This window comes from Fictibacillus gelatini DSM 15865, assembly GCF_000430745.1.
GTDB lineage: Bacteria > Bacillota > Bacilli > Bacillales > Fictibacillaceae > Fictibacillus_A > Fictibacillus_A gelatini.
In genome coordinates this window covers 230,686-288,356 of sequence record NZ_AUMP01000001.1, presented here as the reverse complement: position 1 = coordinate 288,356, position 57,671 = coordinate 230,686, and the positions used below count along the sequence as shown (strand labels likewise).

The following is a 57,671-nucleotide window of genomic DNA, read 5'->3' as shown; positions in this document are numbered from 1 at the left end:
AGTTTTCCTTCGTTTTACTTCTCGGTATAGTTCGTGGATGTTACTTTTTTTCAAGATTCATCTCTCCTCCTATTGAACGTACTGTTATCATATTCTTGAGAGCGGGGCTGGGTGTACCTTCTCGGAAGAAATGGGTTGATGACGGTTGTTGATTTATTCGGTGCCCTGGAAAATGGCGAGATGGGCGAAGTTTTATTATTCGCTTCATGGCGCTTAAATGGATTAATAGGGTTATCGTTTGTTGGATTTTTTACAAGACTCTGGCTTCTTTTCGTGGAATAGGAATATTCAAAAGAACTAGCCTTAGCCGATTTTGGCGGCGTTGATGGTTGAGTTTTGAACTCGTCAAACGGAGGAAACGCCGGCCAATTCATTTGTTTTTCAGTCTTATTTCTATTTGCCATAGGAGCCGCCTCTTCGATGGCCGGAATGGTTAATAGTTTTGCAAAGTAAGGGTTTACTTTCATCAGCACACGGCGGACAAGTAGTGAATATGTCTTGCGATCAACATTTGAAAGGGACCTGAATTCGGAACGGAGAGCGGATTGGATAAGGATGTAGGCATTCCATTCACAAAGGTAGGATTCATACTTTGGCGGTATGAAAATGGTAATCGGCCCGGACTTTCGCTTTACGTTAATATTTTTATGAATGCTCCGTTGAATAGGCAGTTCTGTTTGCAAGGCGGGCTGTATGTAGATGAGCTTTTGATCAGCCGTCCGAATAGCTAGCGGGGTAGGATATTGATCGATCACTTCGATAAATAAGCGTTGATCACAATCGTCTTGGAGCTTCTCTGTTAATTGAATTTCCGTATGTTCAAGCAACATCTTCAACCGGTTGAGCTGGTTAGCCGATAAACCAATAATGCCTATTTTTAATCCTTTAAGCCCACCGAATAGCTCATTTTGTTTCCTGTCCAGCGCAAGTCCCCAGTAAGGAGAGAGCAATAGCAATTGTTCGAGTTCACCATGATTCAGATCCTCTAGTTTTTTGTTGTTCCAATAGATGATCCCCACAAGTTATCCTCCCTTGATTTACCCGAAAAATAGGCGAGTTTTCTGGTGTCATAACCTATTGTATTCCCATAGTATGTATGGAATCTTCAGATCATGATGAGGAAAGGAAGGGACACAATGGGAAAACACCATAAACCGATCCCGAAGGCTGCGAATTCCCTTCAGGATGAGTGTATACGAGTGCAGAAAGTGTACGACTGGGTGACGGATACACTTTCGGTGACTAAAAGAATCGCTTTCTCCCATGAAGAAATGAGAAGGATCGAAGAGGCGATGGAAGACCCTGGCCGCCGCCCGCTAAGAATTAAGTGTAAAACGCCAAGAACTCCACCTGCCTTCCCATTAAGCAACGATCATCACCATAAATGCGTCTCCGAACATTTTAATTGTGAGCAAATCGGGGAAAAAAGAGATGTAACAGTTGCAGTAAATGGCGGCTTTGCAGATGCCCAGCTTGTTGAATTGTTGTTCACATCAGATGTCATTATAGAAGTGGTTGACCGGCATGGAGAAATTGTTACAGATATTCTGGTGAACGCTTCAGTCTTAGAATCATTTGTGCTTTGTTTCCCGGATGGAACAGATCTCTTCTGCAGAATTACGAAAATCCTTTGCAAAATCCCGACAGGAACCGTTCTATTAAATTCACCATGTCCATCGCACTTTACGATCGAAGTGACATTTTGCATCGACATTCAAGTAGAAGCTGAGGTTAAACTCGAAGTACTCGCTAAATTCTGTACGCCAAGAAGCAATGACTTAGTATCATCTGTTGAAGATAATGATGTTTGCCCAGATATCAGCTTCCCTGAACAATGTCCGGGAATTTTCCCAAGACCGAATTGTGATTGTGCAGCAAGCGGGGAAGCTAATGGGATGACGGGTGAAAACGCATCGGAAAGAGGACGATTGGCAGTTCTTGCTGACATTTGCCCGAATTGCAGCATTCATGACAGCTCATTGCGCTTTACTTTCGAAGATCTTGATACGAGCGACGGCCAAAAGAATTTTACATTTACAGCTACCGACTTTGATCAAGAAACATTATGCTGCGAAGAATTTAAAGGCGGACTTAAGTTAACCATTTCCGGTACCGGAAGGTTGGGAGATGGGGAAGAATTCGACTTTAACTTTGCGGCAGTAGACAGCAAGTCAGGTGATTTATTCCAGCTACAATTAATTAACGATCGTGGAGTCACCGTATTTGAATCTGGAATTGTCAGTGTAGAAGAAGGTAATTTAACCGTGTCAGATTGTGTAACATTTGAAGATATTAAATTTAAACCACAACCATAAATGAAATGATCTGAAGAGTGAAAAGAGCGGGAGGTGCATCTCGCTCTTTTTCATAAAAATAAATGAAATAAAAATGAACGAATGCATTTTACATACATAATATAATGATGGGAGCCTATGTTGAAGGGGGAATCGGGATGAATTCTCAAAAAGAGCGTTTGAGCTATGACCGCTTAATTTCACGAACGCAGTATTACCAGGAAAAAACGCTTGATCTTGAAAGGAAGCTTGTATTTGCTGAAGAGACGATCGAACGTCTGCAATCCGAATTGAAGGCTGCCTCGCGAGAAAAAGAACTTGAAGAAAAGGAAATGGAAATTCAAAAGTTAAAAGTGGAGTTAGAAAACGTATATAGCCAGTTAAATGAAGCGAAAAAAGTGAACCATGAACAACGAATATTAGATTACGAAGATTTGCTTAGCAAGATTCAGGTTGAAATCAACGAAAAGGATCAACTTCTTGAATCGTACCAACAACGGATAAAGGGTCTTGAAAAAAGGTTGAATTTGAGAAAAAATGTGGATCGCACGTTACTGAATTTTCCGGAAAATGGATCGGGCACGTTAGTTGAAAAAGCAGATTTTAACAGCATTTGTTATTTCAATAGTTCGGTCATATTTAACGAAAATCGGACCGGGATCATTAAAGGTTCTTTCCATATGGAGAATACGGGCATTCAGCCGCTTGAAAATCCATACATCTGTTTTCGTTTTCAGCCGGAGGAAGCATGCATCTTAAAAGGAAAAATATTCTCTCCAGAACTTCATACTGCCAATAGCGATCAGCTGGCGAATTTTGGATGGATGTTCATGGATAATGAATGGGCGAATGCGGCAAAAGAACGAGGAGAAATATGGATATGCCCTATCCAGGAAACGAAGATTTTACCGGGTGAATCTTTAGCTGTTCAAGATTTCCAGATCCCATTTAAAAAAGATATCGATCACAACATTATCGTAGAAGCCTTTGTCTTTTATAACAAGCAACAATATAAGGTGAAGGCGGTGAATCACATCGCTGTAAACTTTTAACAGAGGATGTTCAAAAAGTCCGGGAAACATTACGGTCGGATTTCTTTGTTGGCTTGCTTCTCTGTTGCTCACGTATTAAATGTATACGTTCCGCTACTCAAAGCTGCGCCGCCGTGAACTCCTCCGTCCTGTTTGTCCTCCTTTTTGAACAGGATGATTGAAAAAAAGTATTAGAAACATCATTCAAGATGTTCCTAATACTTTTTTCATGGCAACATGGGGTATATCCGCATCAAGAAAGGTTTCTTCTGAGATGAGATCATATCCCAATTTTTTGTAAAAATCTTTTGCCTGTACTTGTGCATATAATAGAAGTGCAGGATATTGGTTTTTCACTGCGACCTGCTCCATGTGCCTCATCATTAACGCACCGAGATTTTTATTTCGGTATGACTTAAGAATGCAGACACGCTCTACTTTAGCGCCGTCATCTATAGGGCGCAGCCTTGCAGCGCCAACGGGTTTATCCTCATCATAAAGGACAAAATGGAGAGACTCCGCTTCACGTTCATCAATTTCAAGTTCTTCAGGCACATTTTGCTCTTGTACGAAAACTTCTTTCCGGACTTCGAGCGCATCTTTGTAAGCGCTATCAGATGTTGTTACAATGGAAAATTTCATGGTTACTTTCCTCCCAGCTTAAACTCTCGATAAGGTAACCAGTTGCCTTTTTCGGACTTTCTTAGCAAATGGATGCTTTCAACTACTTCCTGGTGCCTGATATCGAGCATTTTTAAGCGTTCCAACACATCCGCATGTTCAATATCGGATAATTTTTGAGCCAATGTTAAATGAGGCACAAAATTATAGCGCTCTTCATTTTCTAGTGGGCCTGAATAAAAGGCATCATGCAATGCACGTAAATCATGCCCATCGTTCACTTTTAAATAAATAACATTGTTTACGGGATGGAAGGAACCAACCTTTTCAATCGTAATTTCAAATGGAGGAACATTTTTGGTGATTCTTTCGATGTAGTCAACGATATTATCAATTTCTGAGTCAGATGCATCAAAGCTTTCCTTTAGCGTAATATGTGCAGCAATCCATGCATAGTGCGGGTCATAACGTTTTCGATAAGAATTCACTTTTTCTTGCAGCTCTTTTGATGGGAAAATAACGATACCATATCTCATATAATTTCCTCCTTTGCATTATGCTAAAAGCGAGCGGCGACTTTATAGTGGGCAAAAATCGCTACGAAGTTCATAAATACTGCTGCTGCTTTTTATTAGTATAGCAAATATTCCTACAGTTTCCCAGTTTGGCTATAATCCGTAACAAAATTTTAACGCGGGATAAAGGTCTTTCTGCCAGTTTGCCCAAAGATGATTACCGTTAAATTCAGTATAGCGATACTCAAGCTGCTTATTAGAAAGGACAGAATGTAATGTTCTGTTCGGTGTTAAAAAATCTTTAATGCCTCCCGCGGGGCTTTTAAACTGATGCTCCTCATCGCCAATCGAATGATAAATCGTAAGTAGATCCAACGTGTTCGCAGTCTCGGCCATATGTATGATGTCATTGTCAATAAAAGGTGATTGTAAAATTAATTTGCCAAACGTTCTCGGGAAGAGAAGTCCGGCTTTAAGAGCAACATAGCCGCCAAGGGAGTCGCCCATTAAGCCAAATCCGGCTCCAAGCAAATACGTAGCGAAATGTTCATTGATGAATGGAACGAGTTCAAAAGCGAGAAACCGCAAATAGCTTTCATGTTTCTCCCCTTCAGGGTGGTATTTGGCTGGACGATCTTTGCCGCGATTATGATCAACTGCAACGATGATTAATTCCTCAATTTCTTTTTGGCGAATGAGTTCATCTGCCGTGCTCGCAAGCTTCCCGAGTCGAAAATAATCCTGGCCGTCCTGGGCAATAAGTACAGGATATTTATATAAAGGAGAATAGTTTTCAGGATAGTAGATCAACAGCCGGATTTCTTCTTTTAATGTATTGCTGTAGATCATTTGTTCTTTTATTTCGCCATTTATGGTAGCCATTCAAATCCCCCAATTGTCAAAAGTCGAGTGTTGTTTGCCGTTTCATTGTATCATAAATGCTATAATGGAAAAAATAGCACCATCCGTCGAAAATACTGATATAGAGGTGAGTTAGATGAGAAAGCGTATTTCTAGTCGTGAAGTAGAAATTGCTGCAAGAACATTATTAGCTGAGCGTGGTGTGAAAGTAACGGATATTGCCGAAATTGTTTATGAAATGCAGGCGCCGTTTTCACCGAATTTGACGATGGAAGAATGTATTGAAAGCGTTGAGGCTGTTCTGATGAAACGAGAAATCCAACATGCCTTATTGGTCGGCATTGAGCTTGACAAATTTGCCGAAGAAAGGAAGCTTTCAGAGCCGCTGCAATCCATTATTGAAACAGATGAAGGGCTTTTTGGCGTGGATGAAACGATCGCCTTAGGCGCCGTCTTTGGCTATGGAAGCATAGCGGTGACTACGTTTGGTTATCTCGATAAATATAAGACCGGAATCATTCGCAGCCTTGATACGAAAACAACCAATAGAGTGCATACGTTTTTAGATGATTTAGTTGGAAGCATTGCGGCAAATGCGTCGAGTAGATTAGCTCACCGGCTCAGGGATAAGGAAGAAAGGCTGTCTTTAGAGGAAATACGCAAGCATGATCAGGAAGAGAAAATCGGCTAAAAAGCGTGAGCTGCCTGATCCTATCAGGGTTGGGCAGTTGGGGTTTAATTTTTTTATAAAAAACTCTTGCAAAAATTCATTAAGCCATATATAATAAAACTTGTCCGATACAAAAGAATACATAGTTAATCATGAGCCGTTAGTTCAGCGGGAGAATGCCACCTTGACAGGGTGGAGGTCACTGGTTCGAACCCAGTACGGCTCATTCCTATTATAGCACTTTGCTTAAAGCAAAGTGCTTTTTATTTAGCAAAACGAAAATTCAGTCTTCCATTTCTTTTATATTAGGCTGAGAACCACTTTTAAACGTTTCTATCGTTTCAGAAAACCCAAAAATACGAGTTTTATTTTCTAAACTAACGAATGTATTGTCCAAACTCTGTGTTCTATTTTCCAAACTACCCAAATTATTGTCCGAACACCGTATTTTATTTCCAATTTGCTGAATGTATTGTCTAAACTAGAGTAATTATTGTCCGAAGGCAATTCGTTGCTTCCGTATCCGTTCTTCGTAAAAACCATCGTGTCTTCCTTCCTACTCGCGTCCAACATCCGCAACTTCAGAACCGTTCCTTGCAATTGGCGGGAATTGTGGATCCTGTCCGGGAAATGACATAGGGGCAGCATGCGGTGATGCTCCGATCATCGCTTTGAGCTCTTCGTATGTTAAATATAATGGCTCCATCGGAAAACCGGTGCTCCACAGCCACCAATCTGCTACCGTCGGGGGAGTGGGGGAGATTGGAAATGGGAAAGCCGGGGAAAACCATTGTCGAACAACGGAATCGTTCATTTTTTCTCTCCCTTTCAAAATGGTCTTATGCCAGTATATGCAAAAAATGAAATAGTTGGGACCAAAAGAAATGCTCAGAATCGTCGCGTAGCCGATTCCGCTCTTCCTCATTATTGTGGACGTTTTGCAGCGATTCCGTCACCTTCAATAGCGGCACGTTCTTCAAAGGCTTTCTCCACTTTTGCCGGAATAAGGTTTCTGGAAATTTTATTTTCACCAGAATAACCATTACCTTGAGCCGGTGAGTATTGATTTTTGATGTTTTTCATTTTAGTAGTCCTCCTTGAAGGTATTTTGTGAAAAAAGGCACGTTGTAATGCATTGGACTGTATTATCGGTGTCGTATTGAATAGAATGGCAGCATATATATGAAAACAAAAAAGGAAAGATAGGATGCAATCAAAAAGAAAACTTCCGTTGTATTCGATTCGTATTGAAGAGAAGAATGTTAAAGCGTTAAATAAAGATGTATCGTCTGACCGGCCAGTTCCCGCTAATTTATCGATCAGCAACAGCCGAATCGACAAAATGAAAATTATGATCAGTTATCGTGGAGCCCATATTCGAAAACTGCCTAAAAAATCTTATCAGTGCACATATGTAAAGCCGGATATGTTTTCAGGGGAAAAAGAATTTCATTTGAATGCGGAATACATCGACCACTCCTTTATTCGAAATAAACTATCCTTTCATTTCTTCCAGATGATTGGCTGTCTGGCGCCTGAAGCCAATCATATCCTTCTCGAGATCAATGATGAATTTCAGGGGATATACTTGCGGCTGGAATCCGTCGACCGCTATTTCTTAAAACAAAAAGGTTTGCCGGATGGGGCGATTTATTACGCTGAGAATGATGATGCGAACTTTTCCCTCATTAGCCCTATCGATAACGATGTAAAGGACTCCTTCGATTCGGGCTATAGCCGGAAATACGGTACAAAAGAAGATGATGAAAAACTAAAGCAATTCATCTATAAAATCAATACAGTGCCGCAAGCCCAATTCGGCAAGGAAATCATTAAGCATGTGAATGTGGACAAATATTTGCGCTGGTTGGCCGGCGTTGTTTGCACACAAAATTTTGACGGGTTTATTCATAATTACGCTTTGTATTATCCGAGAGAAACAGGGTTGTTTGAGCTTATTCCATGGGATTATGACGCAACATGGGGAAGGGATATCCACGGCCGGATGTTAGCCTATGATTATATCCCGATCGAAGGCTATAATACGCTAACCGCAAGAATCCTGGACGTTCCGGCTTTCCGAAAACAATATAAAATGTTGATGAGAAAAATTTTAAATCATCAATTTACCTTAGAACAATTAATGCCAGTGATAAATATGATGTACGATCAATTACGGCCATATGTCGATCAAGACCCGTATAAAGGCAAATATTCAGGCCGTTTTGAAAAAGAGCGGCATGTCATTTCACAGTATATTAAACAGCGAAATCGATATTTGAAACAGCATTTATCAGAATTGGATTAAAACGTAAAACTCCATCGCCAAATGATGGAGTTCTGCCATTAAGGAATGTGAATTGACTTAATATGGTGTAAATTAAGAATGACCGTTTCGCCTCGAGCCAGTGTCAATTCAATAGAGTTGCCAATTATTTTTTCGAGTTTGCCGATTTTGCGGCTATCACTGCCAGGGTCGAGGACGATGAGTTGATCGATGAACTTTCTTAATTGTTCTTCAAGAGTGCGGCAAGCGAAACATTGGGTGGCTTTAGAGGAAGGTCCTGGTTCCTTAATCCATATAGGGTTTGATTCGCGGTATAAGGTGTCAGCTTAGTCTTTTATTCTCCTGTTTACAAAACATGTATGGATTTAAATCTATCGTAATCCCACCTTGTATCCATTGACTTGGAAAATGTAGCTGTAAGAAGGGCTCCTTTGCGGTTAAATTTTAAAATGATGATAAGATGCCCTTCTTACAACCTGGTTTATATGAGTACTAGCACATTCTCGTGATCCATGCTTTACTTGGGTCGTTTTTGCCTCCCCATGAACGCATTGATCGCTTTGAGCTGCTTTCTTCCGGATCTCTAAACATATATCGATGTGTACCGGATACGTGAGCTTTTTTGACAGCTTCATGAACTTCTGAGAAACTTCTTCTACGTCCGCCGTCGCTTCGCCTTTCACCTGTGCGCCTGCTATCACTTCTTCTGTTGCCTGTGCGTCTGCCGTCACTTCTTCGATTACCGCTGCGTCTGCCGTCACTTCTTCGATTACCGCTGCGTCTGCCGTCGCTTCTTCGATTACCGCTGCGCCCGCCGCCGCTTCTTCGATTACCGCTGCGTCCGCCGCCACTTCTTCGATTGCCGCTTCCTTTATTGCTGCTTCTTCCGTTGCCGCTAGACTTGCCGCTGGATTTATCATCATCTTTTTTCTCGATTTCATTTAAGCTTTGGATGTGGTAAATTGGCACATAAATGACTTCTTCTTTAACAACAAGAACCAGGTGATCATCATGAATGTGTGTTATGACACCTTCAACGCTTTCAGGGCCACCGCGGTTAATTTTAACCCATTTATATTTCATATTTTTGCATATCGTGTGGAAAGAATCGCAGTCGATATAGGAAGTGCCGTTATCGTATCCAGAGTAATCTTGAGAATGTTTTGTGACGCTCTTTATATGCTCATGCTGGTAGTATAATACATCACCGTCTTCACTTAACAGGACGCAGTGATCGTCTTTACAGCACATTAATGTCCCTTTTTTAGATTCTGGGCCGCCGAGATTAATTTTTACATTGCAACCAACTAAAGGATGAAGAATATTTTTTGACATTCTTTTATTCACAAATGGTTCCTCCTCATAAAGATATATAAACACCTGATGCTACATGTTATGTATCATGGGAGGACAAAGTACTACGTTATTAGTCTATCTTTTTCAAAATTATACGTTTGTCGGTAATGAAAACGCACAGAATCTATTAAAAACAGGCTGCCGTCATAAAAAAATGAGCAGCAGCCTGTCGTTTAAAATAGCCAATCCACGAACGAATCCCATGCGGATTGCTTTTTCGGATGTTTTTTCAATTCTTTTTCCGCTAGCGGCAATTTAAAATCACTTGTGTTTTCCGGAACGTTTGCTTCACGTAAAATTTCCTTAAACAATGGCGGAAGGGTTTGTGTACTGGACGATGTTAAATAATTTTGCTTTTTGTCAGGGTTGTCGTAGCCGAGCCAGAATGCTCCGACAATGTTTGGTGTATATCCAACAAACCAGTGGTCCTTCGTTCCGCGGATGTCCCCATTTTCCACTTGAGTGGAACCTGTTTTTCCAGCGATGTCCATGCCTGGAATATTCGCATTAACGCCAGTTCCTTCTTTAATTACACCTTGAAGTAAGTACGTCATAAGTTGAGCCGTTTTTGGTTTCATGACTTTTGTCTCATTCTTTTCCCATTTTTCAATAATTTTGCCGTCGCGGTCTTTAATCGCGACAATCGCATGAGCCTCTTCCATTTTTCCGTTATTGGCAAAAGCACTGTATGCTTGTGCCATTTTAAGCGGGGAAGTTCCTTCATATAATCCACCTAATGCCAGGCTTAAGTTACGGTCTTTTTCTGTTACTGGGATGCCAAATTCTTTTACTTTCTCATAACCTTTATCAAGGCCGATTTTATTTAACAGCCAGACCGCCGGCACATTTAACGATTTTGCTACAGCTTGATACATCGTGACTTCACCGCGGTAGGATAAATCGGCATTTTTGGGCTTATACCCATTAAAGTCAACGGGTTTATCTTGCAGGGTGGAATAAGGGCCATATCCGTCCTCAAGTGCTGGAGTGTAAACGGATAGCGGCTTTATTGTAGAGCCGGGTTGGCGTTTTAACTGTGTAGCCCGGTTAAAGCCAAGGAATGTATGTGTTCCTCTTCCTCCGACAAGTGCGGAAATTCCTCCTGTTTTCGGATTGATAAAGACTCCGCCGCTTTGCACCATTTCATTTGAGGTGCTGCCGGGGAACATCGAACGATTCTCATACACATTTTCCATTGCTTTTTGCAGCTTAGGATCAAGCGATGTATAAATCGTATATTTGCCAGACAAAATTTCTTCCTTGGAAATACCGTATCGTTTTTCAGCCTCTTGAATGACATAGTCAACATAATACGGGTAGTTCTCTACATTTTTACCCGGGGTCTTTTTATGCAAGGCAATTTTTTCAGCTTTTGCTTGATTATATTCGGTTTGCGTCAAGTAGCCTTGTTCTTTCATTAATGAGAGAACGACATTTCTTCGCTCGATTGCTTGCTTATAATGACTGATCGGCGAATAATAACTCGGAGCTTTGACCAACCCGGCTAGCATTGCCGATTCACTGATGGTTAAATCCTTCACGTCTTTTCCAAAATACGTATTAGCGGCACTTTTAATCCCCCAGGCGCCGTTGCCGAAATAGACCGAATTAAGGTACAACTCAAGAATTTTATCTTTCGAATAGGTTCGTTCAATCTTTTTTGTATAAAATATTTCCTTAAATTTCCTGCTGAATGTTCGGTCGTTTGTTAAAAACACATTTTTTGCAAGCTGCTGTGTGATCGTACTTCCACCCTGGACCACTCTTCCTGCCATTGCATTACGCACCATAGCCCGCATAATGCCGGTATAATCGATTCCATGATGTTTATAAAAATCGCGGTCTTCTGTTGCCACAATCGCATGGATCATCGATTTTGGAATATTGTCAAACGTAACCCCTTCGGATCTGCCGATCATTTTGCTTGCAAGCTGGCCATTTTTGTCATAAATGAGTAACGGCTTTGCAACGGCATAGTCTAATTTGCTAATGTCGCGCGTCCAAATACAGATGTTAACGATTAAAAACAATAAAGCAAGAATGGCCGCCGCTAGAATAGCGATCGTTTTAAGTTTCTTTCGTTTATGTTTATTTTCATATTTTAACTTAAGCCTGCGATTCAACCTGGATTCGGTTGTTTGTACTTGTTCCATTTATATCACCTCATCGCTGCTTGTATCATACTATCAAATCACTTGATTAGAAAATGGTAAGTAGAGGAAATCTACTTTAAGTTATTTATTAATCATACATAACGCCTATCATTTTGGAAAGGAAAGTACTTGTTTTTAAAATACAACATTTATCTATATGTACTCGTCCAAACAAAATTTTTCTCTATGAATAAGTTATATTGAGGCTGTAAAAGCCTTAATATTTGCCTTAAGGGGGATTCTTAAATGTCCAATTATGAAGATGATTGGTATGATGGCGATCGTCGCAATGAAGAGGTTAATGTAAACGACACTGTAGATGTCGCGAATGACATTTACGATCGTAACAGCAACCGGGCGATTATTCGAAACAGCGGCAATTCGTATGTAAATATTAATATTGATATTGAAGATGAAATCCGCAATCGAAATCGCAGCCGCAGTCGCCGTAACCGCGATTAAATGTAACCGTCTGATAGAAGAATAGGGATATTAACACAACGTTGTTAGTATCCTTTTCTATATTAATAATGGAGGTTTAACGGATTTGGATCCTTTGAAAAGAAAACGTAATGATATACGTGGAGAGCTAGTTGAAGAAAACGTTTATATCAGAAATACATCGGCTGTGAATCATAGCGGCAACTCGGATGTTGATGTCGATGTCAATGTGAATGTTGAAACGAACGCCATCGCCTATGCCTTTGCTTGTTATCTTCTTGTTGCAGGAATCATTGATGACCGTCAATTTGGTAAGATGATTAAAAATTTCAGGCACTTAATGGATGAAGATAGAGAAGCAGCAAGAAGAGAAAAAAGAAGGGACAGGGATAGGAGGAGAAGAACAAGCAGCAGTGTCAGAGAAGTAGTGGAAGAAAACGATTCAAGGAATGCAAAAGTATTCGACTTTCCTGGAAGATAGCGATCGCTAGTACTTAATTTATAAGGCACCCTCTAGTACATAGAGGATGCCTTATCTTGTTTAAGAAATGCGTTTGTTTGTTACCATTTTTAGTTTTCTCTGTTGTAACTCGTATAGATCGAGGAGCCTGTCTAATTCTTGGCTGTATCGAATCGTCAGTTGGTCGGACAGGCCGTGTGTTCTGGCCGTATCTATCATTTGCTTCCGTTTAAACTCGATATATGTGGTTAACAATTATAAGACCTCCGATTTAAATATACTTGTCCTTGACCAAAATTCATTATGCTACATAATGTTCGAGAAGAAAAGCCTTTCGTCGAAACTTCTAATAACCCGACAAAATTTGAATGATTTTTCTGTGCTGGATTGATAAGATTCGACGAAACCAAAACTTGCCAGAGTGACGGTTATTCTTTCTTTTTGACAATATCTAATGAAATTTGGCATTTTCGCTAATGAAGGTGTTCAAACATATACAAATGTTTCCTCTGGGGAAAAAGGTTGCTCTGGACTCATTATCATTTCGAACGATATGATAGTTATATGATTTTCTTGAGAGGAGACATTTATGGGAGATCAGATAACCTATCAAAAGGTTGAACGAGGTGTATATCTTAGTTTAGGTGCGTATATATTTTTATCGATCGTAAAATTGGCCATCGGAATTATCTATTCGTCAAAAGCGCTTGTCGCAGACGGTTTGAATAATACAACTGATATCATTGCTTCTGTTTTAGTTCTAATCGGATTAAAGATTTCACGAAAACCGGCGGATGAAGACCATCCTTACGGTCACCTTCGGGCTGAAACGATTGCTTCAATGGCATCATCTTTTATTATGGTTTTTATTGGCCTTGAAGTATTGATTTCTGCGGTTAAAAGCATTTTTAACCCTGCCTTGCGCACTCCGTCTACTTTAACAGCAATTGTGGCAATTGGAGGGGCCATAGTGATGTTTGCGGTTTATGTCATCAATTCAAAACTTGCGAAAGTAACGGGTAGCCAGGGGTTAAAAGCGGCAGCCCTTGATAACCGCTCTGATAGTTTTGTCAGTTTAGCTGCGGCAGTCGGCATTTTCGGTTCACAGTTCGGCCTTCCGTGGCTTGATCCTCTCGCCGCAATCGCCGTATCAATGGTCATTTTAAAAACAGGCTGGGATATTTTTTATGAAACCTCACACAATCTTTCAGATGGTTTTGACTATAAAGAAGGAAAAGATATAGAAAGAAAAATATTAGCGGTAAATGGCGTTGAAGATGTCAGTGAGTTAAAAGCGAGAAAACATGGGAATCGTACCATAATTGATGTAACCATCCGTGTGGATCCAACGTTAAATGTTATCGAAAGCCATCAAATTACGGAAGAAATAGAGAAAAAATTAGAACATCATTATAATGTAGAAAGCATTCAAGTTCATGTAGAACCGCTTGAAAAATGTGATATAAAGGAAAAGCAGGATGATCACTGATCCTGCTTTTCCTTCATCTTCTTTTATGAATAAGAAAACTGGATCATACTATTAATATATGATAAGAAAAACTTATGTTGGAGTAGGTGGAATTCATGCAGCTTTCTGAATTTAAGATATTGCAAATACTCGCTGAAGAATTAAATATGCGTAAAGCGGCGGAACGGTTATATGTTTCACAACCTGCATTAAGCCAGCGCCTGCAAACGATTGAGAACAATTGGGGGACGAAAATCTTTATTCGTTCGCAAAAAGGGCTATCGCTGACCCCTGCGGGCGAAAAAATAGTAGAGCATGCCCTACGGACATTAAAAGATGAGGAACGAGTGTTAGATGAATTAAACATGCTATCGAATGAAGTGCACGGGACATTGAAGATTGCCGTTGCTTCGATCATTGGCCAATATTGGCTTCCGAACGTGTTGAAAAAATATGTGGACCTCTACCCGCATGTGAACATTTCCCTTATTACCGGATGGAGCAGCGACATCATGAAGCATATATATGAAGATAGCATACATGTTGGAATTGTTCGTGGAAATCCGGAGTGGAAAGGCATCAAAACATATTTGTTGGAGGATCGGCTTATTTTAGTAGATACCGACATTTCCAGAATCGAAGACCTGCCGCAAACAAATAAACCATTTATTCAGTTTAAAAGCGCTTCAACCTATTATCAAGAAATACAGGACTGGTGGCATAGTCATTTCCAGACAACGCCGCAAAAAACAATCATCGTTGATGAAATTGAAACATGCAAGCAGCTGGCGCTTCACGGGATCGGATACGCCATTTTGCCTTCGGTCAGTTTAAGGCCGGAGGATGAAGTATATAAAATTCCATTAAGCAATGAGGATAAAGAGCCGATGAAACGGGATACATGGCTTATTTACCAAGAATCCGCAAGAGAATTGAAGCAGGTAGAGGCGTTTCTTCAACTCGCTAAAGAATTTAAGTAAAATATAGTTTACGTATTTCCTTATTAATGGTTTAATAACAATCATAAGTGAATTTTTATAAGAATATTGGAGGGTTTTACATGAAAATGATGGATGCGAATGAAATTATCGCTTTTATTTCGAACAGCACGAAATCGACTCCTGTGAAAGTTTACATTAAAGGTGATTTAGAAGGAATTCAATTTGGCGAATCTACTAAATCATTTATTAACGGAAATACTGGTGTTCTGTTCGGTGAATGGAAAGAAATCGAACGGGCGTTGAAAGAAAATGAAGGAAAAATTGAAGATTATGTCATTGAAAACGATCGCCGCAATTCTGCGATTCCATTGTTAGACATGAAAAACATTCATGCACGCATTGAGCCTGGTGCAATTATTCGGGATCAAGTGGAGATTGGAAACAACGCCGTTATTATGATGGGAGCTTCTATTAATATCGGTGCAGTTATTGGTGAAGGCACGATGATCGATATGAACGTTGTGCTTGGTGGACGAGCTACAGTCGGGAAAAACTGCCACATTGGCGCAGGAAGCGTTCTTGCAGGAGTGATTGAACCGCCTTCAGCAAAACCGGTTGTCGTAGAAGACGACGTTGTTGTTGGTGCTAATTGCGTCATCCTTGAAGGAGTGACAGTAGGAAAAGGAGCGGTTGTCGCTGCAGGTGCAGTCGTTATCGAAGACGTTCCACCGTATACGGTTGTCGCTGGAACGCCGGCTCGCGTGATCAAGCAAATTGATGAGAAAACGAAATCGAAAACGGAAATTAAACAAGAGCTCCGCAAATTAAATGAAGAATAATCATTTCGGGGTTTCTTGAAAGGACTCAAAGAAAATGCCATCTTTTGTTGAGATTCGCAGACAACTTCATCAAATACCAGAGCTCGGGTTCCAAGAATTTAAAACACAAAAATTCCTGTTAGACTATATAAAAACATTGCCTCAAGAGCGGCTTGAAATCCATAGGTGGAAAACAGGAATACTTGTTAAAGTTCATGGCGTGCGGCCAAAACGGACAATTGGATACAGGACGGATATTGACGGTTTGCCCATTTTCGAGGAGACATCATATGCTTTTAAATCGCTTCATGAAGGGAAAATGCATGCATGTGGCCACGACCTTCATATGACGATTGCCTTAGGCGTATTAACTCATTTTGCCGAACATCCAATTGACGATAACCTGTTGTTTATTTTCCAGCCCGCTGAGGAAGGCCCGGGCGGTGCAAAGCCAATGCTGGAGAGTGATATTTTCAGTCAATTAAAGCCTGATATGATCATTGCATTGCATATTGCCCCGGAATACCCTGTAGGCACGGTAGCAACGAAGGAAGGCCTTCTATTTGCGAACACTTCTGAGCTTTTTATCGATTTAAAAGGGAAGGGCGGGCATGCTGCTTATCCCCATCATGCGAACGATATGGTCGTTGCCGCAAGTTATCTTGTTACCCAGCTTCAGTCGATTGTCGCAAGAAACGTAGATCCGCTCGATTCAGCTGTCGTAACCATCGGGAAAATTACGGGCGGGACGAAACAAAACATCATTGCTGAACAAGCGAGAATTGAAGGAACGATTCGCACATTGTCGCTTGCTTCAATGGAAAAAGTAAAATCGCGCATTGAATCGATGGTCAGAGGAATCGAAGCGTCATTTGAATGCGAAGCTCTCATTGATTACGGAGCGAACTATCGGCAAGTGTTTAACGAAAGCAAGTTGACACGTGAATTTATGGAATTTGTCCAGACAGAAACAAATGTCAATTTGATTGAGTGCCGTGAAGCGATGACGGGAGAAGACTTCGGTTACTTTCTCGATGAAATTCCCGGATTCATGTTCTGGCTCGGTGTCGATTGTGAATACGGGCTGCATCACGCAAAGCTAGAACCGGATGAAGGCGCGATTGACGTTGCCATATCGACCTTAGTATCATACTTAACATGGAAATCCAATCATTAAAAAACGACCGCATCCCGCGGTCGTTTTTTTTAGTGGAATCGGTAATTCGCAGATTCCGACGATAGAACCGTTCTAAAAGACACTTTTCATACCGCTTGCTCTGATTATGTCCAAAAGTTTAGTTTAAAGACATTTTATAAGTCGGAGCCCCGTTTTTAATACTAAGCTTTGGATAGAGCCTCAAACAGTTGGTTACATTAAGACAGAAAAGCGGAAACGCTATCGTGATATTGGGGTAAGGAGGTGGAACAATGGCTAGAATTGGTGTAGAAGAATCATTAACCAACGTGTCAGATGCACTTCGGGCAAGAGGGTATGAAGTTGTTGAACTTCGAAATGAAAATGATGCAAAAGGGTGTGACTGCTGTGTCGTTACAGGATTAGATCATAACATGATGGGCATTCAAAATACGTCAATTAAAGGTCCTGTCCTAAACGCTCACGGTTTAAATGCTGACGAAGTATGCAGCGAGGTCGAAAAACATTTAAAGCAATAAGGGAATGAGTTAGGAACAGTGCCAAAAAGGGCTGTTCCTCCTTGTTTATTTACATAAAAGGAATGGGAAAACATTGATAAGGGGGTGAATCTGGATCATGGAATTCTATAATATCATCATCGTTATTTTACTAATTGTTATTACCGCTTTCTTTGTCGCCTCTGAATTTGCGATCGTCAGGGCAAGAAGGACAAGAATTGAGCAGCTGGCCGAACAGGGGAATAAAGACGCCATTGCTGCGAAGAAAATTATTGGCAATCTTGATGGTTATCTTTCTGCTACCCAACTTGGAATTACAATGACATCATTAGGTCTTGGCTGGCTCGGGGAACCGACGGTAAAGGCAATTATTGATCCGATCATCAAATTATTTAGAGTTCCTCATGCACTTGAAAATACGATTTCTTTTATTATTTCGTTTGCACTTATTACATTTATTCATGTCGTGCTGGGGGAATTGGCTCCCAAAACCTTTGCCATACAAAAAGCAGAATCGATTCTCCTGTCCGTTTCAAGGCCGCTCATCATATTTAACTATGTCTTATTTCCTTTCATTTATTTGCTTAATGGCTCGGCTAACCTTTTTTCTCGGATGTTCGGAGTAAAGCCGGCCAATGAGAATGAAAAGGTAGTGACGGAAGAAGAGCTGCGCCTTATTTTATCGGAAAGCTTTGAAGGCGGTGAAATCAACCAATCCGAATATCGCTATATGAACAAAATTTTTGAATTTGATGACAGGACGGCTAAAGAAATCATGGTACCGAGAACGGAAATTGTTTGTTTGTACACACAAAATTCATTTAAAGAAAACATGGAAATTATGAGGGCGGAAAAGTTCACCCGTTATCCGGTTGCTGATGGCGATAAAGACCGTTTAATTGGCCTCGTTAACATTAAGCAGTTTTTTAATGAACATGTAACAGAAACAGAAGGGGATTTAAATGATTATATACACCCGATTATAACGGTACATGAATCGATTCCTATCCAAAGGCTGCTTGTTAAAATGCAAAAAGACCGTGTTCACATGGCCGTATTGATGGATGAATACGGGGGAACCGCCGGGATTGTGACCGCGGAAGACATTTTAGAAGAAATCGTTGGAGAAATCAGGGATGAGTTTGATGAAGACGAACAGCCGCGCATTCAAAAGCTTTCGCCGACGAAAGTTGTTTTAGATGGGAAAGTATTAATTTCCGAAGTGAATAATTTGTTCGGACTTGATATCGATGACACTGATTTGGACACAATCGGAGGCTGGATTTTATTTCAGACGGTTGATGTTGCGGAAGGGACAATGATTGATTACGAAGATTATCGCTTTACCATTTCCGAAGTTGACGGCCATACTGTAAAGAAAGTCGAAGTAGAAGCTATAAAAAAAGAGAGTTCATCCTAAGAGGAACTCTCTTTTCCTAAATTAAACTTCAAAGTCCACATCTGGATGATCTTCCGAAGATTTCTCCGGTATTTCAATCCCTTCTTCCTTTAATCGGCGCTTCAGGCGGTCATACAGAGCATTTTCAACCGACCATTTCTTCAAGTTCTCAGTTTTGGCCAAAATTCGAAGAGAAAGATCATCCGAATCACCTGACTGAACGACTAATACTTTCGGTTCTTCTAATAAATGCGGGATTTTATTAGCCAACTTCTGGCATTCTTCTTTAATAATTTCAAGCGCATTTTCAACTTCAGGCGATGATGGAATTTGTATGTCGACAAGTGCTCGCATATTTCCTCGCGAATGGTTAGAAACACTTGTAATCAAGCGATTCGGGATGTAATGGAGAGTTCCATCAAATCCGCGAACCCGCGTTGTGCGTAATTCTACTTCTTCAACAATGCCGGAAAAAGACCCGGTTGTAATATAATCGCCGACATCAATCTGTTTCTCAAGCAAAATAAAAAATCCTGTCACTATATCACTGACTAAATCTTTTGCGCCAAATCCAATGGCAAGGCCAACAATTCCGGCGCCTGCTAAAAGCCCTCTTATATCAAGGCCAAACAGTCCAAAAACAGCCACAAACACGATGAAAATAAGAGTGTAGGCGAAAATACTGTTCATTAATGTTTCTAACGTTTTTGCCCGATATTTTGACATTTCATTACGTTTGGCAAAATTGTTAAATGCCGTATGAATGATGGAATGACCGACTTTTTTTACGATGGAGTAAATAATAAAAATGACAATCAGTTTTAAAATAAATATCCCTGAGGAAACCGCTAAATCTTCATATTGAATGTTTGTTATTGCATGAAGCATCTAAACCCTCCCAATCTATTCTCATTTACTAAGTATAGCGAATGTAAGATAACAATCCAATTATTTCACTTATGACGTTTAAGCTGTTAAGATAAAGGGCAGATTATAAGGTGTGCTGATGGAAATATTAGCCTAAATTAAATTAATTATTAATTAACATTGACTAAAAAGAAAGCTTGTTTTATAATGACTAATGTAAATCAAATCTTTAATATTGTTGGAGGGATTTTTTCATGGCAGAACGTATGGTAGCAAAACAAGCACCACGCTTTGAAATGGATGCAGTAATGCCGAACAAAGAATTCGGCAAAGTAAGCTTAGAAGATATTATGAAAGAAGATAAATGGACGGTATTATTCTTCTATCCAATGGACTTTACTTTCGTTTGCCCGACGGAAATTACGGCAATGAGTGACCGTTACGAAGAATTTGCTGATCTTGATGCAGAAGTTATCGGTGTTTCCACTGATACGATCCATACACATAAAGCATGGATTAACACTCCTCGTGACATGAACGGATTAGGCGAGTTAAACTATCCGTTAGCCGCTGATACAAACCACGAAGTATCTAAAAAGTACGGTGTTTTAATCGAAGAGGAAGGTGTGGCGCTTCGCGGTTTATTCATCATCTCTCCAGAAGGTGAATTGAAGTACTCTGTTGTTAACCATAACAATATCGGCCGCGATGTGGATGAAACATTACGCGTGTTACAAGCGCTTCAAACAGGCGGACTTTGCCCTGCGAACTGGAAGCCTGGCCAAAAAACACTTGAAGTTTAAGTGAAAAATACATGAAAAGGACCTAACAAGTAAGTTAGGTTCTTTTTTTTGTCTCCCTTATCGGAAAAAAAGGAAAATTAACAACAAAAAAAATAATGAAAAATCCAGTGCAAAAAGATGGTTATTTCTTCGTGTTACGTTATATGATGTATATTGTACTTATTTTAATAATTTTAAAAAGTGGGGTGGGGGAAGAAGTGGAAACGTTTAAACGTTTGAAAGAATTTTACTGGCCTTATCGAAAGTATTTCATATGGTCTTGTATCGCGCTCATATTAGTAACGGCGATAACGGTCGTTTATCCGATGGTATTGCAGCTGACGATTGATAAGGTCATTACGGAAAAGCAGTTTGGGCTTGTACCTTATTTAGCAATAGGTTTTATTGCCCTCATGGCTTTAAAAGGGGTAGCCACTTATTTTCAGAACTATTTAGGGGATCTATTCGGAATTAGTGCCGTCTATAAGTTAAGGGAAAAGCTGTATGAAAAATTGCAATACTTGCCGTTCAGATACTATGACAATGCGAAAACGGGCGACTTAATGTCAAGGCTCACGGCGGATGTAGAAGGGTTTCGTTTTTTCTTATCGTTCGGTTTTGCCCAATTCATTAACTTTGTCTTAATCATCGGCTTTAGTTTAGCGGTTATGTTTTATTATTCCATTCCACTTGCACTTGTGACATTAGCAGCTCTTCCATTTTTAGCAATCGTCGTCTATCAATTTGATAAAGAGGTGCACCCGGCGTTCAGGGGAATACGCCGCTCGATGGGACGTCTCAATACAAAAGTTCAAGAAAATATTAGTGGAATCAATACGGTAAAATCGTTGTCCCGTGAAGATTTTGAAATCAGCAAATTTGTAACGTCTAATGAAGACTATAAAGGAAGGCAAATCGATACGGCGAACATTTGGGCGAAATACTTTCCTCTCATGGAGTTGATTGGAAATTTGTCGGTCGTCTGCTTGTTGTCATATGGCGGATATTTAGTGATCAACGGAAGTTTAAAGCCTGGTGAGCTTGTGGCCTTTTTTAGTCTTGTTTGGTACATAATGGGGCCAATTATGTACTTAGGCTTTATTATTAATACGTTTTCCCAGTCAAAAGCTTCGGGTGAACGGTTACTCGAAATTTTAGATGAGCCTGAAGATATTCAAAATCAAGAAAATGCGATAGAGGTAGACGAAATTGAAGGTGAAGTGGAATTTAAACATGTCACTCATCAATACGCCAATGAAAAAGAATACGCTTTAAAAAATGTTTCATTTAAAGCGGAGAAAGGGAAAATTATCGGTCTTGTCGGAGCGACTGGAAGTGGCAAAACGACATTAACGCAATTAATATCCCGTTTTTATGAACCTTGTGACGGAGAAATTTTGATCGATGGAAGGCCAATTCAAGATTATTCGGTCCAACACTTGCGAAGAAACATCGGGGTCGTCTTGCAAGAATCATTTTTGTTTTCTTCAACAATTAAAGATAACATCGCTTACGGCAGGCCGGATGTGCCGATGGAGAAAATTATCGATGCGGCAAAACGGGCACAGGCTCACGATTTTATTATGGAACTGCCTGATCAATATGAAACCATTTTGGGGGAACGTGGGCTCGGACTCTCAGGTGGCCAGAAACAGCGGATTGCGATCGCGCGGGCAATTTGCATCGATCCGCAAATTTTAATATTAGACGATGCGACGAGTGCGGTCGATATGGAAACGGAGTTCAAGATTCAAAAAGCGTTCCAGGAAGTGATGGCGGGAAGAACAACGTTTATTATCGCCCATCGCATTTCCTCCTTAAAACATGCGGATGAAATACTTGTTTTTGAAAACGGAAAAGTGGCAGAACGCGGCACACATGAAGAGCTCATTAGAGGAAGCGGACTTTATCGCCGCATTTATGATATTCAGTACAAAGATAAAGAGATCCTCTATCAAAGCCAGAGAGTAAGAGGAGTGGGAGAATGAGCGCTAAACGAAAAGTAGAAAGATTTCGTTATTCGAATGAAAATGTCATTGATAAGCCGTTTAACTGGAAACAAATGACACGCCTCTTAGCTTATATGAAGCCATATAGCAAAAATTTATTACCTATGTCGATCATTGCAATGGTGATCACTACGGCCGTTCGATTAGTGATTCCAATTTTCATCGGTGTTTTAACGTTTGACCATGCGGTTGCCAATAAAGATGTGCCGCTATTGATCAAATTGATTATCGCGATCGCGGGTATGTATTTGATTTCATGGGTTGCTAATATCTTGAGGATTCGCTGGACGAATAAACTCGGTCAATACATTATTTTTGATATCCGGCAGCATTTGTTTAAACATATCCAACGATTATCGCATCGATTTTTTGATCAGCGGTCAGCAGGTTCGATTCTCGTTCGGATCATTAATGACGTCAACTCGATGCAAGATTTGTTTACAAATGGTGTTATCAACACATTAATGGATTTAGTGTTGCTGGCCGGAATCATTGTGATCATGTTTCTCTATAGCGTAAAATTGACGCTGGCCATTATGGTCATCCTTCCACTGATGTTTTTTGTTTCAACCAGTTTACGTAAAAAAATACGCCGCTCCTGGCAAGTGGTCCGGTTAAAACAATCGAAACTGAATTCTCATTTAAATGAAAGCATTCAAGGAATCAGGGTGACTCAATCTTTCACGCAAGAAAAAGAAAACATGAGCTTTTTTGAAGGTGTGAACAATGAAACATTTGAAAGCTGGAGGGATGCATCACAAAAGAATGCGTTTTTCCGACCATTTGTCGATATGTCAAATGCAATTGGAACCGCTATCTTAATCTGGTTTGGTGCGTACCTCATCGACACTGGATCACTGAATATCGGGGTGTTCGTCACTTTTGCTTTTTATTTAGGAATGTTTTGGGAGCCTGTATCGAGGCTTGGCCAGGTGTACAATCAATTGTTAGTAGCGATGGCATCATCCGAACGCATTTTTGAATTTTTAGATGAACGTCCGAATGTCGCGGAAAGCGCCCATCCGATTGTGCTAGAAAAGATTCATGGAGCTATTCAATTTAACGATGTTGAATTTTCGTATGATCATAAACGGAAAGCGTTAAATGGAATCAATTTGTCGATTGGCGCTGGCCAGACGGTTGCTCTCGTTGGCCATACAGGGTCTGGAAAAACGACGATTGCCAATTTGATCAGCAGATTTTACGATCCAACAGCAGGAAGTGTGGAAATTGACGGATATAATTTAAAAGACATCCAATTAGACAGCTTACGTCAAAAGGTTAGTATTGTCCTGCAAGATACATTTATCTTTTCAGGCACAATTATGGAGAACATTCGGTTTGGCCGACCGACTGCGACGGATGAAGAAGTAAAACGTGCAGCCGCGTCGGTTGGTGCCGATACGTTCATTAACCGGTTACAAAATGGATTTGATACTGAAGTAGAAGAAAGAGGGAATGTCCTATCTGTCGGGGAACGACAATTGCTATCATTTGCAAGGGCGCTATTAGCGGATCCGGATATATTGATATTAGATGAAGCGACGGCAAGTATTGATACCGAATCGGAGTTGAAAATCCAAAACGCTTTAAGAACTCTTTTGAAAGGTCGAACGGCCATCATCATTGCTCACCGTCTCTCTACCATTCGCGAAGCGGATAAAATTGTCGTGCTAAAGTCCGGCAATATTATCGAAGAAGGCAATCATGATTCACTTATGCAGCAAAAAGGGGAATATTATCATTTAGTCGTATCGCAGTTCAAGATGTTGGAAGCGATGTAAAAAATGGAGTGGATTCTATTTCCACTCCATTTTCTGCACCTTTTTGCCGTTAAAGTTAATTATGGTAAAATTGAATGAAAGATGGAAAAGCATGGGGGAATGGGTGTGAACAAACAGTATACCGTTATTGGACTCGGCCGTTTTGGGGGCAGTATTTGCAAAGCATTGAGTGAAGCAGGAATGGAAGTATTGGCAATTGATATAAATGAAGAACGGGTAAATGAATTTTCGAACATCGCCACACATGCTGTTATCGCGGATACGACCGATGAAAATGTGTTAAAAAGTCTTGGGATTCGCAATTTTGAACATGTTATTGTCGCGATTGGCGATAATCTTCAGGCCAGCATCTTAACTACGTTGCTTTTAAAGGAGCTTGGTGTTAAAAAAATTACAGTAAAAGCCCAGAATGATTATCATGAAAAAGTGCTGCAAAAAATTGGTGCCGACCGCATTATTCATCCAGAGCGAGATATGGGAATTCGGATTGCCCACCAGGTCGTCTCGAGCAGCATCAAGGATTATCTTGAACTATCGGAAGAGTACAGTATGGTTGAATTGGTCGCTACAGCGAAAATGGATCATCAAACTCTTGCCAATCTTGATATTCGGGCGAAATTTGGTTGTAACGTCGTGGCTATCCGCCGTAAAGAAGAGATTATTGTCTCGCCGAAAGCCGATTTAAAAATTGAAAAAGGCGATATTTTAATTGTAATCGGCGGAGATAAAGATATTAACCTTCTTGAAAAACAAATGCTTGCAGATAGTTAAAACCGGTTATCCATTTAGGATAACCGGTTTCGTCATTTCAAATATTAAATTTCCATAATAATTGGCAAGATCATCGGACGGCGCTTCGTCTTTTCGTAAAGGAAAGGAGCAAGCACATCAGTAATCTCATTTTTTATTTCCGACCATTGGGTGGTTCGTTTTTCAGCCATCAAGTTGTCCAAATGCTTTGCGAGTAAATCTTGTGCATCGTTGATGAGATCGCCGGATTCTCTCATGTAAACAAATCCGCGTGAAATAATGTCAGGTCCGGCCTCGATTTTAAATTCTTTCATATTCATGCTGACGACCACGACGACAAGTCCTTCTTCGGAAAGAATTTTCCGATCACGAAGAACGATATTTCCAATGTCCCCGATGCCGTTTCCATCGACATAAACGGAACCTGAAGGAATTTTACCCGCAATTGCCGCTTCATTTTCGGATAATGCAAGTACTTCGCCATTATCCATGATAAAACAATTTTCGGCCGGAACATCACAATCCGTTGCCAATTTCACATGGGTTTTTAACATCCGATATTCCCCATGAATCGGCAAGAAATACTTTGGCTTGATCAAGCGAAGCATTAATTTTTGCTCCTGCTGGCCGCCGTGTCCGGAAGTGTGAATGTTGTTCAATGAACCGTGAATAACTTCCGCCCCCGCCCGGTACAGCCTGTCGATCGTCTTGCTGACGCTTAATGCGTTCCCCGGAATAGGAGAAGAAGAGAAGACGACAGTATCTCCAGGGATGATTTGAATTTGCCGATGGGTTCCATTTGCAATTCGCGATAATGCGGCCATTGGTTCACCCTGGCTGCCGGTGCAAAGAATCGTCACCTGATTGTCAGGGAGACGGTTAATCTGGGCTGCATCTATAAATGTATTTTTCGGCGCTTTAATGAAGCCAAGGTCTTGCCCGATATCGATGGCAGAATCCATGCTGCGGCCAAAAACGGCTACTTTCCGGTTGTTTTGCACGGATGCTTCAACCACTTGTTGCAAGCGATGGATATTGGAAGCAAAGGTTGCAAAAATAATGCGCCCATTTACTTTACGGAAAATTTCCTGGATGCTTTCGCCTACGGTTCGCTCCGATAGCGTAAATCCGGGAACCTCACTGTTCGTGCTGTCTGAAAGCAAGCATAAAACGCCTTCTTTCCCAATCTCGGCCATCTTTGTTAAATTAGCTGGCTCGCCAACTGGTGTAAAGTCAAATTTAAAATCTCCAGTGTGCACAATGTTACCCGGAGGTGTCTTTACAACCACACCAAACGATTCAGGAATACTGTGGGTTGTTCTAAAAAAGCTGACAGATGTTTTCCGGAATTTAATAACGTCATCTTCCGTCACTTCGTGCAATTGTGTCCTGCGCAAGAGCCCATGTTCTTCAAGCTTGTTCTTGATAAGGGCGATCGAGAGCTTTCCGCCATAAATTGGGACATTAATTTCCCGAAGCAAATAAGGAATGCCCCCAATATGGTCTTCGTGGCCATGAGTAATGAATAAGCCTTTAATTTTGTCCTCATTTTTGACAAGATACGTATAGTCCGGGATAACGTAATCAATGCCTAATAATTCATCTTCAGGGAATTTAATGCCCGCATCAATTAAGATGATTTCATCTTGAAACTGTACGCCATACGTATTTTTTCCAATCTCTCCTAAACCGCCGAGGGCAAATACAGCAGTTTGATGGTTTTTTACAAATTTCATATGTTACACATTCTCCAGTTCAAATGATTTAGATTCTTTCTCATATTCAAGGAATTTTCCTTTGATTTCTTGTATGTATTCAATGTTGTAATTGCGGTCTGCTAATTTTTTTCGGACATCTTCTAATGACTCGCCTTCAACATACAAAACTTTTGTATTTTCGCGAATTGGTACTTCTTCTTTATTTTCTTGATAAAACACTTTAAAAATCATATTTTTCTACTCCTTACCGAAAACTTTATTTATTTCTTTTTATATTATAAAGGATTTTTAGCCTTTTTCATAGGAAAGATGAGATGAAAGATGACTTTCATCTCATCTTTTTGCATTACGATTAATGGAAGCAATAACGATTTTTCATTCTGTTTGTCAGGCAAGGGTATTGTTCCATTAATGCACGCAGACGGCGCAACATTCTTCTTCTTCGCTTCATTAGTATCACCCATTTTTTTTACGCTTAGTATGTGCAAGAGCGTAAAATAAAATAAACCCTCCTCAACTATTGCTTGAGGAGGGCTTATTTGGAATCGGCAGCCGCTCTTTCCTATCGATAAAGCGCCATTTGAGCAGGGGGCTCAAATGGTTTTTCTTTATTAATTCGATCGTAAAACATAATCCCGTCTAAATGGTCAATTTCATGTTGAAAAACAATGGCGGGCATTCCTTTTAATTTAAGTTCAACCTTTTCTCCTTTATGGTCTGTGCCTCTAACGGTAATTTTAGCATATCGCGGCACGAGGCCTGGAACGGGGCGGTCAACGGAAAGGCAACCTTCTCCGCCTTCTAAATATGTGACTTGAACAGAGTGGCTGACAATTTTAGGGTTAAATAATGCCACGCTATACAATTTACCATTGTCGTCTGTCACATGAACGGCTATTAATCGTTTGGAAATGCCAATTTGTGGAGCTGCCAATCCGACACCTGGCCGCAAATGATATTTTTGAGCCATTTCGGGATTTTGTGAATGAATAAGAAATTCCAACATTTTTTTTGCTGTTTCAACATCTTCCTGACGAGGAGGAAGGGATACTTCTTTTGCTACCTGGCGAAGAATAGGATCTCCTTCTCTTATAATATCTTTCATTGTTAACATCATTTTTTTCCTCCATTTAACCTGATACATTTATTTTACCATATGGAAAAAGTTTATGCCTAAAGGGTATTGAATAGAAGCAACGAATTATATAACAGATGGTAACCACGAGTGATACAGAATGATACACTAGTTTTAGTTTAAAACCGTCTCGATTTATAGAATAGTGAGATTTAAGAATTGACTGCGCTTTATTTCGTAGTGTAAACTAATGATGGCGATGAAAAATTGTACTACTTTTTGCATGAGCATTCAGTAATACAGTTTTGTTTAAAGTTTTATGGCAAACCAGTCATGTAGAAAGAAGAATTTGGGCATTCTAACAAGTGTGTGTCTTTTTCTCATGATGAATTTATATCGGCCTAGAAAGGAAGAGGTGAACGTAATGAAATTGAATACGATCGAAACTGTAGAAAGCCAATTCGAAACGTTTCAAATTTTATCGGAAGATGGCGAAATCGTAAATAAAAAAGCGATGCCTGATTTATCCGACGAACAATTACAAGAATTAATGCGCCGTATGGTGTATACGCGTATTTGGGATCAACGTGCAATTTCTTTAAGCCGCCAGGGGCGTTTAGGGTTTTATGCGCCTGTAGCCGGCCAAGAGGCGTCGATGCTTGGATCGCAATTTGCATTAGATAAAGAAGACTGGATTTTGCCAGGATATCGCGATATTCCGCAAATTGTATTTCATGGATTCCCGCTTTACCAAGCATTTTTATGGTCTAGAGGACATTTTCAAGGTGGGCAATTCCCGGATGGTTTAAATATTTTGTTCCCACAAATCATTATCGGTGCCCAAATTATTCAGGCTGCCGGTGTTGGCCTTGGTCTTAAGAAAAAAGGCAAGAAAAACGTTGTCATTACATATACGGGTGATGGCGGTTCTTCTCAAGGCGATTTTTATGAAGGGATTAACTTTGCCGGCGCATACCAGGCACAAACAATCTTTGTCGTTCAAAACAACCGATTTGCAATTTCTGTTCCTGTCGAAAAGCAATCTGCCGCAAAAACTATCGCGCAAAAAGCAGTCGCTGCCGGTATCGAAGGAATTCAAGTCGACGGGATGGACGTTCTGGCAGTGTATGCAGCAACTAAACAAGCGCGCGAACGTGCTTTAAACGGAGAAGGTCCAACATTAATTGAAACATTAACGTACCGTTTTGGACCTCATACGATGGCAGGAGACGACCCGACGCGTTACCGTACAAAAGATCTTGATAACGAATGGGAAAAGAAAGATCCATTAGTCCGTTTCCGCAAGTTCTTAGAGAAGAAAGGGCTTTGGACTGAAGAACAAGAAACAGAAGTGGTAGAAAAGGCGAAGGAAGACATTAAAGCAGCTATTAAGAAAGCAGATAGCGCGCCGAAACAAAAAGTAACCGATTTGATCGGCATTATGTTCGAGGAGCTTCCTTACAACCTTCGTGAACAAATGGAAGAATACAAAGCAAAGGAGTCGAAGTAATATGGCTCAAATGACAATGATCCAGGCAATTACAGATGCGATGCGTACTGAATTGAAAAAAGATGAAAATGTTCTTGTATTCGGAGAAGATGTAGGTCAAAACGGCGGCGTATTCCGGGCAACGGAAGGGCTTCAACAAGAATTTGGCGAAGATCGTGTATTTGACACGCCGCTTGCCGAATCAGGGATTGGCGGGCTTGCCATTGGCTTAGGCTTGACAGGGTTCCGTCCGGTTATGGAAATTCAATTCTTCGGCTTTTTATTTGAAGTAATTGATTCCATCGCTGGCCAAATGGGACGCATGCGTTTCCGTACAGGTGGAAAACTTCATTCACCGGTTACGATCCGTTCACCTTTTGGGGGCGGGGTAAAGACTCCTGAAATGCACGCGGATAGTTTAGAAGGCCTTATGGCCCAAACGCCAGGGGTGAAAGTTGTGATCCCATCCACTCCTTATGATGCAAAAGGCTTATTAATCTCAGCCATTCGCGATAACGATCCGGTCGTATTTTTAGAGCATATGAAATTATATCGTTCGTTCCGCGAAGAAGTTCCAGAGGAAGAATATACAATTGAAATCGGAAAAGCCGATGTAAAACGCGAAGGAAAAGACATTTCCATCATCGCATATGGAGCAATGGTACATGCCTCTCTTAAAGCGGCAGAGGAGCTTGAAAAAGAAGGCATTTCCGCTGAAGTTATTGATTTAAGGACAATTAGCCCGCTTGATATTGAGACAATTATCGCTTCTGTTGAAAAAACAGGACGCGCGATTGTCGTTCAAGAAGCGCAAAAACAAGCAGGAATCGCTGCAAATGTCGTCGCTGAAATTACGGAACGTGCGATCCTTCATCTAGAAGCTCCAGTTCTTCGTGTTGCGGCAGCGGATACCGTCTATCCATTTGCAGCAGCGGAAGATACATGGTTACCTGATCATAAAGATATTGTTGAAAAAGCGAAGCAAGTCTATAACTTCTAATTTTTAAATAGACAAATAGGGATTCATTTCTAAATAGTGATGAAAACCTCGAGAAAGAAAAAGGAGGCGTTATCATGGCGTTCGAATTTAAGCTTCCCGATATTGGTGAAGGTATTCACGAAGGTGAAATCGTTAAATGGTTCGTAAAACCGGGAGATGAAGTAAAAGAAGATGATATTCTTCTTGAAGTCCAAAACGATAAAGCCGTTGTTGAAATCCCATCACCGGTCGATGGGAAAATTTTAGACGTTAAGGTTGAAGAAGGCACGGTTTGCGTAGTAGGCGATGTACTCGTTACGATTGATGCTGAAGGTGAAGTTGAAACAGGCAACGAGCCGGCTGAAAAAGAAGAAAAAACAGAAGAACAGCCAAAAGCCGAGGAAGAAAAGAAACCTGCAAAAGAAGAGAAGAAAGAAGCGCCTGCAAAAGATGATTCAGATGACAACAAACGAGTCATTGCAATGCCTTCAGTACGAAAATATGCCCGTGAACTAGGCGTTGATATCCGAAAAGTGCAAGGATCCGGCGATAATGGCCGCGTATTAAAAGAAGATATTGATAAGTTTGCTAAAGGCGATGCCGCTCAAGAAGAAAATAAGGCAGCTGAAACAGGAAAAGAAGAGGCAGCTAAAAAACCTGCTGCGATTCCGGTTTCTGAAGCTGAAACACGTGAAAAGCTTCGCGGTGTCCGTAAAGTCATCGCAAAAGCAATGGTGAATTCAAAACATACAGCCCCTCACGTAACATTGATGGATGAAATTGATGTGACTGAACTCGTCGCGCATCGCAAGAAATTCAAATCTGTCGCAGCTGAAAAAGGCATTAAGCTGACTTACTTGCCTTACGTCGTCAAAGCATTAGTTTCAGCTGTACGTGAATACCCTGCGTTAAATGCGTCAATTGATGATGCAAATGAGGAAATTGTGTACAAGCATTATTACAACATTGGTATTGCCGCTGATACGGAGCATGGTTTAATGGTTCCGGTTGTTAAAGAAGCAGATCGAAAATCGATTTTCAAAATTTCTGCTGAAATCAATGAACTTGCCGCAAAAGCGCGTGATGGCAAACTTTCTCCTGAAGAAATGAAAGGCGGATCTGTCACCATTTCCAATATCGGTTCTGCAGGCGGCCAATGGTTCACGCCAGTCATCAACCATCCAGAAGTAGCGATTTTAGGAATTGGGCGCATTGCTGAAAAACCGGTTGTGAAAAACGGGGAAATTGTTGTTGCACCTGTACTTGCATTATCATTAAGCTTTGACCACCGTTTAATTGACGGTGTAACCGCGCAAAATGCATTAAATCATATAAAACGTTTACTGAACGATCCACAACTACTAGTAATGGAGGCGTAATAAAATGGTCGTAGGTGATTTTCCGATTGAATTAGATACTCTTGTTGTAGGGGCAGGACCTGGAGGCTATGTGGCAGCGATCCGTGCCGCTCAACTCGGACAAAAAGTTGCTATTGTTGAAAAAGGTGAGCTTGGCGGCGTATGTTTAAATGTTGGCTGTATCCCATCAAAAGCGTTAATTAATGCAGGCCATCGCTACGAACATGCTATTTCCGGCGATGAAATCGGAATTAAAGCGGAAAATGTGACAGTTGACTTTTCTAAAGTGCAAGAATGGAAAGCAAGTGTCGTGAAAAAGTTAACCGGTGGTGTAGAAGGTCTATTAAAAGGAAATAAAGTTGAAATTATCCGTGGTGAAGCTTATTTCCATGATGATCATACCGTTCGTGTTATGACCGAAAGTTCAGCGCAAACGTACACCTTTAAAAACTGTATTTTAGCTACTGGCTCTCGTCCAATCGAAATTCCAGGGTTCAAATGGAGCGATCGTGTCATTTCTTCTACTGGAGCGCTTGCGCTTAAAGAAATTCCGAAGAAAATGGTCATCATCGGCGGCGGTGTCATCGGAATTGAACTAGGATCCGCTTATGCGAATTTTGGAACAGAAATTGTAGTATTAGAAGGCAGCAAGCAAATTCTTCCTGGATTCGAAAAACAAATGATCCAGCTTGTATCTAAACGCTTAAAGAAAAAAGGCAATGTTGAAATCTTCACTGAAGCAATGGCAAAAGGCGTAGAAGAAACGGCTGACGGTGTTAAAGTTACTGCCGAAGTAAAAGGCGAAACGAAAACATTTGATGCAGATTACGTGCTTGTTACAGTTGGACGCCGTCCAAACACGGATGAGCTAGGCCTTGAAGAAGTGGGCATTGAAAAAGACGAACGCGGGTACATTAAAATCGATAAACAATGCCAGACAAATGTAAAAGGCATTTATGCAATCGGTGATATCGTTGCAGGTCCGGCACTTGCCCATAAAGCATCTTATGAAGGTAAAGTTGCGGCTGAAGCGATCAGCGGCCATCCTGCTGAAATCGATTATGTAGCGATCCCGGCAGTAGTTTTCTCTGATCCTGAACTTGCAACTGTAGGCTATGATGAAAAATCAGCAAAAGATGCGGGCTATGATGTTACTGTTGCAAAATTCCCGTTTGCAGCAAACGGCCGTGCGCTATCACTCAATGATACAGATGGCTTTATGAAGCTTGTATCGCGCAAAGAAGACGGATTATTGATCGGTGCGCAAATTGCAGGATCTAATGCATCGGATATGATCGCTGAACTTGGCTTAGCGATTGAAGCAGGAATGACTGTAGAGGATATTGCGATGACCATTCATGCTCACCCTACATTAGGGGAAATTGCAATGGAAGCTGCTGAGGTAGCAATCGGAACACCAATTCATATCGTTAAGTAATATCGAAAAACCTCTTTCTCAGGAAAGAGGTTTTTTTGTTTTAGGAAACTATAGTTGCTAAAAAACAAGTGGATAACTGGAATCGACGAATAGCCGATTCCGACATATCCAACGTCTCACTTCTCACTTCTGAACAAAGTTTTGAAGCAATTTTGTTCCATTCTTGACATATGGATAGTACAAGAGGTGAGGGGATGAGGCTGTTTATTTCAATCGTTGTGCATGCACTGATATGGTCGGGTTTTTCACTTGTCATCCATCTTTCTAAACACGATCGCAGGCTTTTCGAGATCGTATTGCTATTCCTGTTTGCTTATTTCACTTATTTGTTGACGTACTCCTTATTCAAAGAAAAGAAATTCGCCCTCCAGACAACGATTATCAGTACACTTGTATATTATGTCATGAGCTTTTGCCTCTATATATAAAACCTGCCGGGGTTACCCGGCAGGTTTTATAACTTATTTTTTTAAATCCTCAATGGAGTTGATCTTCATATATTTTGGCACGGTTAATCCAAGTTTTGTGCCTTTAAGATTTGGACCAAGGTCCACTAACTTGCCTTTATATTTATTATAATAATCTTTATGCGTTGTCGGCAGCCATGCTGCAACCATTCCGTCCGCGCTGCCGTCCGCCACACCGGCAAACATTGGGCCTGCTTCCACTTGTTTAAGCGAAACATTATAGCCTTCTTGTTTTAACACCGCGCCGATGACGTTTGTACTGGCAATTTCAGATTCCCATGCGACATATACGAGTGAAACCTTTTTGCCATTTCCTTTAGGCGCTCCTTTTGTCCATTGGCTCACTTTATCGGCATGCTGTTTTATCCATTTTTTAGCAGCATCTTCAGGTTTAGCGCCATTTTCGATATCAAGCATGACTTCTTCCATATCGGACGGTTTCCAATAAAATTGATCTAAAATTTGATAAGCCCCGGGATTATCTTCTTTCAGCCCTTTTCGAACCATTGTGTGGATCGCTTCACCTTTGCCAAAAGAGCCTTTTGGATCATCTAAATATTTTAACTTATATTTGCTGAACATCCAATGCGGGGTCCATCCTGTAACGATAATCGGTTGTTTTTTTTCATAAGCTTTCTTTAATTGTGCTGTCATGGCGGCAGCAGAGCCTTCTTTTAACGTCCACTTTTTAAGCTGATAATCTTTCATTGCTTTTTCGGTTGCTTTCATTAGGCCTGCGCCAGGATCAATCCCTGTAATTTCATAATTTACCTGGCTTCCTACATTTCCTGCGCCCTTTAGATCGGGTCTGGCCTGGCCAATCGCGGCAAAAATACAAGCGACAAGAAAGACAATTGTAAATGCGCCATAAATCCATTTCTTTTGAATGGTTTTGTCAAATTGTGGCTTGATGAAATTTTGGGATATACGGTCTAAAATAATTGCGATAATAACAATGGCAAGCCCGGCTTCGAATCCTTCGCCTACTTTGATTTGCGTAACTGCCCGATAAACTTCAGCTCCGAGTCCAGGCGCGCCGACTAGCGATGCGAAAACTACCATTGATAATGCCAGCATGATGCTCTGGTTAATACCCGCTAAAATTGTCGGAGCGGCAAGCGGCAGTTGAACTTTAAACAGTTTTTGAGAAGTGGTGGAGCCAAATGCCTCTGTTGCTTCAATCAGGTCTTTTGGAACTTCTCGTATACCAAGATTCGTAAGCCTTATTGTTGGCGGTATGGCGAAAATGACGGAAGCTAATATGCCAGGAACAACACCGATGCCAAAGAAAAGAATGGCTGGAATAAGGTATACGAATGCTGGCATTGTTTGCATAAAATCCAATATTGGAGTGATGGCCTTTCGAACTTTGTCATTTTGGGAACTCCATATCCCGATCGGGATCCCGATCACAATTGTAATAACGACAGATGCAATTACTAATGCCAATGTTTTTATCGTCGCATCCCAAAGCCCGAGATTGTCGACAAGCAATAAGCCAATAAACGTAAAGATCGCGACACCCCACCTGCTCGTATAAAGTGCTAGCAGCGTCAATAATAAAATAAGAATAATTGGCGGGCCGTAGCCTAAAACGGTCATAATGATATCTAATAATGTCCCAATAATAGCAGATATGCCGTCGAAGAAAGCACCCAGATGTTGGGTAATCCATTCAACAATGATATCCACCCAATGGGCTAAAGGTAGTTTAGGAATACTCAAAACAATTATGCCTCCTTCTCGTTGTTTACATTTAATGCATCTTTATTTCCTGCAAGCGCTCCGATGACGGCGCCACGAATGATGACCCCTTTCAGACGGTTTTCTCCATCCACGACAGCAAGTGGGAGAGAAGAAGTTGCCAGGGCATCTAGTAAGTCGATTAATAACGTATCCTCATGTACAGTCACGATGTCCCGTTTCATCACATCTTCAATCGATTTATTTTCTTTTACCGCCATAGAAGCATCATCCGCAGTAATCGCACCTAGCAGTTTTTTCTTGCGATCGACAATGAAAATACTGGAGTATCCTTGATCTTTCATAATTTGGAGAGCCACTCTCGGGCCGCGATCAGGGGAGATTTTTTCGGCGCGTTTTAATACGTGGGAGGCAGTTAATACTTTTGAAAGGTCCACATCTTCCACAAAGCGTTCTACATACTCATTTGCCGGATTAACCATTATTTCTTCCGGCGTCCCAATTTGAATAACAGTGCCATCTTTCATTAAAGCAATCCGATCTCCTATGCGAAGTGCTTCATCCAGGTCATGTGTAATGAAGATGATCGTCTTTTTCATCGACTCTTGAATTTCCAAGAGCTCATCTTGCATTTCTTTACGGATTAATGGGTCAAGGGCACTGAATGCTTCATCCATCAATAATATATCCGTATCGCTTGCAAGCGCTCTGGCAAGTCCAACTCTTTGCTGCATCCCTCCGCTAAGCTGGGATGGAAGCTGATTCTCGTAACCTTTTAATCCAACCACTTCAAGCGCCTTTAACGCTTTTTCTTTACGTTCTTCAGAAGGAATCTTTTGAATCTCCAGTCCGTATTCCGTATTTTCAAGAACGGTTTTATGCGGAAAGAGAGCAAAATGTTGAAAAACCATGCTAATTTTTTTTCGGCGTACTTCCCGCAACTCTTTTGGCCCCATTTGGACGATGTTTTCTCGATCAATTAAAATTTCACCGGAAGTTGGATTAATTAACCGGTTCAACATTCGAATCAATGTAGATTTTCCGCTTCCGGATAAGCCCATGACGACGAAAATTTCGCCCGGATAGACTTCCAGCGAGGCGTGATTTACTCCAACCGTAGCCCCGGTTTGTTTTAAAATTTCTTTCTTGGAAAGCCCCGACTCAAGAAGCTTTAGTGCCGCTTTTTGAGATTTGCCAAAAATTTTAGTGACATTTTTCACAATAAGTTTCGGTTCCATATGTTTCACCCCTAGTACTAATAGTAGTAACCCTTTTTCGGCAACATATTAACATTACCCGTTTCACCATGCAGTTAAACATCTAATTTGTTATTTATTCATATTCAAAACCTTAACAATTATGAAAAAACGCCTTTGCAAAAGTTTATACTTGCAAAAGCGTTTTGAACCGCTATTTCCTTTTGTAATAGTACATGATTCGTCCATTAAATAAATGAAGTTCAGCTGAAAGTTTTTTCGCCAGGAATTTACAAAATTCGTTCGCCTTTCCTTTATCCCCATGTGTTGCTCCATCAGGGACCGTTACTTGTATGTACATCGTTTGTTCCTCGCTATTTTCTTCGGATGCCTCTTCATCGATGCCAATCATAATGTATTTATATTGGCGTGGATCCGTCCCTTTTAAATAAAACCAGCGAGAGTTTGCTTCTCGTTTTTCTTCTATCGTATATGGAAAAGAGGCTTCTTCATACTTCCATGCTAATTGATCTCCGGTTTTTGACGTGATGTCTTTATAGTACAGGAGTAAATCTTTTACTTCTTGTAGTGTGATAGATTGTTTGGCTGAAGCCGGAACTAATTTAATGTAGGCATTGTTTGCCAATTGTTCATCACTCCATTCTGCAGGATAGTATAAATAGTGTACCATTTTTTAAAATATTATGACAATATGGTTTTAAAAAGCCGAATAAAGGGAATGAAATAGTATCAATGAACTGTTATAAATCACCAGGCAATGAATATAGTTGTTATATCATGTAAACGTTTCAGCCCGCTGCGTGAAAATATTGGATCATAAGGAGGGATGGAAATGTTTGAAAAACTTTATGATGAGCAAGAAACCATTAACGTGCGGTTTGTTGGCTTTACGACAGAGCATGTTCGCTATGACTTTGGAATCGTCCATACGAATATGTTTTTTGGAAAACCTCTTGTCATTTGCATGCAAACTGGCAGATCGACATTGCTTGACTTAAATGACATTAATAACTATGACTATTTGAAAAATGTGTTTAACATCAATTCAATAAAAGAAGCGGAAGACCTGGCATTATTTTTTGAAGAGACCATACCGTTTGTTCCGACCGTGGAGCAATACGATTAAATTATGTTCATATGAATTTTAAATGTGTTATACAAATTCGGTATTGACATTCCAATTGTGACATAATATTATAGAAATACGATAAATAAAGCGTTTACAATTGGGAGGGAGATGTATAACATGGGAGTTATCATTTGCCAGGTATGTGATTGTACGATCGAACATTTTGAAGATGAGAAAGTAACAACATTATATGCAAAAGAGTGCCCGCACTGCACTGAAAATGAAATTAAGAAATAAGCTCCGGAAATTCCGGAGCTCATTTTTGTTAAAGAACCGTAACAGGAATCGACCAATTGTCGATTCCTAAAACGAGTTCATCTATTTAATAGCGACGTGCTCTTTAATGACCTTTATCATTTTTAAGCTTGAGTCCTCGGGCCCTTGAACGGGAAGGCCAGCCTCGACATTTTCCTGGATGTAGTCCAGATTATCTTTTGTAATGATCTCGCCGGGAATGAAAATAGGGATTCCGGGAGGATAGACCATTACAAACTCAGCGATAATTCGCCCTACCGATTCTGCAAAAGGAATACTCTCTGTATCCGCATAAAAGGCATCTCGTGGCGACATGGCAAGTGCCGGAATATTCGGCACATGGACGGGAAGAGCCTGAGAGACGCTTTCGATTTCCTCGTTACTGTAAAAGCTGGATAGTTCCCGAAGAGCGGTAACCAGGATATGCGTATTTTTCTCGTGATCGCCGGTCGTAATTAAGCAGAGAATATTGTAAAGATCAGATAATTCGACTTCAATGTTGTAATGTTCGCGCAGCCATACTTCAGCATCATACCCCGTTATGCCAAGTTCTTTAACAGAGATTAAAAGCTTCGATGGATCCATATCATATGTTGCGCCCGTTCCTAATATTTCTTTTCCAACACAATAAAGATGTGGAATTTCATTGATTTTCGCCCTTGTTTCATTAGCCAGCCTAATCGTTTTCTCGGCTAAATCATGCCCTTCCGTTGCCAATCGTTTTCGTGCTACATCAAGTGAAGCGAGCAATAAATACGATGTAGATGTCGTTGTCAGCATGCTAAGAATCGTTTGAACGCGGTCTTTTGATACAAGCCCTTCTTTTACATTTAAGATCGAACTTCCAGTTAATGAACCGCCTAATTTATGGACGCTTGTCGCTGCCATATCCGCTCCGGCTTGCATGGCAGAAAGCGGAAGTTCATCATGGAAATGAATTAATACGCCATGTGCCTCATCAACAAGAACAGGGATCGAGTATGAATGGCTAATCTCTACAATTTCTTTTAAATTGGCACAAATGCCAAAGTAGGTCGGGTTAATGACAAGCACGGCTTTCGCATCTGGGTTTTGCTTTAATGCCTTCCTTACGCTTTCTGGTGTAATTCCGTGCGATATGCCGAGTTCGTTGTCCACTTCCGGGTGGATAAAAATCGGTGTTGCCCCAGAGAAAACGATCGCTGTCATAATCGATTTGTGCACATTTCGCGGCACGATAATTTTATCCCCAGGTGAACAAACAGATAGAATCATCGTCATGATCGCACCGCTCGTGCCTTGAACGGAGAAAAATGTATAATCCGCACCAAACGCTTCAGCCGCAAGTTTTTGCGCTTCATCAATCATTCCTTTTGGCGAATGAAGGTCATCCAAAGGCGCGATGTTAATTAAATCGATGGATAAAGCATTGTCTCCGATAAATTCGCGGAATTCCGGATCCATGCCGGCACCTTTTTTATGGCCGGGGATATGAAATTGTATCGGATTTCGTCCGGCATGTTTTTTTAAACCGGTAAACAATGGAGTTTCATGTTGTGACAATATTCTGCACCTCATCTATAATAAACATAATCATAATTGTTTTATTATACATAAAACATGAAAAGTATATCAAAATTCATTCTAATATGTAAGGATTATTTTAATGGAGAGGGTGGAGATTTGGTGAAAACGAGGGTAACCAAACTTTTGGGAATTCAATATCCGATTATTCAAGGCGGGCTTGCTTATCTTGCTTATTCGAAATTAGCGTCTGCGGTTTCAAATGCAGGAGGATTAGGGCAAATTACGGCCATGTCACTTCAGTCGCCGGAAGAATTAAGGGAAGAAATTAAAAAGGTTAAAGCGCTAACGGATAAGCCGTTTGGTGTTAACTTTGCGATTGGACAACATGGGAGACCATTTGAACATATGCTTGAAGTGGCCATCCAGGAAGAAGTGCCAGTGATCAGCATGACAGGAGGAAATCCTGCGCCGATTTTTGACATGCTGCAAGGAGTCAATACGAAAAAATTAGTGCTTGTCGCCTCAAGAAGACAGGCGCAAAAGGCTGAACAACTTGGAGCAGATAGCGTAATGGTTGTTGGCCAGGAAGGCGGGGGCCATATTGGAAAAGAGGATACCGGCACGTTTGTGTTAATTCCACAAGTTGTTGACAGCGTTTCCATTCCGGTCATCGCCTCCGGTGGAATTGGCGATGGCAGGGGATTGATGGCGGCGATAGCCCTTGGAGCGGAAGGAATTGAAATGGGGACACGATTTATTGCAACGAAAGAATGTGAACACGCCCATCCTATTTATAAAGAGATGATCGTTAACGGAGCTGAAACGGATACGGTTGTTATCAAACGAAAAATAGGTGCACCCGCACGAGCGATATCGAACACTTGGACCGATAAAATTCTTCAAGAAGAAGAAACCCGACCTACATATGAACATTTAAAAGACTTCATTAGTGGAGAGCGAAATAAAAAGTTAATTTACGAAGGGTTAAAAAAAGAAGGTTTTGGCTGGGCTGGCCAGGTGATCGGAAGAATCCACGACATTCCTTCTGTTGAAGAATTAGTCAATCGAATGATTGAAGAAGCTAAACAAATACAGGCAAAATGGAAAGGAATCTTTTGAAAATATTAGATACTTACCTATACCATTTTATTTAACCCCAATATAATGATGGTAAGAAGCGGAGAAAAAATCTCCCCTTCCTGCCGTCAATTTGCCACGTAAGCTTGTTTTTTTAAAAGGTAGAGAGGTAAGAGTGTTTCAAAGGTTGAATCAATTTTCGCAGCTAATTCTTCTGCACTCATATGTATAACATCTTCCCGAGAAAGATGAATACCGCATAGTAATTCAGCTTTTTTTACCGTTTTAAGTCGATCAATCATTTCTTCTAATTTGTTTGTTTTGATTTCTTGATGAGGATATGCTATCGGTTTCGTATGATCGCCTGACCAAACGAACTCGTCTGGAATCGTCCTTACAATTTCCTCTATTCTTTTTTCCATTAGAGCTCCAAATTGTTCTTTTATTGGGCACTCATAAATAATCGCAAACCAGACGAACATATGGGTTTCGAAGAGTCCGATTTGGAAATGGGGGAGCATTTTGTAACCACGAGAATTACTTGAAAAAGCAACCCACGTATCGTTAGGCGGATTCACTTTTCGTCTTGCATGTTTGGCGACATGAAAAAACATTTCTTCCCCGGTCCGGGCAGATAAAATGGGCGCAAAATAATTCCCGAGTTCCTCGAGTTTTGGCCAGATGTTAGATTTTATTTTTTCCATCCGAGCCTCTAATCCATCTACCTTGAATACGTCAAAATCTTCCTTAGAAAATGCTGCATGAATCGACATCATTCATTCCTCCTTACTGACGATATTCTCCATGTAGTTTATCATACCATTTTGTACATCTAAAAACTCAAAATTGATTTTTTCGTATCGAAAAGATTGAGCATTTGTCGGTTACAGACGAGATAAAACGCCATATGATAGAGTGAAGGATTTTTAAAACGACACTAAAAAATTTTCATAAAAACGATAGGGAAGGGAAGTGTAACAATGAAACAAGTGATTCAAACATTAAAAAAGAATGATGCTGAGCGGAGAATTCCTGTATTGAAACTTGAAATTGACTATGAATTATCAACATTGTTTGATGCAATGAAAGCAAAAGACCAAAAGCAAATTAATGACTCTAAACGGAAACTCGAAAAATTGCGCCAGGAATTAGTGAGATTAGAGGCATGATCAGGCCGGATTCAGGATAATAAAAACGAGCCGACCCTAAAATGGAGGGTTCGTTTTTTTGTGATTGAATAAGTGTGCGCTATAATAATAAAAAAGATTGAAGTAATGGAGCTGATAAGATTGAATGTTTCTACATGGCAAACCATTTATGAATGTGCTGAAAAGTGGATTTTTGAGGCGGGCGAACTGTTAAAACAATCGTTCACTGAAAAACGTACAATTACATATAAATCGAATTTTTCAGACCTTGTGACCGATATGGATAAAAAGGTTGAAAAGTTTTTTATCGGCAAAATTAATGAAACATTTCCAGAGCATAAAATACTCGGTGAAGAAGGCTTTGGTGATGAAGTGACAAATGCCGATGGAGTCGTCTGGATAGTTGATCCGATTGATGGGACGACAAACTTTGTCAATCAACAATTCAATTTTGCGATTTCAGTTGGGATTTATGAAAACGGCGAAGGGAAAGTTGGGTTCATTTATGATGTTGTCAGAGGCGAACTGTTTCATTGCATGAAAGGAAAGGGAGCTTATTTGAACGAGAAAAAGTTGCCAGCCCTTGAAAATACGAGTTTGAATGAAGCGGTAATAGGCATTAACGCAACATGGGTGAGACCGAATACGAGGATCGATCATCATCGTCTTATTCCAATCGTCAAAAATGCCCGTGGAACAAGATCTTATGGGTCAGCGGCTTTGGAGCTCGCGTATGTTGCATGCGGCAGGCTGGATGCTTACATAACGATGCGCCTTTCCCCATGGGATTTTGCCGCAGGAATCATATTAATCGATGAAGTCGGCGGGATCGTAACGACTGCCTCAGGAGATGAAATTAATGTTTTAGACAAAAATAGCATATTCGCCGCCAAACCGGGACTCCATGAATCCATTTTAAAAGAAATTCTTCGCTGATAGGAACGATCAGCGAAGAATTTTTACATAGGAGAATATTAAGGAATAGGTGGCGAGCGTACGCCCAGCCCCTCGAGTCGCTTCACCTCCCCTGTAGCGGCAACAGCCACGAGCATCTACTTCACGAATAAGCTTCGAGTTGTCTCGACACAGCAGGCTTCGGAGCTTCTCTTGTAGAGGAAGAGACATTGAGGGTGAGGCGCAAGCGCAAGCAGCTGTCGGGCAAGCCAGGACGGCGAGGATTGCACCGTTGTCCACAGGACGTCGACGTAGTTAGGTGCAATTCGGGCGCTTTCGCTTTTCTTATATTTTGCCGGCTTCTCTAAGCCGCTTTTTTAACGTGAAGCCTAAGCCCATGAATACGATGACGCCTATAACCGCGAGAATTCCGATGAGCCAGCTTTTTTCTGCAAGCGCAACGCCAATGGAAGCAATCGACAAAGCGGCTAACATGGCGATTAGAAAAAATATAACGTTCGTAAATTTCAAAGTTAACCCTCCAATCTTCATGTTTATTGTAAATGATTTTGTGAAAAAAAGAAAAAGATATTTCATTTGTGCTATAATAGAACAGTTGTAAATAATTCAAGATAAAAATGATCTCATTGATATAGATCTTTAAGGAGAGATTACGTTGAAACGTCGAGAAGACATTAGAAACATCGCGATTATCGCCCACGTTGACCATGGAAAAACAACGCTCGTGGACAAACTTTTGCATCAGTCCGGCACGTTCCGTACGAATGAAAATGTGCATGAACGTGCAATGGATTCTAACGATCTTGAAAAAGAACGTGGAATTACGATTCTGGCAAAGAATACAGCCATTAATTATAAGGATAAACGCATTAACATTATGGATACACCGGGACATGCCGACTTTGGCGGAGAAGTCGAAAGGATTATGAAGATGGTTGACGGGGTATTGCTTGTTGTTGATGCCTATGAAGGCTGCATGCCGCAAACGCGCTTCGTGCTAAAAAAAGCATTGGAACAAAAATTAACGCCAATCGTTGTCGTTAATAAAATCGACCGCGAGTTTGCCCGTCCGCTTGAAGTCGTTGATGAAGTGATTGATTTATTCATTGATTTAGGAGCAGATGAAGACCAGCTTGAATTTCCGGTCGTATTTGCTTCGGCGATTAAAGGAACAGCAAGCCTGGATCCGGAAAAGCAGGATGAGGATATGACCGCTTTATTTAATGCGATCATTGATCATATTCCGGCACCTGTTGATAACAGCGAAGAGCCGCTTCAATTCCAGGTCGCATTGCTCGATTACAATGATTATTTAGGCCGTATCGGGATCGGGCGTGTCTTTAGAGGGACGATGAAGGTTGGCCAGGCCGTTTCCTTAATGAAGCTTGACGGAAGTATAAAGAAATTTCGCGTGACGAAAATTTTTGGTTTCCTTGGCCTTAAGAGAATTGAAGTAAACGAAGCGAAAGCAGGCGATTTAGTAGCGGTTTCGGGAATGGAAGAAATTAACGTTGGTGAAACGGTTTGTCCGGAAAATGAAGAAGAGGCTCTTCCTGTTCTTCGTATTGATGAGCCGACTTTGAAAATGACATTTTTAGTAAACAATTCGCCATTTGCGGGCAGAGAAGGAAAATATATTACGGCCCGTAAAATTGAAGAGCGTTTAAGAGCTCAATTAGAGACGGATGTATCGCTTCGTGTGGAAAATACGGATTCGCCGGATGCGTGGATCGTCTCAGGGCGCGGTGAGCTTCATCTATCCATCTTAATTGAGAATATGCGCCGTGAAGGGTATGAGCTTCAAGTATCGAAACCGGAAGTCATCGTTCGCGAAATTGATGGGGTCCGCTGTGAGCCAGTTGAGCGTGTGCAAATTGACATCCCGGAAGAATATACAGGGGCAATTATGGAATCGCTCGGCGAGAGAAAAGGCGAAATGTTGAATATGATTAATAATGGTTCCGGACAGGTCCGGCTTGAATTCATGGTTCCTGCCCGCGGATTGATTGGCTATACGACGGAATTTTTAACTCAAACACGGGGATACGGGATTTTGAACCATTCCTTTGACAGCTATCAGCCATTTATTGCCGGAAATGTCGGCGGACGCAGGCAAGGGGTGCTTGTCTCGATGGAAAACGGTAAAGCAACTCAATACGGCATTATTAACGTCGAAGATCGAGGTACTATTTTCGTTGAGCCAGGTACGGAGGTTTATGAAGGAATGATCGTTGGGGAACATACCCGTGAAAATGATATTACCGTCAACATTACAAAAGCAAAGCAAATGACAAATATGCGTTCCGCTACAAAAGATACGACCGTTACAATGAAAAAACCGAGAATCATGACATTAGAGGAAGCGCTAGAGTATTTAAATGACGATGAATATTGCGAAGTAACGCCTGAAAGCATTCGTCTCCGTAAAAAAATTCTCGATAAAGGCGAACGGGAAAGGGTAGAGAAAAAGAAAAAACTCGCAAAGCAACAATAAACGAATTTACATTAGCAATTCGTTCTTCCAACGTGGAGGTGTCAAAGGATGGATAGTAAAAAAATAATGGAAGCGTCTGGCCAGGATTCATCACCGATTGCGCTTCTTTTAGGAATTGATCAACATCCGGTGCAAGGTTTTTTTCTCCTATATATCGTCATTACGATTTTATCGATTATTGTTTATAAGCTAGGATTTGCAAAAAAGCTGCCCATATTAAAGTCAGCAGTCATTTACACGTTTTTGGTAATCGGCTGCTTTCCTTTAACATTGTTCGGAATTGGTCTTCCAGTTGCGGAAGGACTAATTGTCGCAGCGTTAATTCTGATCATCTACAAAGTGCGGCTTTATCAAAGCAAGAAAGCAAAAAACCGAAGCATGGGTTAACATGCTTCGGTTTTTTCAAATAAGAAGTATAAGCGGGTGTTTGTGCTTTCTTATTACCATTCATTTTCTTTTGCCGGAGAACGGTATAATATAAAGTTTCCAGTCGCTTTTCGATCGTTCGTTTTATTTGTGATTCTTTCATGGCATGGATCGCACATGTACGTATGAATGGGTCGATTGCGCAGCTTTTTAGCAATTGCGCTAAGGTCATCAAGTGTATGAATGGTGTCGCAAAGTACGCATTTTACACGCATTTTAACCACCTCTTTCTAAATGAATTATACCATTTTTCATCTAACGGGCACCACTTAAAAACTCCTGAGGTTCTCCCAGGAGTTTTTAAATCATTTTCTTTTTTCATTTTCCTTTTGAATCTTTTTCAATTGTTTATCGTCTTTGCCTGACAGTTGTTTGTCATTCGTTCTTGTTGGTGAAGGATTCGGCGCCATAAGATCAGGAGGGACTTGTGGCATAAGCCGCCCGATAATTTCGGCAAGCTCTTTTGTAATTCCGCTCACAGGCCGTCCTTTTTGAATGTCGCGTCCCATGTTTTTTAACCTTTGGACAGTATCCGGATCCGCAGTGACAACGGCATTTGCTCCATACGGATCTTTCTTTAATGCTTCCGCTACCGTATATTTAATGGAACCGACTCTCGATTTATCAAAATTTTTATCAACATCGATACCGACCACGGCATACCTTCCGAGAACGATCGCTGTTGCATCATTCACGCCCGGAATTCCTGAAACTAGCTGAACGAGATGTTTTGAAACTTGCGGTGATGTTTTTGGCGATTGGTTTCGTTCATAATTGACGCTTTGTTTAACGTGCACTTTACCTGCATAGTTCTGTTGTTCTGCCCCTTTATTCGTATTGCAGCCAACCAGAAGAGAGATAATGGCGGCGGCTGCACAAATGCGAAATGTATTCAACGAAATTCATCCTTTCATAGAGCAAATCTTTTCGGTTATTTTTTGTGAATTCTTCTATCTTTATTCAAGTATTCATACTATGAACTATAGAGTTAGTCCGTATATCCGATTTGATGCGAAAAAGAAGGATAAAACTAGAAGTCAGGAGGATGTATTTTGAGTAAAATATATGTCCTGGATACAAATGTCTTATTACAAGATCCTTATTCCATTTTTTCCTTTGCTCAAAATGAAGTCATTATTCCGGCGGTTGTATTGGAAGAAGTGGATTCAAAAAAAAGGTATATGGATGAAGTGGGGAGAAACGCACGCGAAATTTCACGTTTGATTGATAAATTACGGCATAAAGGAAAATTGCATGAAAAGATCCCGCTCGATAATGGAGGCATCTTGCGTGTGGAATTAAATCATAAATCGTTTCATCGTCTTCAGGAAGTATTTGTGGAACATACTAATGATAATCGAATTCTTGCGGTTTCATTAAATTTGTTAAATGAAGAAAAAAGCAAAGAACAGGGAAAAGAAGTCATTCTCGTCAGCAAGGATGTGCTCGTGCGTGTCAAAGCTGATGCGTTAGGAATACAGGCGGAAGATTTTTTAAGCGACCGGGTTGTTGAACGTGATGATCAGACCTATTCGGGATATAAGGAAATTTATGTGAACAGTGAAGTTCTCAATAAATTTTTTGAAAAGCAGGAACTGCAAACGATTGAACTTGTTAATCATTCTTTTTGTCCGCACCAATTCGTGATCATGAAAGATTTGTACAGAAGTTCCGTTTCAGCTCTCGGGAAAGTGGATGCGACCGGGAAAAAAGTAAAGCCGCTTTTGTTTGATTCTGATCCTGTATGGGGGATCCGGCCACGAAACGTCCAACAAAAAATGGCGATGGAACTGCTTCTGGCAAAAGACATCCAGCTTGTCACTTTAATTGGGAAAGCCGGAACAGGGAAAACATTGTTAACCCTGGCTGCAGGACTCATGCAAACAGAAGATTTAAAAAACTACATTAAATTGTTTATCGCCCGCCCGATCGTCCCTGTAGGAAAAGATATCGGCTATTTGCCCGGGGAAAAGGAAGAAAAACTAAAGCCATGGATGCAGCCGATTTATGATAATCTGGAGTATTTATTTAATACGAAAAAACAAGGGGAATTAGAAAAAATTTTAGCAGGGATTGGCTCGATCCATGTTGAAGCGTTAACATATATTCGCGGCAGAAGTTTGCCTGAACAGTTCATCATCATTGATGAAGCGCAAAATCTCACGAAGCATGAAGTGAAAACCATTTTAACAAGGGTTGGGGAAGGCAGCAAAATCATTCTGCTCGGAGACCCTCATCAAATTGACCATCCTTATTTAGACGAATTTACCAACGGCTTAACATACGTCGTTGAGAAATTCAAGCATCAAGGAATAAGTGGACATGTTCGCCTTGAAAAAGGAGAGCGTTCTACGTTAGCCCAGCTGGCGGCAGATTTGCTTTAAATTTAAAATTTTTTTAACGAAAAAAGTAACACTCGATGGAAAATCGAGTGTTACTTTACAATGAACCCTTTAATATTTTTTATCGGGTTGTCTTTATTCCTGCCGTCGCCATAATAAAAATGAACCGGACCATCTTCTTTTAACGGCTTTCCTTCTTTTGAAAATGCAAGAATTGCTTCCATTGCTTCATCGAGCGGAACTTCAATAGAAGACCCTTCTGTTTCTAAAACAACATATTTTGCTCCGGCTAGCGGTTCAGCATTTTTTAAAAAAGGCGCGAAAGGAATCCCGAATGAACCGGTTAATAGCGTTTCCTTTAGGTACGTTTTCGGTTGTTTATTCTCATTATTTTCAGGCAATCGTGCCCCTTCTTTAATTTCCCGGTCCCAGTGGCTAGAAACATCTTTTAAATATTTTTCGTCACTATCGTCTAGCTTTCTTCCGTTTAAAAAAACGGTGTCCATGTCAATCTTTCTATCATCAAATATCCATAAGCCTGGATCTAAAGTAATGGTATATTTTACATTGCCTTTGATCATTAGAATGGAACTCATATGTATCACCTCTAAAACATCATACCATAAAATTGGCGTACGCCGTAAAATGTTGATTTTTTAACATTAAAAGGCTATATTTAAAAGTAGAATAGTTAGGGGGAGAACGGAGGGATGAAATTGTCACCTGAGATGGCAACAGGACATAGCGAAAAAGCTTACGAATTGCTAAAAGCAGATGCTGAAAAAATCTTGAAACTCATCGAAGTACAAATGGAAAATTTAACGATGCCGCAATGTCCCCTCTATGAGGAAGTACTTGATACGCAAATGTTCGGTTTATCCCGAGAAATAGATTTTGCAGTACGCTTAAAATTAGTGGACGAAGAGGCCGGTAAAGAATTGCTGGAATCATTAGAGCGAAAATTGTCCGCGCTTCATGAAGCATCGATAAAAAAGTAGCACGATAACTCAAGCCGTTTTGAAGCGGCTTGGGTTTTTTTATTTTCATTACATTTATGTGTTTTTACTTGTAAGCGCCACGCAAATATTTTAAATTTATACTACGTACATACATGAAATTTGACACAAAGGAATGTTCCTATGATTAAAAAAATGTTTAAATACTATGATTACAGTTTGATCGTGGCCATTTTAACGGTATGCGGATTCGGGCTGATCATGGTATATAGTGCGAGTAGCATTTACGGATTAATAAGGTACGGCGTCTCGAGCGACTACTTTTTTATGAAGCAGCTTATTTTTTTTATTGTCGGGCTTATTTGTTGCCTGGTGACGATGATTGTGCCCTTTCACATCTATAAAGGATGGCTGAAATTTATCGTTTTTGGATCCATAATTGTTCTAGGGTCGGTATTTTTATTCGGGAAAGTTTCGAATAATGCCCAGAGCTGGCTTAAATTCGGGCTTTTAGGTGTTCAACCGTCTGAATTCGTAAAGCTTGGCATGATTATTTACTTATCCGCCATATTCTCAAAAAAACAGGACCGGCTAGACCATTTTGGGACAAGTGTAGTTCCGCCGTTAATTATTTTTGCCGTCGTGTTCATCCTTATTTATTTACAGCCTGATTTAGGCACGGCCCTGATTCTCGCTGGAATTACGGGCATCATTGTTTTATGTTCAGGCCTTCGAAAAAGGCACATTTTATTGTTGTTGGCCTTTACGCTTGGAATGATGTTATTAGGAAGCCAGTTTTTATCGAATAATCAGAAGATGCGCTTTGCGGGTGCCTATCATCCGTTTGAACATAAGAGCAAATGGGGCTATCAGCTCATTCAGTCATATGTCGCAATGGCATCAGGCGGCATAAATGGAAAGGGCCTTGGCGAAGGCATTCAAAAATATGGGTATTTGCCTGAGCCTCATACCGATTTCATTATCGCTGTAGTTGCTGAAGAATTAGGCTTTTGGGGAGTTTTATTCGTAATAAGCCTGTTAGCATTTATCGTCATTAAAGGGTTTATTATTGGAATCCGCTGTAAAGACATCTATGGAAGTTTGCTTGCGTTCGGGATTTCTGGCATGATCGGTATTCAAACCGTTGTCAATTTAGGAGCCGCTTCCGGATTGCTTCCGATCACAGGCGTTACATTGCCGTTTATTTCTTACGGAGGTTCTTCGCTTATCCTATCATTGCTTTCTGTCGGCATTTTGATCAACATTTCATGCTATGTCAACCATAAACGGAAAAAAGACAGGCTTGAATCCCCGGCGATCCAAAAGCCGTATTTAGTGACAAAGGCAAAATAATGAATGGCGGAAATTTTCAGTTACTTTACTCCTCTAAAAATGTTAAACTTTAATAATAGATAGATAAATAAAGCCAAAACATACAAAAGGAGAGGAACCAAATATGACGCTTCAGCCAATTAAAAAAATTCTAGTTGCAAATCGCGGAGAAATTGCTATTCGTATTTTCCGAGCCTGTACAGAATTAAATATCCGAACTGTCGCTATTTATTCTAAAGAAGACTCGGGTTCCTATCATCGCTATAAGGCGGATGAGGCTTACCTCGTGGGTGAGGGAAAAAAACCAATCGATGCTTATTTAGACATTGAAGGGATTATTGAAATTGCAAAAGCAAACGATGTTGACGCCATTCATCCTGGCTATGGGTTTTTATCCGAAAATACGGCATTTGCTTCACGCTGCCGGGAAGAAGGAATTATTTTTATTGGACCAGAAGTTGAGCATTTAATGATGTTTGGCGATAAAGTACAGGCAAGAGAACAAGCGATCAAAGCGGGGCTCCCCGTTATTCCGGGCTCCGAAGGGCCGGTGAAAAGCCTTGAGGAAGTGCGGGATTTTGCCCGCCAGCATGGCTATCCGATCATTATTAAAGCATCGCTTGGCGGCGGCGGCCGTGGGATGCGTATCGTAAGAAGCGATAATTCGCTTGCAGAAAGCTACAACAGGGCGAAATCAGAAGCGAAATCGGCATTTGGCCATGATGAAGTGTATGTTGAAAAATTTGTCGAGAGACCGAAACATATCGAAGTTCAAATTATCGCCGATAAGTCAGGAAATATCGTTCATTTATTCGAGAGGGATTGCTCCGTTCAACGCCGCCACCAAAAAGTGGTTGAAGTCGCTCCAAGCGTTTCCCTTTCGGAAGAATTGCGTTTAGAAATATGTCAGTCAGCTGTTCAATTAATGAAAAATGTAAATTATTTGAATGCGGGAACAGTTGAGTTTCTTGTAACGGAAGAGGGAGACTATTATTTTATTGAAGTCAATCCTCGGGTTCAAGTCGAGCACACAATTACGGAAATGGTGACTGGAATTGACATTGTGCAATCGCAAATTTTAATTGCTGAAGGGCATTCTTTACATGGTCCGAAAATTGCCATTCCAAAGCAAGAAGATATCCATTGTACCGGTTATGCCATTCAATGCCGGATTACGACAGAAGACCCGAGCAACAATTTTATGCCAGATACAGGAAAGATCATGGCGTATCGCTCAAGCGGAGGATTTGGCGTAAGGCTTGATGCAGGCAACGGTTTCCAGGGAGCGGTTATCACCCCATACTATGACTCATTATTAGTTAAATTATCGACTCAGGCACTTTCATTTGAACACGCAGCGGCGAAAATGCATCGTAATTTAAGAGAGTTCCGTATTCGAGGAATCAAAACAAATATTGCATTTTTGGAAAATGTAGTCACTCATGAGCAATTTTTATCAGGCAATTACAATACGTCATTTATTGATACAACGCCAGAGCTTTTTGTATTCCCTGAAAGCAAAGACCGCGGCACGAAAATGCTCTCGTATATTGGTTCAACGACAGTCAACGGCTTCCCCGGTTTAACAAAGGTAAAGAAACCGGCTTTTGATAAACCGAGAATTCCGAAAATTAAACATTCTGAGCCAATTCCGACAGGCACGAAGCAAATTTTAGAGGAACGTGGAGTATCGGGATTAGTTCAATGGATTAAAGATCAGGAGAAAGTGCTTCTTACGGACACGACATTCAGGGATGGGCATCAATCGCTATTGGCAACACGTGTGAGAACGAATGATTTATTGCACATTGCGGAGCCTACAGCAAGATTATGGCCATCGATGTTCTCGCTTGAAATGTGGGGCGGGGCAACGTTTGATGTCGCCTACCGATTTTTAAATGAAGATCCGTGGGAGCGTTTAACGAAATTGCGGAAACAAGTGCCGAATCTTCTTTTCCAAATGCTCCTCAGGGCATCGAACGCTGTAGGTTACAAAAACTATCCTGATAACGTTATTGAAAAATTTGTAGAAAAATCGGCGGAAGCTGGAATTGATGTGTTTCGTATTTTTGACAGCCTCAACTGGGTAGAAGGAATGAAGGTGGCGATTAATGCGGTTCGCGAAAGCGGAAAAATTGCAGAAGCCTCCATTTGCTATACGGGAGATATTTTAGATCCGTCAAGAACGAAGTATACGACAAATTACTATATCGACATGGCAAAGGAACTTGAGGAGGCAGGAGCCGATATTTTAGGCATTAAAGATATGGCCGGGCTTTTAAAGCCTGAAGCGGCATATGAACTCGTTTCCCGATTGAAAGAAGCTGTAGATCTTCCTATCCATTTACACACGCATGATACGAGCGGCAATGGTGTCTATACGTATGCAAAAGCGATTGAAGCGGGAGTTGATATTGTCGATGTGGCCATCAGCTCAATGGCCGGTCAAACGTCACAGCCATCTGCCAACTCGCTTTATTATGCCCTCTCCGGTAATGAAAGACAGCCAGATGTCGATATCAATGCGCTGCAAAGCTTAAGTAACTATTGGGAAGATGTAAGGAAATATTATGAAGGCTTTGAAACAACCATGAAAGCTCCGGATCCCGAAGTGTATGTCCACGAAATGCCGGGCGGTCAGCTTTCTAACCTTCAGCAGCAGGCGAAGGCGGTTGGGCTTGGCGATCGCTGGGACGAAGTGAAACGGATGTACCGCAGGGTCAATGATATGTTTGGAGATGTAGTTAAAGTGACTCCATCATCAAAAGTCGTTGGTGATATGGCGCTCTTTATGGTGCAGAATCAGTTAACAGAAGATGATGTGTATGAGAAAGGGGAAACATTGGACTTCCCGGATTCTGTCATTGAATTTTTCCAGGGGTACATCGGACAACCTTATGGAGGATTCCCAAAAGAGCTGCAGCAACTTGTTTTAAAAGGGCGTGAGCCGATTACACGACGTCCGGGAGAACTGCTTGAGGCGGCGGATTTTATTGAAATCAAAGAGACGTTATCACACAAGCTAAACCGAAAAATTTCAAGCTATGACGTCCTTTCATATGCTTTATACCCAAAAGTGTTCCTGGATCGTGAAAAAATGTTTAACAAGTTCGGCGATGTTTCCGTGCTGGATACACCAACATTCTTTTATGGAATGAGGCTCGGTGAAGAAATTGAAGTAGAAATCGAACAAGGTAAAACATTGATCGTCAAACTTGTTTCGATCGGCGAGCCTCAAGTTGATGGAACAAGAGTCATTTATTTTGAATTAAACGGACAGCCGCGTGAAGTCATCGTAAAAGATGAAAACATTAAAACGGCGGTTGAAGCTAAACGTAAGGTCGATCCGACGAATCCGTCGCATATCGGAGCAACAATGCCGGGAACGGTTGTAAAAGTGCTCGCGGAAAAAGGCGAAAAAGTGGCAAAGGGCGATCATCTGATGATTACAGAAGCTATGAAAATGGAAACGACCGTTCAAGCGCCTTTTGATGGAGTGGTAAAAGAAGTCCATGTGAAGAACGGAGAAGCCATTTCTCCTGGCGATTTATTGCTAGAACTCTCAAAATAAAAAAGCGCACCCCGCGCTTTTTTATTTTGAGTATCATTTGCAAGTAAATACAAATACTACAAGAGGTTGTTCAAAAAGTCCGGGAAACATTGCCGGCGAATTTCTGCGTCAGCGCGGCTCTAGCTCCTCACATATTAAGGCGAGGATGTCCGTGTGCCTGCGTCTACGAGCTTTGCTCTGTAGAAGGCTTCCTCGGCACAAGGCTGCATGGAAGCAACCCAGCGTAGTTGCCTTGCTCGGAGGCTACGCTTCCTTGAACTTCTTGGCCCTGTTTGTCCTCCTTTTTGAACATGCAGTTGAAATAGATTTATCGAATTTGTCGAAAAAGAAAGCTTCACAAATTTGTTAAATTTAAAACTGGTAATAAATCTCCAAGAATAGTACAAATAATATAGGTCTATGTCAATCAGAGTCGAAGTATACAAAGCCCTTAAATTGTTTTATAATGTTAAAGGACCTTTCAAATCTGTCTATAAAATTACACATTTATAATGGTTGAAAAAGTAGGCAGATATAGCTATTGATTTTTGTTTAAAGGGGGTGTTAACGATGAGCAAAACAGAGACGACGTATGAAGCAGCGAATACAGTCGTGGAACATGCCTCGTTATCAGAAAGTAAGCCTACGGGGACGTGGAAGGACTTTTTTACGGTTGCAAAAATGGGGATTGTTAATTCAAACCTCATTACTGTCTTTGCCGGTGCATTTATTGCCATTCGATATAATGAATTGTTGTTTTTAGATAATATATGGAAATTAATTTTGGCCATTGTCGGATCTGGACTCGTAATGGCCGGTGGATGCAGTTTGAACAACTTCATTGATCGCGATATTGATCATCTGATGGAACGGACGATGTCAAGGCCGACCGTCACTGGAAGAGTAAGTTCCCGGCAAGCCTTATGGTTCGGAATTATTTGTTCAGCTTTAGGAACCGTGCTTCTTGCTCTGACAAGCTTAACCGCTGCGGTATTTGGCTTAATTGGTCTATTTGTTTATGTCGTTGTTTATACGATGTGGCTAAAGCGTACACACTCTATCAATACGGTAGTCGGTGGCATTTCCGGGGCCGTCCCTCCACTAATCGGATGGGCCGCAATCGATCCGGTAGTTGACATGCAAGCATGGATCTTGTTTTTAATCATGTTTCTCTGGCAGCCTCCGCACTTCCTGGCACTTGCAATGAAACGCTGTGAAGAATATCGCAAAGCGGGAATTCCTATGCTGCCGGTTGTCGCGGGATTTAAAATGACCAAACGACAAATCAACTGGTATGTTGCAGCATTGATTCCTGTATCTTTATATCTCTATTCGTTCGGAACAGTCTATATTATCATTGCTTCACTGTTAGGGATTGGTTGGCTCGCTCTCGGTTTAATAGGAATGAAAACAAAGGACGACATTAAATGGGCTAGAATGATGTTCGTCTACTCATTGAATTATTTGACGATCCTATTTGTCGTTATGATTCTTGTCAATATATAATTTTTTATACAATCCGAAAGTGGTCACTTTCGGATTGTATAAAACCCTTTGTTTTTTTACATAAAGGTCTTTAATGGATTTGCTATTTACTGATTCATGATAAAGAAGTCTTATTCTTTGTCAGATAAGTCAGTTTATAGATACTGTAGAGAACTACAACGAGAAAGTGGGGTTTTATGAAGTGATGAAAAAATGGCTGCAAAAAGGACGGCTTGTTCCTCTGTTTGCCATGATGGCGTTTATGCTGATGGGGTGTGGAGACCCGACAATATCAACGCTTAATCCGCAAGGGCAGGTCGCGAAAGACCAGTACTCATTAATGGTTTTAAGTATCGCCATAATGACGCTTGTTCTGGTAGTTGTATTTCTAATTTATATTATCGCATTATTCCGATTTAGAGCGAAAAAAGGCGATGATTCCATTCCTAAACAAGTGGAAGGCAATCATCTTGCTGAAATCACGTGGACGGTTATCCCTATTATTTTGCTTATAATTCTTGCCGTCCCGGGAGTGTATGGCACGTTTAAAGCAAGTGCAGGGGATAAGGCTCCGAAAAATCAAATTGATTTAAAAGTGACAGCACATCAATTCTGGTGGGAGTTCGAATATCCAAAAGAAGGTGTCGTGACTTCACAAGAACTGGTACTTCCGAAAAATACGAAAGTGCATGTGGAATTATCTTCTCAAGATGTTTTACATTCTTTCTGGATTCCTTCATTAGCGGGTAAAACGGACACGAACCCCGGTGATGGAACGAAAACATACACCTGGCTTGAAACTGGCAAAACAGAACGAGTTTACAAAGGTAAGTGCGCCGAGCTATGCGGGGCTTCCCATGCATTAATGGACTTTAAAGTAAAAGTCGTCTCTGAAAGCGAGTACAAAGACTGGTTAACGAATATGAAGAGTGCAACGGCCAAATCTACAGCTGATACAGCAGCCGGGCAAAAAGTCTTTAAGCAAAACTGCATGTCTTGCCATGCCGTTGGAAAAGATGGCGGAAACACCGCGCCAAACTTAACCGGATTCGGTGACAAAGAACGAATTGCTGGAATTCTTGACCATAATAAAGAAAATTTAAAGAAATGGATTCACGATCCGCAAAAAGTGAAACCGGGCAACAATATGCCGAAATTTGGCGGCAAGTTAAGCGATGAAGATATTGACGCTGTTGCTGACTATTTAATGAGTCTGAAGCTGAAGTAATCGTGCTTTAAAAAGGAGGGTAAACCTGTGTCTACTATTGCAAGTCACAAAAAAAGAAGTGGGCTGATGGACTGGCTTACGACTGTTGATCATAAAAAAATTGGTATTATGTACCTGCTTGGTGGTCTTTTCTTCTTTTTAATCGGTGGAATAGAAGCTCTTTTCATGCGTCTTCAGCTGATTAAACCAGAAAATGATATGTTTGTCGGCGAAACATTTAACCAGTTGTTGACGATGCACGGTACAACAATGATTTTCTTTGCGGCAATGCCGATTTTGATCGGATTTATGAACTGTATCGTTCCGTTGCAAATTGGTGCGCGTGACGTTGCGTTTCCGTTTTTAAATGCTTTAGGTTTTTGGATGTTTTTATTTGGCGGCATTATGCTTAACTGCGGCTGGTTTTTAGGCGGTGCGGCTGATGCTGGTTGGACGGCTTATGCTCCATTATCAACGACAAGTGCCGGACATGGAGTCGATTTTTATATTTTAGGTTTGCAAATTTCAGGTGCCGGAACATTAATGGGTGGGATTAACTTCCTCGTTACAATCATTAATATGCGTGCTCCTGGAATGACATTTATGCGCATGCCATTGTTTACCTGGACATCATTTGTTGCTTCACTATTAATTTTGTTTGCATTCCCGCCGCTTACAATCGGCTTGTTTCAATTAATGTTTGAACGTGTGTTTGATGCAAACTTCTTTAATGCCGATAATGGCGGTAACGCGATTATTTGGGAACACATTTTCTGGATTTTCGGACACCCCGAAGTGTATATTTTGATCTTGCCAGTATTCGGAATTATTTCTGAAGTAGTTTCAACATTTGCGAAAAAACGCTTATTTGGCTATAGCTCCATGGTTTTTGCAACCGTTTTAATCGGATTCCTTGCCTTCATGGTTTGGGTTCACCATATGTTTACCGTAGGGCTCGGAGCTGTGCCGAACTCCATCTTTGCCGTTGCTACGATGGCAATTGCCGTTCCGACGGGGATTAAAATCTTCAATTGGCTATTTACGATGTGGGGCGGCAAAATGAAATTTACAGTTGCCAATGTTTGGGCACTATCCTTTATCCCGACGTTCGTTATGGGTGGGGTAACAGGTGTTATGCTGGCAATCCCTGCAGCAGACTATCAATACCATGATTCATATTTTGTCGTTGCTCACTTCCACTATGTCATTGTCGGTGGAGTAGTTTTAGGAGTATTTTCTGGACT

At 40.9% G+C, this 57,671-nt stretch carries 58 protein-coding genes and 1 tRNA gene (2 of these 59 only partly in view); 35 read left to right on the top strand and 24 right to left on the bottom strand.

The genetic code is table 11. The features are described from left to right. On the bottom strand, window positions 1–54 hold the 5' portion of the coding sequence (locus H538_RS25940; protein WP_154657881.1) for a hypothetical protein. Its footprint begins 99 nt before the window's first position; only the first 54 of its 153 coding nucleotides appear in the window; it begins with the start codon at window positions 52–54; its stop codon lies off the left edge, out of view. Continuing rightward, the gene (locus H538_RS0101495; protein WP_026676053.1) at window positions 51–1,019 is read right to left on the bottom strand and encodes a hypothetical protein; all 969 of its coding nucleotides are present in this window, start codon (window positions 1,017–1,019) and stop codon (window positions 51–53) included. Before H538_RS0101495 ends, H538_RS25940 begins: the two co-directional genes overlap by 4 nt. Before the next feature lie 117 nt (window positions 1,020–1,136). Here H538_RS0101495 and H538_RS0101490 point away from each other — a divergent pair, with 117 nt between their 5' ends. Together H538_RS0101490 and H538_RS0101485 are read left to right on the top strand one after the other, a co-directional pair. Continuing rightward, window positions 1,137–2,315: a BMQ_0737 family morphogenetic spore coat protein gene (locus tag H538_RS0101490; RefSeq protein WP_026676052.1), complete on the top strand. Its 1,179-nt coding sequence runs from the start codon at window positions 1,137–1,139 to the stop codon at window positions 2,313–2,315. 137 nt (window positions 2,316–2,452) lie between these two features. Next, on the top strand, window positions 2,453–3,346 hold the full coding sequence (locus H538_RS0101485; protein ID WP_026676051.1) for a coiled-coil domain-containing protein: 894 nt from the start codon (window positions 2,453–2,455) through the stop codon (window positions 3,344–3,346). Window positions 3,347–3,529: 183 nt separating this feature from the next. On the opposite strand, the gene H538_RS0101480 is transcribed toward H538_RS0101485, so the two are convergent. From H538_RS0101480 to H538_RS0101470, 3 genes are all read right to left on the bottom strand, one after another. Next, complete coding sequence (locus H538_RS0101480; protein ID WP_026676050.1) at window positions 3,530–3,967, bottom strand: GNAT family N-acetyltransferase; 438 nt, start codon at window positions 3,965–3,967, stop codon at window positions 3,530–3,532. Window positions 3,968–3,969: 2 nt separating this feature from the next. Then, a complete protein-coding gene (locus tag H538_RS0101475) occupies window positions 3,970–4,482 on the bottom strand; it encodes a 2'-5' RNA ligase family protein (RefSeq protein ID WP_026676049.1) in 513 nt (170 codons plus the stop codon). Between the two features lie 132 nt (window positions 4,483–4,614). Further along, window positions 4,615–5,343, bottom strand: coding sequence for an alpha/beta hydrolase (locus H538_RS0101470; RefSeq protein WP_026676048.1), 729 nt, complete (start codon window positions 5,341–5,343; stop codon window positions 4,615–4,617). A gap of 115 nt (window positions 5,344–5,458) precedes the next feature. Between H538_RS0101470 and H538_RS0101465 the strand changes: the two genes are divergently transcribed. Further along, window positions 5,459–6,013, top strand: coding sequence for a phosphatidylglycerophosphatase A family protein (locus tag H538_RS0101465; RefSeq protein WP_026676047.1), 555 nt, complete (start codon window positions 5,459–5,461; stop codon window positions 6,011–6,013). A gap of 133 nt (window positions 6,014–6,146) precedes the next feature. Continuing rightward, window positions 6,147–6,218, top strand: a tRNA-Val gene (locus tag H538_RS0101460). A 330-nt stretch (window positions 6,219–6,548) separates the two neighbouring features. Here the strand turns inward: H538_RS0101460 and H538_RS0101455 are convergent. Next, window positions 6,549–6,806: a hypothetical protein gene (locus tag H538_RS0101455; RefSeq protein ID WP_154657880.1), complete on the bottom strand. Its 258-nt coding sequence runs from the start codon at window positions 6,804–6,806 to the stop codon at window positions 6,549–6,551. A gap of 110 nt (window positions 6,807–6,916) precedes the next feature. Beyond that, window positions 6,917–7,075 (bottom strand): hypothetical protein, encoded by a 159-nt coding sequence (locus tag H538_RS25935; RefSeq protein ID WP_154657879.1) that lies wholly within the window; start codon window positions 7,073–7,075, stop codon window positions 6,917–6,919. Between the two features lie 124 nt (window positions 7,076–7,199). Between H538_RS25935 and H538_RS0101445 the strand changes: the two genes are divergently transcribed. Then, window positions 7,200–8,300 (top strand): CotH kinase family protein, encoded by a 1,101-nt coding sequence (locus tag H538_RS0101445; RefSeq protein ID WP_026676045.1) that lies wholly within the window; start codon window positions 7,200–7,202, stop codon window positions 8,298–8,300. Window positions 8,301–8,716: 416 nt separating this feature from the next. On the opposite strand, the gene H538_RS24950 is transcribed toward H538_RS0101445, so the two are convergent. Together H538_RS24950 and H538_RS22835 are read right to left on the bottom strand one after the other, a co-directional pair. Then, window positions 8,717–9,202: a hypothetical protein gene (locus tag H538_RS24950; RefSeq protein WP_051291185.1), complete on the bottom strand. Its 486-nt coding sequence runs from the start codon at window positions 9,200–9,202 to the stop codon at window positions 8,717–8,719. A 606-nt stretch (window positions 9,203–9,808) separates the two neighbouring features. Then, window positions 9,809–11,788: a transglycosylase domain-containing protein gene (locus H538_RS22835; protein ID WP_051291184.1), complete on the bottom strand. Its 1,980-nt coding sequence runs from the start codon at window positions 11,786–11,788 to the stop codon at window positions 9,809–9,811. 246 nt (window positions 11,789–12,034) lie between these two features. Between H538_RS22835 and H538_RS0101425 the strand changes: the two genes are divergently transcribed. Beyond that, window positions 12,035–12,250 (top strand): hypothetical protein, encoded by a 216-nt coding sequence (locus tag H538_RS0101425; RefSeq protein ID WP_026676042.1) that lies wholly within the window; start codon window positions 12,035–12,037, stop codon window positions 12,248–12,250. Between the two features lie 85 nt (window positions 12,251–12,335). Then, the gene (locus H538_RS0101420) at window positions 12,336–12,710 is read left to right on the top strand and encodes a hypothetical protein (protein WP_026676041.1); all 375 of its coding nucleotides are present in this window, start codon (window positions 12,336–12,338) and stop codon (window positions 12,708–12,710) included. Window positions 12,711–12,770: 60 nt separating this feature from the next. Here the strand turns inward: H538_RS0101420 and H538_RS25325 are convergent, their stop codons facing one another. After that, window positions 12,771–12,944: an aspartyl-phosphate phosphatase Spo0E family protein gene (locus H538_RS25325; RefSeq protein WP_081412538.1), complete on the bottom strand. Its 174-nt coding sequence runs from the start codon at window positions 12,942–12,944 to the stop codon at window positions 12,771–12,773. 334 nt (window positions 12,945–13,278) lie between these two features. Here H538_RS25325 and H538_RS0101410 point away from each other — a divergent pair, with 334 nt between their 5' ends. The 6 genes from H538_RS0101410 to H538_RS0101385 all read left to right on the top strand — a co-directional run bounded on the left by H538_RS0101410 (window position 13,279) and on the right by H538_RS0101385 (window position 18,989). Then, entirely contained in the window at window positions 13,279–14,178 is a 900-nt protein-coding gene (locus H538_RS0101410; RefSeq protein WP_026676040.1) for a cation diffusion facilitator family transporter, read from the top strand. Between the two features lie 95 nt (window positions 14,179–14,273). Continuing rightward, entirely contained in the window at window positions 14,274–15,137 is an 864-nt protein-coding gene (gene ccpC, locus H538_RS0101405) for a transcriptional regulator CcpC (protein ID WP_026676039.1), read from the top strand. Between the two features lie 80 nt (window positions 15,138–15,217). Continuing rightward, window positions 15,218–15,937, top strand: coding sequence for a 2,3,4,5-tetrahydropyridine-2,6-dicarboxylate N-acetyltransferase (gene dapD / locus H538_RS0101400; RefSeq protein ID WP_026676038.1), 720 nt, complete (start codon window positions 15,218–15,220; stop codon window positions 15,935–15,937). 34 nt (window positions 15,938–15,971) lie between these two features. Then, a complete protein-coding gene (locus H538_RS0101395; protein ID WP_026676037.1) occupies window positions 15,972–17,093 on the top strand; it encodes an N-acetyldiaminopimelate deacetylase in 1,122 nt (373 codons plus the stop codon). Window positions 17,094–17,344: 251 nt separating this feature from the next. Further along, entirely contained in the window at window positions 17,345–17,590 is a 246-nt protein-coding gene (locus H538_RS0101390; RefSeq protein WP_026676036.1) for a YkuS family protein, read from the top strand. A gap of 97 nt (window positions 17,591–17,687) precedes the next feature. Then, window positions 17,688–18,989 carry a hemolysin family protein gene (locus H538_RS0101385; RefSeq protein WP_026676035.1) on the top strand — a complete coding sequence of 434 codons (1,302 nt, stop codon included), beginning with the start codon at window positions 17,688–17,690 and terminating at the stop codon, window positions 18,987–18,989. 21 nt (window positions 18,990–19,010) lie between these two features. Here H538_RS0101385 and H538_RS22830 read toward each other — a convergent pair whose 3' ends face one another. Next, entirely contained in the window at window positions 19,011–19,856 is an 846-nt protein-coding gene (locus H538_RS22830) for a mechanosensitive ion channel family protein (protein WP_035349736.1), read from the bottom strand. A 233-nt stretch (window positions 19,857–20,089) separates the two neighbouring features. On the opposite strand from H538_RS22830, the gene H538_RS0101375 reads away from it, so the two are divergent. The 4 genes from H538_RS0101375 to H538_RS0101360 all read left to right on the top strand — a co-directional run bounded on the left by H538_RS0101375 (window position 20,090) and on the right by H538_RS0101360 (window position 25,181). Beyond that, complete coding sequence (locus tag H538_RS0101375) at window positions 20,090–20,638, top strand: peroxiredoxin (RefSeq protein ID WP_026676034.1); 549 nt, start codon at window positions 20,090–20,092, stop codon at window positions 20,636–20,638. 197 nt (window positions 20,639–20,835) lie between these two features. Then, entirely contained in the window at window positions 20,836–22,605 is a 1,770-nt protein-coding gene (locus tag H538_RS0101370; RefSeq protein WP_026676033.1) for an ABC transporter ATP-binding protein, read from the top strand. Continuing rightward, window positions 22,602–24,410 carry an ABC transporter ATP-binding protein gene (locus H538_RS0101365; protein WP_026676032.1) on the top strand — a complete coding sequence of 603 codons (1,809 nt, stop codon included), beginning with the start codon at window positions 22,602–22,604 and terminating at the stop codon, window positions 24,408–24,410. The genes H538_RS0101370 and H538_RS0101365 overlap by 4 nt, the downstream gene beginning before the upstream one ends. 105 nt (window positions 24,411–24,515) lie before the next feature. Then, window positions 24,516–25,181: a potassium channel family protein gene (locus H538_RS0101360; RefSeq protein ID WP_026676031.1), complete on the top strand. Its 666-nt coding sequence runs from the start codon at window positions 24,516–24,518 to the stop codon at window positions 25,179–25,181. Between the two features lie 44 nt (window positions 25,182–25,225). Here the strand turns inward: H538_RS0101360 and rnjA are convergent, their stop codons facing one another. The 4 genes from rnjA to def form a co-directional block, all read right to left on the bottom strand. Next, the gene (gene rnjA / locus H538_RS0101355) at window positions 25,226–26,896 is read right to left on the bottom strand and encodes a ribonuclease J1 (protein ID WP_026676030.1); all 1,671 of its coding nucleotides are present in this window, start codon (window positions 26,894–26,896) and stop codon (window positions 25,226–25,228) included. 3 nt (window positions 26,897–26,899) lie between these two features. Then, window positions 26,900–27,109 (bottom strand): DNA-dependent RNA polymerase subunit epsilon, encoded by a 210-nt coding sequence (locus H538_RS0101350; protein WP_026676029.1) that lies wholly within the window; start codon window positions 27,107–27,109, stop codon window positions 26,900–26,902. A 44-nt stretch (window positions 27,110–27,153) separates the two neighbouring features. Continuing rightward, a complete protein-coding gene (locus H538_RS0101345) occupies window positions 27,154–27,342 on the bottom strand; it encodes a hypothetical protein (protein ID WP_154657878.1) in 189 nt (62 codons plus the stop codon). Between the two features lie 98 nt (window positions 27,343–27,440). Then, window positions 27,441–27,992: a peptide deformylase gene (def, locus tag H538_RS0101340; RefSeq protein WP_026676027.1), complete on the bottom strand. Its 552-nt coding sequence runs from the start codon at window positions 27,990–27,992 to the stop codon at window positions 27,441–27,443. Between the two features lie 385 nt (window positions 27,993–28,377). Here def and pdhA point away from each other — a divergent pair, with 385 nt between their 5' ends. From pdhA to lpdA, 4 genes are all read left to right on the top strand, one after another. Further along, a complete protein-coding gene (gene pdhA, locus H538_RS0101335; protein ID WP_026676026.1) occupies window positions 28,378–29,463 on the top strand; it encodes a pyruvate dehydrogenase (acetyl-transferring) E1 component subunit alpha in 1,086 nt (361 codons plus the stop codon). A gap of 1 nt (window position 29,464) precedes the next feature. Next, window positions 29,465–30,442, top strand: a complete 978-nt coding sequence (locus H538_RS0101330) for an alpha-ketoacid dehydrogenase subunit beta (protein ID WP_026676025.1) — start codon at window positions 29,465–29,467, stop codon at window positions 30,440–30,442. Between the two features lie 74 nt (window positions 30,443–30,516). After that, complete coding sequence (locus tag H538_RS0101325; protein ID WP_026676024.1) at window positions 30,517–31,800, top strand: dihydrolipoamide acetyltransferase family protein; 1,284 nt, start codon at window positions 30,517–30,519, stop codon at window positions 31,798–31,800. A 4-nt stretch (window positions 31,801–31,804) separates the two neighbouring features. Then, window positions 31,805–33,217 carry a dihydrolipoyl dehydrogenase gene (gene lpdA, locus H538_RS0101320; protein WP_026676023.1) on the top strand — a complete coding sequence of 471 codons (1,413 nt, stop codon included), beginning with the start codon at window positions 31,805–31,807 and terminating at the stop codon, window positions 33,215–33,217. A gap of 461 nt (window positions 33,218–33,678) precedes the next feature. Here the strand turns inward: lpdA and H538_RS26910 are convergent, their stop codons facing one another. The 3 genes from H538_RS26910 to H538_RS0101305 form a co-directional block, all read right to left on the bottom strand. Further along, window positions 33,679–35,409: a glycine betaine ABC transporter substrate-binding protein gene (locus H538_RS26910; protein ID WP_026676022.1), complete on the bottom strand. Its 1,731-nt coding sequence runs from the start codon at window positions 35,407–35,409 to the stop codon at window positions 33,679–33,681. Between the two features lie 5 nt (window positions 35,410–35,414). Further along, complete coding sequence (locus tag H538_RS0101310) at window positions 35,415–36,626, bottom strand: quaternary amine ABC transporter ATP-binding protein (protein ID WP_026676021.1); 1,212 nt, start codon at window positions 36,624–36,626, stop codon at window positions 35,415–35,417. Window positions 36,627–36,798: 172 nt separating this feature from the next. Continuing rightward, window positions 36,799–37,230: a DUF1885 family protein gene (locus tag H538_RS0101305; RefSeq protein WP_026676020.1), complete on the bottom strand. Its 432-nt coding sequence runs from the start codon at window positions 37,228–37,230 to the stop codon at window positions 36,799–36,801. A 201-nt stretch (window positions 37,231–37,431) separates the two neighbouring features. Here H538_RS0101305 and H538_RS0101300 point away from each other — a divergent pair, with 201 nt between their 5' ends. Both H538_RS0101300 and H538_RS25320 read left to right on the top strand, forming a co-directional pair. Next, entirely contained in the window at window positions 37,432–37,731 is a 300-nt protein-coding gene (locus H538_RS0101300) for a DUF3055 domain-containing protein (RefSeq protein ID WP_026676019.1), read from the top strand. Between the two features lie 120 nt (window positions 37,732–37,851). Continuing rightward, window positions 37,852–37,971: a GapA-binding peptide SR1P gene (locus H538_RS25320; protein ID WP_081412537.1), complete on the top strand. Its 120-nt coding sequence runs from the start codon at window positions 37,852–37,854 to the stop codon at window positions 37,969–37,971. A gap of 81 nt (window positions 37,972–38,052) precedes the next feature. Here the strand turns inward: H538_RS25320 and H538_RS0101290 are convergent, their stop codons facing one another. Continuing rightward, window positions 38,053–39,531 (bottom strand): aminotransferase class I/II-fold pyridoxal phosphate-dependent enzyme, encoded by a 1,479-nt coding sequence (locus H538_RS0101290; RefSeq protein ID WP_026676018.1) that lies wholly within the window; start codon window positions 39,529–39,531, stop codon window positions 38,053–38,055. A 120-nt stretch (window positions 39,532–39,651) separates the two neighbouring features. Between H538_RS0101290 and H538_RS0101285 the strand changes: the two genes are divergently transcribed. Beyond that, a complete protein-coding gene (locus tag H538_RS0101285; protein WP_035349734.1) occupies window positions 39,652–40,614 on the top strand; it encodes an NAD(P)H-dependent flavin oxidoreductase in 963 nt (320 codons plus the stop codon). 86 nt (window positions 40,615–40,700) lie between these two features. On the opposite strand, the gene H538_RS0101280 is transcribed toward H538_RS0101285, so the two are convergent. Next, window positions 40,701–41,348: a YktB family protein gene (locus tag H538_RS0101280; RefSeq protein WP_245595175.1), complete on the bottom strand. Its 648-nt coding sequence runs from the start codon at window positions 41,346–41,348 to the stop codon at window positions 40,701–40,703. 204 nt (window positions 41,349–41,552) lie between these two features. Between H538_RS0101280 and H538_RS0101275 the strand changes: the two genes are divergently transcribed. After that, complete coding sequence (locus H538_RS0101275) at window positions 41,553–41,741, top strand: hypothetical protein (RefSeq protein WP_026676015.1); 189 nt, start codon at window positions 41,553–41,555, stop codon at window positions 41,739–41,741. Between the two features lie 120 nt (window positions 41,742–41,861). After that, entirely contained in the window at window positions 41,862–42,656 is a 795-nt protein-coding gene (locus tag H538_RS0101270) for an inositol monophosphatase family protein (protein ID WP_026676014.1), read from the top strand. A 303-nt stretch (window positions 42,657–42,959) separates the two neighbouring features. Here the strand turns inward: H538_RS0101270 and H538_RS0101265 are convergent, their stop codons facing one another. Next, window positions 42,960–43,145: a DUF5325 family protein gene (locus H538_RS0101265; RefSeq protein WP_026676013.1), complete on the bottom strand. Its 186-nt coding sequence runs from the start codon at window positions 43,143–43,145 to the stop codon at window positions 42,960–42,962. Between the two features lie 145 nt (window positions 43,146–43,290). On the opposite strand from H538_RS0101265, the gene typA reads away from it, so the two are divergent. Beyond that, window positions 43,291–45,129 (top strand): translational GTPase TypA, encoded by a 1,839-nt coding sequence (gene typA, locus H538_RS0101260; protein ID WP_026676012.1) that lies wholly within the window; start codon window positions 43,291–43,293, stop codon window positions 45,127–45,129. A gap of 66 nt (window positions 45,130–45,195) precedes the next feature. Beyond that, window positions 45,196–45,516: a YlaH-like family protein gene (locus tag H538_RS0101255; RefSeq protein WP_026676011.1), complete on the top strand. Its 321-nt coding sequence runs from the start codon at window positions 45,196–45,198 to the stop codon at window positions 45,514–45,516. A 53-nt stretch (window positions 45,517–45,569) separates the two neighbouring features. Here H538_RS0101255 and H538_RS0101250 read toward each other — a convergent pair whose 3' ends face one another. Then, complete coding sequence (locus H538_RS0101250; RefSeq protein WP_026676010.1) at window positions 45,570–45,770, bottom strand: YlaI family protein; 201 nt, start codon at window positions 45,768–45,770, stop codon at window positions 45,570–45,572. Window positions 45,771–45,860: 90 nt separating this feature from the next. Continuing rightward, a complete protein-coding gene (locus tag H538_RS0101245; RefSeq protein ID WP_026676009.1) occupies window positions 45,861–46,451 on the bottom strand; it encodes a YhcN/YlaJ family sporulation lipoprotein in 591 nt (196 codons plus the stop codon). 153 nt (window positions 46,452–46,604) lie between these two features. On the opposite strand from H538_RS0101245, the gene H538_RS0101240 reads away from it, so the two are divergent. Continuing rightward, entirely contained in the window at window positions 46,605–47,939 is a 1,335-nt protein-coding gene (locus H538_RS0101240; protein ID WP_154657876.1) for a PhoH family protein, read from the top strand. Between the two features lie 50 nt (window positions 47,940–47,989). Here H538_RS0101240 and H538_RS0101235 read toward each other — a convergent pair whose 3' ends face one another. After that, window positions 47,990–48,493, bottom strand: a complete 504-nt coding sequence (locus tag H538_RS0101235) for a hypothetical protein (RefSeq protein WP_026676007.1) — start codon at window positions 48,491–48,493, stop codon at window positions 47,990–47,992. 120 nt (window positions 48,494–48,613) lie between these two features. Here H538_RS0101235 and H538_RS0101230 point away from each other — a divergent pair, with 120 nt between their 5' ends. From H538_RS0101230 to ctaD, 6 genes are all read left to right on the top strand, one after another. Beyond that, the gene (locus H538_RS0101230; RefSeq protein ID WP_026676006.1) at window positions 48,614–48,895 is read left to right on the top strand and encodes an Fpa/YlaN family protein; all 282 of its coding nucleotides are present in this window, start codon (window positions 48,614–48,616) and stop codon (window positions 48,893–48,895) included. Window positions 48,896–49,036: 141 nt separating this feature from the next. Then, window positions 49,037–50,206, top strand: a complete 1,170-nt coding sequence (locus tag H538_RS0101225) for an FtsW/RodA/SpoVE family cell cycle protein (protein WP_026676005.1) — start codon at window positions 49,037–49,039, stop codon at window positions 50,204–50,206. Between the two features lie 103 nt (window positions 50,207–50,309). After that, window positions 50,310–53,756: a pyruvate carboxylase gene (pyc, locus tag H538_RS0101220; RefSeq protein ID WP_026676004.1), complete on the top strand. Its 3,447-nt coding sequence runs from the start codon at window positions 50,310–50,312 to the stop codon at window positions 53,754–53,756. Window positions 53,757–54,305: 549 nt separating this feature from the next. After that, a complete protein-coding gene (gene cyoE, locus H538_RS0101215) occupies window positions 54,306–55,241 on the top strand; it encodes a heme o synthase (RefSeq protein ID WP_026676003.1) in 936 nt (311 codons plus the stop codon). 184 nt (window positions 55,242–55,425) lie between these two features. Then, complete coding sequence (coxB, locus tag H538_RS0101210; protein ID WP_026676002.1) at window positions 55,426–56,448, top strand: cytochrome c oxidase subunit II; 1,023 nt, start codon at window positions 55,426–55,428, stop codon at window positions 56,446–56,448. A gap of 27 nt (window positions 56,449–56,475) precedes the next feature. Beyond that, window positions 56,476–57,671: the 5' portion of a cytochrome c oxidase subunit I gene (gene ctaD / locus H538_RS0101205; RefSeq protein ID WP_026676001.1), read on the top strand. Its footprint extends 652 nt past the window's final position; the window shows 1,196 of its 1,848 coding nt (coding positions 1–1,196); the start codon lies at window positions 56,476–56,478; the stop codon falls past the right edge of the window.

What these genes read in the sequence shown, in the direction of transcription:
- H538_RS0101480 (WP_026676050.1), bottom strand. Translation starts at nt 3,967, where the DNA reads ATGAAATTTTCCATTGTAACAACATCTGATAGCGCTTACAAAGATGCG.
- H538_RS0101300 (WP_026676019.1), top strand. Translation starts at nt 37,432, where the DNA reads ATGGAAATGTTTGAAAAACTTTATGATGAGCAAGAAACCATTAACGTG.
- H538_RS0101455 (WP_154657880.1), bottom strand. Translation starts at nt 6,806, where the DNA reads ATGAACGATTCCGTTGTTCGACAATGGTTTTCCCCGGCTTTCCCATTT.
- H538_RS0101235 (WP_026676007.1), bottom strand. Translation starts at nt 48,493, where the DNA reads ATGAGTTCCATTCTAATGATCAAAGGCAATGTAAAATATACCATTACT.
- coxB (WP_026676002.1), top strand. Translation starts at nt 55,426, where the DNA reads ATGAAAAAATGGCTGCAAAAAGGACGGCTTGTTCCTCTGTTTGCCATG.
- H538_RS0101395 (WP_026676037.1), top strand. Translation starts at nt 15,972, where the DNA reads ATGCCATCTTTTGTTGAGATTCGCAGACAACTTCATCAAATACCAGAG.
- def (WP_026676027.1), bottom strand. Translation starts at nt 27,992, where the DNA reads ATGTTAACAATGAAAGATATTATAAGAGAAGGAGATCCTATTCTTCGC.
- H538_RS0101325 (WP_026676024.1), top strand. Translation starts at nt 30,517, where the DNA reads ATGGCGTTCGAATTTAAGCTTCCCGATATTGGTGAAGGTATTCACGAA.
- H538_RS0101425 (WP_026676042.1), top strand. Translation starts at nt 12,035, where the DNA reads ATGTCCAATTATGAAGATGATTGGTATGATGGCGATCGTCGCAATGAA.
- pdhA (WP_026676026.1), top strand. Translation starts at nt 28,378, where the DNA reads ATGAAATTGAATACGATCGAAACTGTAGAAAGCCAATTCGAAACGTTT.
- H538_RS0101225 (WP_026676005.1), top strand. Translation starts at nt 49,037, where the DNA reads ATGATTAAAAAAATGTTTAAATACTATGATTACAGTTTGATCGTGGCC.
- H538_RS0101475 (WP_026676049.1), bottom strand. Translation starts at nt 4,482, where the DNA reads ATGAGATATGGTATCGTTATTTTCCCATCAAAAGAGCTGCAAGAAAAA.
- H538_RS0101470 (WP_026676048.1), bottom strand. Translation starts at nt 5,343, where the DNA reads ATGGCTACCATAAATGGCGAAATAAAAGAACAAATGATCTACAGCAAT.
- H538_RS0101350 (WP_026676029.1), bottom strand. Translation starts at nt 27,109, where the DNA reads ATGATTTTTAAAGTGTTTTATCAAGAAAATAAAGAAGAAGTACCAATT.
- H538_RS0101275 (WP_026676015.1), top strand. Translation starts at nt 41,553, where the DNA reads ATGAAACAAGTGATTCAAACATTAAAAAAGAATGATGCTGAGCGGAGA.
- H538_RS0101365 (WP_026676032.1), top strand. Translation starts at nt 22,602, where the DNA reads ATGAGCGCTAAACGAAAAGTAGAAAGATTTCGTTATTCGAATGAAAAT.
- pyc (WP_026676004.1), top strand. Translation starts at nt 50,310, where the DNA reads ATGACGCTTCAGCCAATTAAAAAAATTCTAGTTGCAAATCGCGGAGAA.
- H538_RS25320 (WP_081412537.1), top strand. Translation starts at nt 37,852, where the DNA reads ATGGGAGTTATCATTTGCCAGGTATGTGATTGTACGATCGAACATTTT.
- dapD (WP_026676038.1), top strand. Translation starts at nt 15,218, where the DNA reads ATGAAAATGATGGATGCGAATGAAATTATCGCTTTTATTTCGAACAGC.
- H538_RS24950 (WP_051291185.1), bottom strand. Translation starts at nt 9,202, where the DNA reads ATGATGATAAATCCAGCGGCAAGTCTAGCGGCAACGGAAGAAGCAGCA.
- H538_RS0101280 (WP_245595175.1), bottom strand. Translation starts at nt 41,348, where the DNA reads ATGATGTCGATTCATGCAGCATTTTCTAAGGAAGATTTTGACGTATTC.
- H538_RS0101445 (WP_026676045.1), top strand. Translation starts at nt 7,200, where the DNA reads ATGCAATCAAAAAGAAAACTTCCGTTGTATTCGATTCGTATTGAAGAG.
- H538_RS0101330 (WP_026676025.1), top strand. Translation starts at nt 29,465, where the DNA reads ATGGCTCAAATGACAATGATCCAGGCAATTACAGATGCGATGCGTACT.
- H538_RS0101485 (WP_026676051.1), top strand. Translation starts at nt 2,453, where the DNA reads ATGAATTCTCAAAAAGAGCGTTTGAGCTATGACCGCTTAATTTCACGA.
- H538_RS0101255 (WP_026676011.1), top strand. Translation starts at nt 45,196, where the DNA reads ATGGAAGCGTCTGGCCAGGATTCATCACCGATTGCGCTTCTTTTAGGA.
- H538_RS22830 (WP_035349736.1), bottom strand. Translation starts at nt 19,856, where the DNA reads ATGCTTCATGCAATAACAAACATTCAATATGAAGATTTAGCGGTTTCC.
- ccpC (WP_026676039.1), top strand. Translation starts at nt 14,274, where the DNA reads ATGCAGCTTTCTGAATTTAAGATATTGCAAATACTCGCTGAAGAATTA.
- H538_RS22835 (WP_051291184.1), bottom strand. Translation starts at nt 11,788, where the DNA reads ATGGAACAAGTACAAACAACCGAATCCAGGTTGAATCGCAGGCTTAAG.
- H538_RS0101390 (WP_026676036.1), top strand. Translation starts at nt 17,345, where the DNA reads ATGGCTAGAATTGGTGTAGAAGAATCATTAACCAACGTGTCAGATGCA.
- H538_RS0101310 (WP_026676021.1), bottom strand. Translation starts at nt 36,626, where the DNA reads ATGGAACCGAAACTTATTGTGAAAAATGTCACTAAAATTTTTGGCAAA.
- H538_RS0101490 (WP_026676052.1), top strand. Translation starts at nt 1,137, where the DNA reads ATGGGAAAACACCATAAACCGATCCCGAAGGCTGCGAATTCCCTTCAG.
- rnjA (WP_026676030.1), bottom strand. Translation starts at nt 26,896, where the DNA reads ATGAAATTTGTAAAAAACCATCAAACTGCTGTATTTGCCCTCGGCGGT.
- lpdA (WP_026676023.1), top strand. Translation starts at nt 31,805, where the DNA reads ATGGTCGTAGGTGATTTTCCGATTGAATTAGATACTCTTGTTGTAGGG.
- H538_RS0101345 (WP_154657878.1), bottom strand. Translation starts at nt 27,342, where the DNA reads ATGGGTGATACTAATGAAGCGAAGAAGAAGAATGTTGCGCCGTCTGCG.
- H538_RS0101375 (WP_026676034.1), top strand. Translation starts at nt 20,090, where the DNA reads ATGGCAGAACGTATGGTAGCAAAACAAGCACCACGCTTTGAAATGGAT.
- H538_RS0101410 (WP_026676040.1), top strand. Translation starts at nt 13,279, where the DNA reads ATGGGAGATCAGATAACCTATCAAAAGGTTGAACGAGGTGTATATCTT.
- H538_RS0101385 (WP_026676035.1), top strand. Translation starts at nt 17,688, where the DNA reads ATGGAATTCTATAATATCATCATCGTTATTTTACTAATTGTTATTACC.
- H538_RS0101250 (WP_026676010.1), bottom strand. Translation starts at nt 45,770, where the DNA reads ATGCGTGTAAAATGCGTACTTTGCGACACCATTCATACACTTGATGAC.
- H538_RS0101465 (WP_026676047.1), top strand. Translation starts at nt 5,459, where the DNA reads ATGAGAAAGCGTATTTCTAGTCGTGAAGTAGAAATTGCTGCAAGAACA.
- H538_RS25935 (WP_154657879.1), bottom strand. Translation starts at nt 7,075, where the DNA reads ATGAAAAACATCAAAAATCAATACTCACCGGCTCAAGGTAATGGTTAT.
- cyoE (WP_026676003.1), top strand. Translation starts at nt 54,306, where the DNA reads ATGAGCAAAACAGAGACGACGTATGAAGCAGCGAATACAGTCGTGGAA.